Annotated in this window: 40 protein-coding genes; 12 read left to right on the top strand and 28 right to left on the bottom strand. The window is 60.8% G+C overall.

The genetic code is table 11. From position 1 onward, the window contains the following. Nucleotides 1-335 precede the first annotated feature (335 nt). Nucleotides 336-1,142 (bottom strand): lytic murein transglycosylase, encoded by an 807-nt coding sequence (locus AC5ZG1_RS37220; RefSeq protein ID WP_496135863.1) that lies wholly within the window; start codon nt 1,140-1,142, stop codon nt 336-338. A 225-nt stretch (nt 1,143-1,367) separates the two neighbouring features. Here AC5ZG1_RS37220 and AC5ZG1_RS37215 point away from each other — a divergent pair, with 225 nt between their 5' ends. Next, nucleotides 1,368-1,739, top strand: coding sequence for a hypothetical protein (locus AC5ZG1_RS37215; RefSeq protein WP_245474763.1), 372 nt, complete (start codon nt 1,368-1,370; stop codon nt 1,737-1,739). 121 nt (nt 1,740-1,860) lie between these two features. Here the strand turns inward: AC5ZG1_RS37215 and AC5ZG1_RS37210 are convergent, their stop codons facing one another. Next, nucleotides 1,861-2,160: a hypothetical protein gene (locus tag AC5ZG1_RS37210; protein WP_130226538.1), complete on the bottom strand. Its 300-nt coding sequence runs from the start codon at nt 2,158-2,160 to the stop codon at nt 1,861-1,863. Nucleotides 2,161-3,049: 889 nt separating this feature from the next. Between AC5ZG1_RS37210 and AC5ZG1_RS37205 the strand changes: the two genes are divergently transcribed. Next, nucleotides 3,050-3,286, top strand: coding sequence for a hypothetical protein (locus AC5ZG1_RS37205; RefSeq protein WP_130226563.1), 237 nt, complete (start codon nt 3,050-3,052; stop codon nt 3,284-3,286). 31 nt (nt 3,287-3,317) lie between these two features. On the opposite strand, the gene AC5ZG1_RS37200 is transcribed toward AC5ZG1_RS37205, so the two are convergent. The 3 genes from AC5ZG1_RS37200 to dnaG form a co-directional block, all read right to left on the bottom strand. After that, complete coding sequence (locus AC5ZG1_RS37200) at nt 3,318-3,698, bottom strand: thiol-disulfide oxidoreductase DCC family protein (protein WP_496135862.1); 381 nt, start codon at nt 3,696-3,698, stop codon at nt 3,318-3,320. Between the two features lie 167 nt (nt 3,699-3,865). Next, on the bottom strand, nt 3,866-5,998 hold the full coding sequence (gene rpoD / locus AC5ZG1_RS37195; RefSeq protein ID WP_028168456.1) for an RNA polymerase sigma factor RpoD: 2,133 nt from the start codon (nt 5,996-5,998) through the stop codon (nt 3,866-3,868). A gap of 356 nt (nt 5,999-6,354) precedes the next feature. Then, a complete protein-coding gene (gene dnaG, locus AC5ZG1_RS37190) occupies nt 6,355-8,346 on the bottom strand; it encodes a DNA primase (protein WP_496135861.1) in 1,992 nt (663 codons plus the stop codon). Nucleotides 8,347-8,515: 169 nt separating this feature from the next. Between dnaG and AC5ZG1_RS37185 the strand changes: the two genes are divergently transcribed. After that, nucleotides 8,516-9,070 (top strand): chlorite dismutase family protein, encoded by a 555-nt coding sequence (locus tag AC5ZG1_RS37185; protein ID WP_496135860.1) that lies wholly within the window; start codon nt 8,516-8,518, stop codon nt 9,068-9,070. A gap of 1 nt (nt 9,071) precedes the next feature. Here AC5ZG1_RS37185 and AC5ZG1_RS37180 read toward each other — a convergent pair whose 3' ends face one another. The 3 genes from AC5ZG1_RS37180 to AC5ZG1_RS37170 all read right to left on the bottom strand — a co-directional run bounded on the left by AC5ZG1_RS37180 (nt 9,072) and on the right by AC5ZG1_RS37170 (nt 11,306). After that, nucleotides 9,072-9,470 (bottom strand): gamma-glutamylcyclotransferase family protein, encoded by a 399-nt coding sequence (locus tag AC5ZG1_RS37180; protein ID WP_496135859.1) that lies wholly within the window; start codon nt 9,468-9,470, stop codon nt 9,072-9,074. Nucleotides 9,471-9,597: 127 nt separating this feature from the next. Beyond that, entirely contained in the window at nt 9,598-10,410 is an 813-nt protein-coding gene (locus tag AC5ZG1_RS37175) for a transglutaminase-like domain-containing protein (protein ID WP_496135865.1), read from the bottom strand. Next, the gene (locus tag AC5ZG1_RS37170; RefSeq protein WP_496135858.1) at nt 10,410-11,306 is read right to left on the bottom strand and encodes a transglutaminase family protein; all 897 of its coding nucleotides are present in this window, start codon (nt 11,304-11,306) and stop codon (nt 10,410-10,412) included. Before AC5ZG1_RS37170 ends, AC5ZG1_RS37175 begins: the two co-directional genes overlap by 1 nt. Before the next feature lie 103 nt (nt 11,307-11,409). Between AC5ZG1_RS37170 and AC5ZG1_RS37165 the strand changes: the two genes are divergently transcribed. After that, nucleotides 11,410-12,207 (top strand): N-formylglutamate amidohydrolase, encoded by a 798-nt coding sequence (locus AC5ZG1_RS37165; protein WP_496135857.1) that lies wholly within the window; start codon nt 11,410-11,412, stop codon nt 12,205-12,207. A 112-nt stretch (nt 12,208-12,319) separates the two neighbouring features. Here AC5ZG1_RS37165 and AC5ZG1_RS37160 read toward each other — a convergent pair whose 3' ends face one another. From AC5ZG1_RS37160 to AC5ZG1_RS37130, 7 genes are all read right to left on the bottom strand, one after another. Continuing rightward, nucleotides 12,320-12,709 (bottom strand): nuclear transport factor 2 family protein, encoded by a 390-nt coding sequence (locus AC5ZG1_RS37160; protein ID WP_496135856.1) that lies wholly within the window; start codon nt 12,707-12,709, stop codon nt 12,320-12,322. A gap of 348 nt (nt 12,710-13,057) precedes the next feature. Next, complete coding sequence (locus AC5ZG1_RS37155; protein ID WP_496135855.1) at nt 13,058-13,690, bottom strand: hypothetical protein; 633 nt, start codon at nt 13,688-13,690, stop codon at nt 13,058-13,060. Nucleotides 13,691-13,699: 9 nt separating this feature from the next. Next, on the bottom strand, nt 13,700-15,475 hold the full coding sequence (locus AC5ZG1_RS37150; protein ID WP_496135854.1) for a molybdopterin cofactor-binding domain-containing protein: 1,776 nt from the start codon (nt 15,473-15,475) through the stop codon (nt 13,700-13,702). A 481-nt stretch (nt 15,476-15,956) separates the two neighbouring features. Then, nucleotides 15,957-16,421: a (2Fe-2S)-binding protein gene (locus AC5ZG1_RS37145; RefSeq protein ID WP_456643834.1), complete on the bottom strand. Its 465-nt coding sequence runs from the start codon at nt 16,419-16,421 to the stop codon at nt 15,957-15,959. 165 nt (nt 16,422-16,586) lie between these two features. Further along, entirely contained in the window at nt 16,587-16,883 is a 297-nt protein-coding gene (locus tag AC5ZG1_RS37140) for a putative quinol monooxygenase (protein ID WP_456643835.1), read from the bottom strand. Between the two features lie 59 nt (nt 16,884-16,942). Beyond that, on the bottom strand, nt 16,943-17,611 hold the full coding sequence (locus tag AC5ZG1_RS37135; RefSeq protein ID WP_456643836.1) for a type 1 glutamine amidotransferase domain-containing protein: 669 nt from the start codon (nt 17,609-17,611) through the stop codon (nt 16,943-16,945). 153 nt (nt 17,612-17,764) lie between these two features. After that, nucleotides 17,765-18,523, bottom strand: coding sequence for an alpha/beta fold hydrolase (locus tag AC5ZG1_RS37130; RefSeq protein WP_456643837.1), 759 nt, complete (start codon nt 18,521-18,523; stop codon nt 17,765-17,767). Between the two features lie 473 nt (nt 18,524-18,996). On the opposite strand from AC5ZG1_RS37130, the gene AC5ZG1_RS37125 reads away from it, so the two are divergent. After that, nucleotides 18,997-21,888, top strand: coding sequence for an ATP-binding protein (locus AC5ZG1_RS37125; RefSeq protein WP_496135853.1), 2,892 nt, complete (start codon nt 18,997-18,999; stop codon nt 21,886-21,888). A gap of 438 nt (nt 21,889-22,326) precedes the next feature. Here AC5ZG1_RS37125 and AC5ZG1_RS37120 read toward each other — a convergent pair whose 3' ends face one another. Together AC5ZG1_RS37120 and AC5ZG1_RS37115 are read right to left on the bottom strand one after the other, a co-directional pair. Next, on the bottom strand, nt 22,327-22,683 hold the full coding sequence (locus AC5ZG1_RS37120; protein ID WP_496135852.1) for an Mth938-like domain-containing protein: 357 nt from the start codon (nt 22,681-22,683) through the stop codon (nt 22,327-22,329). 122 nt (nt 22,684-22,805) lie between these two features. Further along, on the bottom strand, nt 22,806-22,934 hold the full coding sequence (locus AC5ZG1_RS37115; RefSeq protein ID WP_456643839.1) for a hypothetical protein: 129 nt from the start codon (nt 22,932-22,934) through the stop codon (nt 22,806-22,808). Between AC5ZG1_RS37115 and AC5ZG1_RS37110 the strand changes: the two genes are divergently transcribed. After that, nucleotides 22,922-23,179: a hypothetical protein gene (locus AC5ZG1_RS37110; RefSeq protein WP_496135851.1), complete on the top strand. Its 258-nt coding sequence runs from the start codon at nt 22,922-22,924 to the stop codon at nt 23,177-23,179. The two genes, AC5ZG1_RS37115 and AC5ZG1_RS37110, sit on opposite strands and share 13 nt — an antisense overlap. On the opposite strand, the gene AC5ZG1_RS37105 is transcribed toward AC5ZG1_RS37110, so the two are convergent. The 4 genes from AC5ZG1_RS37105 to AC5ZG1_RS37090 all read right to left on the bottom strand — a co-directional run bounded on the left by AC5ZG1_RS37105 (nt 23,149) and on the right by AC5ZG1_RS37090 (nt 27,925). Beyond that, nucleotides 23,149-24,381, bottom strand: coding sequence for an ABC transporter substrate-binding protein (locus tag AC5ZG1_RS37105; RefSeq protein ID WP_496135850.1), 1,233 nt, complete (start codon nt 24,379-24,381; stop codon nt 23,149-23,151). The genes AC5ZG1_RS37110 and AC5ZG1_RS37105 overlap by 31 nt on opposite strands. Nucleotides 24,382-24,480: 99 nt before the next feature. Beyond that, a complete protein-coding gene (locus AC5ZG1_RS37100; protein ID WP_496135849.1) occupies nt 24,481-25,239 on the bottom strand; it encodes an enoyl-CoA hydratase/isomerase family protein in 759 nt (252 codons plus the stop codon). Further along, nucleotides 25,239-26,477, bottom strand: a complete 1,239-nt coding sequence (locus AC5ZG1_RS37095; RefSeq protein WP_496135848.1) for a CaiB/BaiF CoA transferase family protein — start codon at nt 26,475-26,477, stop codon at nt 25,239-25,241. Before AC5ZG1_RS37095 ends, AC5ZG1_RS37100 begins: the two co-directional genes overlap by 1 nt. A 143-nt stretch (nt 26,478-26,620) precedes the next feature. Next, nucleotides 26,621-27,925: a hydroxymethylglutaryl-CoA reductase, degradative gene (locus AC5ZG1_RS37090; RefSeq protein WP_496135864.1), complete on the bottom strand. Its 1,305-nt coding sequence runs from the start codon at nt 27,923-27,925 to the stop codon at nt 26,621-26,623. Between the two features lie 272 nt (nt 27,926-28,197). Here AC5ZG1_RS37090 and AC5ZG1_RS37085 point away from each other — a divergent pair, with 272 nt between their 5' ends. From AC5ZG1_RS37085 to AC5ZG1_RS37075, 3 genes are all read left to right on the top strand, one after another. Further along, on the top strand, nt 28,198-29,592 hold the full coding sequence (locus tag AC5ZG1_RS37085) for an aminotransferase-like domain-containing protein (protein WP_130226553.1): 1,395 nt from the start codon (nt 28,198-28,200) through the stop codon (nt 29,590-29,592). 317 nt (nt 29,593-29,909) lie between these two features. Then, nucleotides 29,910-30,239, top strand: coding sequence for a hypothetical protein (locus AC5ZG1_RS37080; protein ID WP_496135847.1), 330 nt, complete (start codon nt 29,910-29,912; stop codon nt 30,237-30,239). Between the two features lie 326 nt (nt 30,240-30,565). Continuing rightward, entirely contained in the window at nt 30,566-33,925 is a 3,360-nt protein-coding gene (locus AC5ZG1_RS37075) for an AAA family ATPase (RefSeq protein WP_496135846.1), read from the top strand. Between the two features lie 68 nt (nt 33,926-33,993). Here the strand turns inward: AC5ZG1_RS37075 and AC5ZG1_RS37070 are convergent, their stop codons facing one another. After that, the gene (locus AC5ZG1_RS37070; RefSeq protein ID WP_456643846.1) at nt 33,994-35,286 is read right to left on the bottom strand and encodes a patatin-like phospholipase family protein; all 1,293 of its coding nucleotides are present in this window, start codon (nt 35,284-35,286) and stop codon (nt 33,994-33,996) included. Nucleotides 35,287-35,730: 444 nt separating this feature from the next. Then, on the bottom strand, nt 35,731-37,341 hold the full coding sequence (locus tag AC5ZG1_RS37065) for a B12-binding domain-containing radical SAM protein (RefSeq protein WP_456643847.1): 1,611 nt from the start codon (nt 37,339-37,341) through the stop codon (nt 35,731-35,733). A 299-nt stretch (nt 37,342-37,640) separates the two neighbouring features. On the opposite strand from AC5ZG1_RS37065, the gene AC5ZG1_RS37060 reads away from it, so the two are divergent. The 3 genes from AC5ZG1_RS37060 to AC5ZG1_RS37050 all read left to right on the top strand — a co-directional run bounded on the left by AC5ZG1_RS37060 (nt 37,641) and on the right by AC5ZG1_RS37050 (nt 43,699). Next, nucleotides 37,641-38,483, top strand: a complete 843-nt coding sequence (locus tag AC5ZG1_RS37060) for an alpha/beta fold hydrolase (protein ID WP_456643848.1) — start codon at nt 37,641-37,643, stop codon at nt 38,481-38,483. 400 nt (nt 38,484-38,883) lie between these two features. Further along, a complete protein-coding gene (locus tag AC5ZG1_RS37055) occupies nt 38,884-42,219 on the top strand; it encodes an adenylate/guanylate cyclase domain-containing protein (RefSeq protein ID WP_496135845.1) in 3,336 nt (1,111 codons plus the stop codon). A 37-nt stretch (nt 42,220-42,256) separates the two neighbouring features. Continuing rightward, nucleotides 42,257-43,699: a DUF5107 domain-containing protein gene (locus AC5ZG1_RS37050; RefSeq protein ID WP_496135844.1), complete on the top strand. Its 1,443-nt coding sequence runs from the start codon at nt 42,257-42,259 to the stop codon at nt 43,697-43,699. A 9-nt stretch (nt 43,700-43,708) separates the two neighbouring features. Here the strand turns inward: AC5ZG1_RS37050 and AC5ZG1_RS37045 are convergent, their stop codons facing one another. The 5 genes from AC5ZG1_RS37045 to AC5ZG1_RS37025 all read right to left on the bottom strand — a co-directional run. Further along, nucleotides 43,709-48,766 carry a DUF4082 domain-containing protein gene (locus tag AC5ZG1_RS37045; RefSeq protein WP_496135843.1) on the bottom strand — a complete coding sequence of 1,686 codons (5,058 nt, stop codon included), beginning with the start codon at nt 48,764-48,766 and terminating at the stop codon, nt 43,709-43,711. Nucleotides 48,767-50,031: 1,265 nt separating this feature from the next. After that, complete coding sequence (locus AC5ZG1_RS37040; protein ID WP_165421322.1) at nt 50,032-50,208, bottom strand: hypothetical protein; 177 nt, start codon at nt 50,206-50,208, stop codon at nt 50,032-50,034. Nucleotides 50,209-50,514: 306 nt separating this feature from the next. Further along, on the bottom strand, nt 50,515-51,222 hold the full coding sequence (locus AC5ZG1_RS37035; RefSeq protein WP_496135842.1) for an ABC transporter substrate-binding protein: 708 nt from the start codon (nt 51,220-51,222) through the stop codon (nt 50,515-50,517). 69 nt (nt 51,223-51,291) lie between these two features. After that, a complete protein-coding gene (locus AC5ZG1_RS37030) occupies nt 51,292-52,491 on the bottom strand; it encodes an adenylate/guanylate cyclase domain-containing protein (RefSeq protein WP_496135841.1) in 1,200 nt (399 codons plus the stop codon). 221 nt (nt 52,492-52,712) lie between these two features. Continuing rightward, nucleotides 52,713-53,564, bottom strand: an 852-nt coding sequence (locus AC5ZG1_RS37025; RefSeq protein WP_496135840.1) for an ATP-binding protein, incomplete at its 5' end; no start/stop codon positions are given.

The following is a 53,564-nucleotide window of genomic DNA, read 5'->3' as shown; positions in this document are numbered from 1 at the left end:
ACGTTCGTGACGATCGCGACCCGCCCCTCATCTGCCGTGAGACGCGCGGAGTTAAATCACTGATTTGCCCGACGGCGAAAGCGGAATGTTTTTCGCTGCAGGGGTGGACGGGCCAAATCACGTTGATTGGATTAACGAAAATCGCGCGGACTGTACGTGGATGGCCGGGTCAAGCCCGGCCATGACGGAGGAGAGGATTGCGCAATGCATCCCTCCGTCATTCCGGGGCGCCGCAAAGCGGCGAGCCCGGAATCCATTTCTCCACCTGTGCTGCGGCTCGATGGATTCCGGGTTCGCGCCAAGAGGCGCGCCCCGGAATGACGGCACCGGGCATGTCATCGGCCCATCAGCCGATCGGCGAAATAGGCGATGGTTTTGCGGTACACGACAGCCCTGTTCCATTCGCGCATCGCTTCGAAATTGGCGCTGCCTTCCTCGTAGGACGCGCCCATCTTGAAGCCGTTGGTGTGCAGGAGGTTCGCGGTGGAGGCGAGCACGTCGGGCACACTATGGCGCAGATCGACGTGGCCGTTGCCGTCGAAATCGACGCCGTATTTGATGTAGGACGACGGCAGGAATTGCGTCTGGCCGATCTCACCGGCATAGGCGCCGATCATGTCGTTCAGGCGGAGATCGCCGCGCTGCACGATCTGCAGCGCCGAAAGCAGTTCGCCCTGAAACAATTCGGTGCGGCGGCAATCATGCGCGAGGGTGGCGAGCACGCGGAAGACCGGCAGCTTGCCCATGTCGCCCTTGCCGAAATCGGTCTCCAAGCCCCAGATCGCGACCAGTATCTGGCGCGGCACGCCGTACTTCTGTTCGATACTCGATAGCAGCGCCGCATGACGCTGCAGCATTGCGCGTCCCGTGTTGATCCGCCCGGGCCCGACGCGGGTCGCGACATATTGCTCGAAGCTCTTGCGGAACGTGCCGCGCTGGCGCCGGTCGAAGGCAAGCACGCCCGCATCCTGCTGCACGCCGTCGAGCGCCTGCGAGATCACGCTTTGCGAGATGCCGGCCGCCGCCGCTTCCTGCGAAAAGCTGCCGATGAACGCGTGGAAGTCCCCGCCGCAGCGGGCAGCCCTGGCCGGGCCGGAAGCAAACAGCGCAAGCAGTAGGACGGCCAGAACAAGCCTCGGCATATCGGATTTCCTTCAAGAGAGAACGGCGGGCGGGAGCGATGATCATGCCCGTGAAAGTCAGACCCGTCAAAAGACCGGCGCAAATGGCGAAGCGGCCTGCGGATTTAGGAACGAAGCTGGGGCCGTGCCGGTTATGGGTGAGCACCGGGCTCCGGCTTTTCAATTCGCCGGTTTGTCGGCTGAGCCGCCGTCCCTGTCGCTTGGAAAATGCGATAGGATTTCATCATGAACGATTTGCAGGAAGAGACGCCCTCGCCGCGCGAATCCCTTGTTTTCGGAGCGCCGCTGTTTCGGCTGCTCGCGATCAACCTCGCCGCAGGTGTCTCGGTTGCGGTGCTGCTCGTCGGCGGCCTGCTGCTGCTCAATCCCGGCCACCTGCGTGACCTGATCCTGGCTGACGATACGCCCGGCGTTGCGCTCGGGCTGCTCTTGTTCGGCTTCATCGTCACGCTGGGCTCGAGCGCGATGGGCACGGCGATCATGGCGATGGGCCAGCAGCAGACCGACAGCGGCCCGCGGCGCGGCCGCGGCCAACTCGTGGCACAGAGCGTCGCTGCGATGGCTCCAACGCAGGGCAAGGCGGCGTCCGGCAGCTAGAGCGCGTAGCCCGGGTGCAGCGCCAGCGTAACCCGGGGACCGCCGATAAGTGTTGACGCAGCCGCCCCGGGTTGCGCTTCGCTCCACCCGGGCTACGAGGCTCGCAGGATAAGCCTGCACCTCAATGCAGGTTGAAAAGATCCTTCACCAGTTGCCCGGAAATGATATCCGCGAACGACAGCTTGATCCCCTGAGCGGGCGGCGGCGCCGGGCTGGCCGCGGGAGCCAGCGGTAGTGGCGGCTGCACCGCCGCGACCTTCGGCGCCTGCCGTTTGACGACCTTCTTGGTCTTTTTCTCGACCTCGACCGCCGGCGGAGGCGGCGGCGCTGCGGCGAGCGCACGCACCGGAGGCGGTTCGCTTGGCGGCACCGATTCGGCCAGCGTCGGCGGCGGCACAATGGTGGGCAGGCTGGTGTCCATGACGACAAGCTCGGGCGGCCGCTCAACCGACGCGATCCGGATGGCCGGCCGCTCAACCGGCTCACCCGCCTCCACTGTTAAGGATTGTGGCGAGCACCAGTCAGCGATGTACAGCAACGCAAGAAGCGATGCGCCAACCCAGGCGATGTATCGTCCGACAGGCATAACCATCTCTCGTCACCGTGCTGATGTGACCAGGAGCAAAGGCCGTAATCCCTGACAGTTGGTAACCGCGGCGGGATTTCGTGAGGAATCTTGGAACGTGGTTACCGCTGAAGCGCGATCCAGGACGACTGGAACCAATGGGTTCGTTGGGCGTCGAATCCTCCGCCTTCGGGCACCCATCCCAAGAGCCCAGCCGAAAGCTGGCGAAGGAGCGTCCATGCGCATTCTTCTTACGGTGCTGTGCGTCGGCATCTGGGGTTCAATCGCCGCAGCCCAGCCTCAGAGTGACGAGAAAAAACCAGGCGACTCCCCCTGGAGTACAGGCCGCACGGTTTTGCCCGATAACAAGGGACAGCAACAGCCGCAGGGGCGGACCGGACCGCTTGACACTGAATCGGGTGGCGCGCCCGCTGAAAGCCCGCAAGGTGGCACCCCGCCGCCGATGCAGCCTGCGCCTGGCGGTGCGTCGAAAACCATTGTGGATCCTAGTCCACCCCGTTCGAACGAGTGAATCAGGCGCGGTGCGAGGCTGCAACGCGCTGACGACTATGCCGCCGCACCGATCGCTCGCAGCCGGAATACTCATATTGGCATAAAAGCTCCAGCTCGCAGTTGCCTCGAAGGCGACGGCATGAAGGGAGCGCGTTTTTCGCGCAGGGCAGCCAATCACACCAACGCGCGTTATTTCTTTGACAGGCGCACCGTGATCGACGACAAGCCGCCCATGGCCAAGAAACCCGGCACCAATCCCAAAGGCGAGTTCGCCTTTTTCAATGTCGTTTACGAAGACGGCTCGCAGCGCTCCAACCGCCGCGTGCCCGCCGAGCTGCTTGGCGGCCTCGATGGCGACGAGCCGGCACGTGGCTTCATCATCGAGCAGGACCGCGAGATCGCCGAAAAAGCCGGCCGCCCACCGCTGGCGATCAAGACCATCGAGCGGGTTGGGGCAAAGAAGAAATAAGCCGCCGCCCGTCGAGCACAATCGTCGGCATTCACCAGCGCCCGTTCCGCTTGTTCCACGCAAACAGCACGTCCGCGAACCGGTCATAAGCAAACCGCGTCATTGGTAAAACTACGCGATTGCCAAGCAGCGTCGCGAGCCAACCCTCGCCCTGTGTCAGCCGCCAGACCGCGATCGCGACGTCGGCGCCGACGATGAGCCGGCCGGCTTCGTCGGTTGCGTGCAGGCGACGCCGCACGTCGTCGACGGACGTGCCGTAAGACGCGAGCGCATCGGGTTGGTCGTTAATGTCCTTGAAGGAGATGGTGCCGGCGCGAACGGCGGCGAGGAGCTTATTGCGCTGCCAGTCGATCCCGGCATCGCAAACGGGGCAGCGGGTGTTGTACCAGACGATTAGGGTGTGACCGGGCATGGCCTGAAAAGCCTAGTCGACGAGGGCCGCTGCGTCGAGATTGCGTGGGCTGCGGGAAGTTCAAAGCTATTCGGCGCTCGCATCCTCCGAAACAAAAGCGGCGGGCTTTCGCCCGCCGTTCGTGGATGCCCGCGTCAAGCCCGGGCATGACGATCTGTGTTATCGCGTCAGTTATCCAGGAAGCTCCGCAGCTTCCGGCTCCTTGACGGATGCTTCAGCTTGCGCAGCGCCTTGGCTTCGATTTGGCGGATGCGTTCGCGCGTGACCGAGAACTGCTGGCCGACTTCTTCCAGGGTGTGGTCGGTGTTCATACCGATGCCGAAGCGCATGCGGAGCACGCGTTCTTCGCGCGGGGTGAGCGAGGCCAAGACGCGCGTGGTGGTCTCGCGCAGGTTCGACTGGATCGCGGCGTCGATGGGGAGGATCGCGTTCTTGTCCTCGATGAAATCGCCGAGATGTGAATCCTCTTCGTCGCCGACGGGCGTCTCCAGCGACAACGGCTCTTTCGCGATCTTCAGGACCTTGCGCACCTTCTCAAGTGGCATGCCGAGCTTCTCGGCGAGCTCTTCCGGGGTCGGTTCGCGGCCGATCTCGTTCAGCATCTGGCGCGAGGTGCGCACGATCTTGTTGATGGTTTCGATCATGTGCACGGGGATGCGGATCGTGCGGGCTTGATCCGCGATGCTGCGGGTGATCGCCTGCCGGATCCACCAGGTGGCGTAGGTCGAGAACTTGTAGCCGCGGCGATATTCGAACTTGTCGACGGCCTTCATCAGGCCGATGTTGCCTTCCTGGATCAGGTCGAGGAACTGCAGGCCGCGGTTGGTGTATTTCTTCGCGATCGAGATCACGAGGCGAAGGTTGGCTTCCACCATCTCCTTCTTGGCCTGGCGCGCCTCGCGCTCGCCCTTCTGCACACCGTGCACGATCTTGCGGAACTCGCCGATCTCGAGGCCGGTGAGCGCAGCGAGCTGCTGGATGTCGTGGCGCAGATCCTTGATGCGGTCCTTCTCGTGGTGGACGAAATTCTTCCAGCCCTTGGCGGAGAGTTTCGAGACACGGTTGAGCCAGCGCGGATCGAGCTCCGAGCCCTGGTAGTTGCGCAGGAAATCCTCACGCGCGACGCCGTGGCTGTCGGCAAGCCGCATCATCCGGCTCTCGAACGAGACCAGCCGCTTGTTGATGTCGTAGAGCTGCTCGACCAGCGAATCGATGCGGGCCTGATTCAGGCGCAGCGACTTCACCTCGACGATGATCTCGTCCTTCAGCTTCTTGTACTTGCGCTCCTGCGAGGGCGAGAGCGACTCGCTCTGGAGCTGGTTGGCGATGTCCTGCTCCTGCAGGCGCCGCAGCTTCTTGTATTCGGACGCGATCTTGTCGAAGGTCTCGACCACCCTCGGCTTCAACTCGGCCTCGATCGCCGCGAGCGACATCTGGTTCTCGAACTCGTCGTCGTCCATGTCGGCTTCGGCGGCGGCCTCGCCCGGATCCTTCTCCTCGCCCTCAGGCTCGCCGCCGGCGGGCGCTGATCGGAACGGGGTCGGCGACGGCGGTGCAGCAGGCGGGGCGACATGGGCGGGCGCGGCCTGCCCGGTCTCGCCTTCGCCCTCGGCGGCGGACGCGCCGTCAGCGACCGGCCCCGCGATCATCGCCGTGTTCATGGCGCCCTTGGCGTCCGGGCCGGCATAGGTTGCTTCGAGATCGATGATGTCGCGAAGGAAGATCTTGCCTTCGTTGAGTTCGTCGCGCCAGATGATGATGGCCTGGAAGGTCAGCGGGCTTTCGCACAGGCCTGCGATCATCGCCTCGCGGCCGGCCTCGATGCGCTTGGCGATGGCGATTTCGCCCTCGCGCGAGAGCAGCTCGACAGTGCCCATCTCGCGCAGATACATGCGCACGGGATCGTCCGTGCGCTCGCCCGGCTCGGATTTCTTGACCTCGGTGACGGCCTTCTGCGTGACCTCGACAAGCTCGTTATCGGTCTCGTCGTCGGTGTCCTTGTCCTCTTCCTCGCCGTCGACGTCGTCGGCCTCGGTGACGTTGATGCCCATGTCCGAGAGCATCGACATGATGTCCTCGATCTGCTCCGGCGAGGTTGTGTCGGAGGGAAGCACTTCGTTGAGCTGATCGAAGGTCACGAAGCCGCGCTTCTTGGCCTGCTTGATCATCTTCTTGACGGCAGCATCCGAGAGGTCAAGCAAGGGCGACGGCGCATCCGCCTGTTCCTTCTCGGGGGCATCCGCTGCCTTGTCGTCTTTTTCCTTGTCCTTAACCTGCAGCGTCTTTGCCTTGGTGGCCATTCATCAAGCTCCCGAAACGCGCTTCACGTGAGGCCGGCGTTGCGACGCGCGCCTCTCATGATCCACTGACGTCACAAGCGCGACAGCTTCCTTTTGGTAAGAAGCATTCGCACTCAATCTCTTCGCTTGAGCAGGATCAGGAAAACCGTTACGTCCTCCCCGACCATGCTCATGATACGGAAAGGGCGGCGCAACATGTCGCCACCCCATAATTCCGCTTTAGTCCGCCCTGACGGTCTGCACACCAAATAAGGGTGTGCCTATTAAGTTTCGCTTAACCCTGTTTTTGCAGCCAAACCATGGGTTTGGCGAGTCTTTTTGCGGGTCCGGCCCGAACCGTCCGCATGATTCTTTCATCATACGCTGCGCTGGAACCGGCCCGACAGCTCACCAAATCCCTCGATCAGGGCCTCGGTGCCTTCGGCTTCTGCCATTCGTGCCTGGATGTCCCGCAGCCACGCCAAGTTCGCCTCGCTGGAATCCTCGGCCAAAGCCTGCTCGGCGTCCTTCCTTTCCCTAAGTAATGCATGTGTTTTCTGATGCAAGGCAACGAGTTGCCGCCAGGTGGAAAGAACATCCTCGCGTGCCGCGCCGACCTTGACGCCCCACACCGCCTGGGTCGTGATCGCCCGCTCAACCCTTTGAAGGATTTGTGAAAATCCGCCCGCCTCGAGATCGGCCCGCATTTTTTCGGCCTGCTCCTCCTCGTCGGGAGAATGGTGGTGATCGTTGGCGAAGGCGGCGATGATGCCGGCGCGGAGCTTGTGCGCCTCCGGGTGGGCGAGCTCGAGGGCCGCGACCTCCTCCAGATGGTCGTGCAATAGCCAGGGATGGTTGATCAGGGTCTGCAGGATCAAGGATTCCCGGCGGGACAGCGCGCTGCGCTGGCCGTGCATGATCGGGCTATTGGCGAGCTGCGGGCTCGCCGCCTGGTAGGGGCCGGGGAGCAGCCCCTGGGCCGGGCCTGCTGGCGGGCCGAATCGGCTGCCACCCGGGGCGCGGGGCGCAAAACGGCGGGATGATTCGCCGCCTTTGGCTGAGCGGAACGGGCCGCGGCCATAGCCGCCACGTGCGGCCGCGGGAGCAAAATTGCGCTGCAGGCGCTCGGCAAAATCCTGCCGGTAGTAGCGGCGGACCACCTCGTCGCGGACGGCATTGGTGAGCTCGCCGATCCGGGCCTCAAGGGCGGCGCGGCGCTCGGGCGTTGCAAAATTGCCGCCCTCGATCTCGCGCGACCAGAGCACCTCGGCCAAACCGCGGGCGGCCGAGATCACCTCCTCGATCGCGCCGCGTCCGCCCGAACGGGCGAGATCGTCGGGATCCTGGCCTTCCGGCAGCAGCGCGAAACGCAGGCTCTTGCCGGGCTTCAGATGCGGCAGCGCCAGATCGGCGGCGCGATAGGCCGCCTTCTGGCCGGCACGGTCGCCGTCGAAGCAGAGGATCGGCTCGTCCGCCATCTTCCAGAGCAGCGCGAGCTGGTTCTCGGTGAGCGCAGTGCCGAGCGGCGCCACCGCGCCGGCGAAGCCGGAAGTCACCATCGCGATGACGTCGACATAGCCTTCGACCACGATCAGGGCTGCGCCGTCATGGGCGGCCTGGCGGGCGGTGGCGAGATTGTAGAGGTTATCGCCCTTGTGGAAGAGCGGGGTTTCCGGCGAATTCAGGTACTTTGCGGGGACGTCCTTCTCCAGCGCCCGGCCGCCGAAGGCGATCACGCGACCGCGGAGGTCGGTGATCGGAAACATCACCCGGTCGCGGAAGCGGTCGTAAGGCACGGGGATGCCGTCGCCGGCGACCAAAAGCCCCGCCTCCACCATGTCCTCGGTCGAAATGCCCTGGGAGCCCAGGAATTCCTTCAGCCCGAAGCGGTCCGGCGGCGCATAGCCCAGGCGGAACTGCAATTGCGTGGCCGGCGAGATCGCGCGGTCGGCGAGATAGCCGCGCGCCTTTGCCCCGTTCCGCGAGGCCATCGTGTCGGCGAAGAACTTTGCCGCGAGTTCCATGACGTCATGCAGCGTCTTGCGGCGCTGCTCATGGCGGGCGGCATCCGGCGTCACCGCCGGCAGCGGCATGCCGGCCATCGAGGCCAGCCGCTCGACCGCTTCGGGGAAGGAGACGCCTTCGGTCTCCATCACGAAGTCGAAGATGTTGCCGTGCTTGCCCGAGGAAAAGTCGTGATAAAAGCCCTTCTGGTCGTTGACCGTGAACGACGGCGTCTTCTCCTGCTGGAACGGCGACAGCCCCTTCCACTCCTTGCCCGCCTTCTTCAGCCGCACACGCTTGCCCACGACTTCCGAGACCGGAAGCCGGGCGCGCAGCTCGTCGAGGAATTGCGGGGTGAAGCGCATGGGGCGGATTTGGGGCCAGCGTGAGGGGTCACCGATATAGTGAGCGCGGGCTCAAAGTATCAGGATTGTGGCGATTCGCCCGGTATTCACAGGCCGCTCAGGGCTCCGTTGGAGCCCTCGGTGGTAATGGCATCTTGCACCCCGCCCGGTTCCGCTGTTGGATAGTGGCATGTTTACGACATTTAGAGGCGGACAGAGCGGCGGCTGGCGCGTCACCTCGATCTCCAAGGTGAAGGGCGAGACATTGCCGCGCGTGCCGGCGCTGTCGATCATCGCGAGCGAGGCGATCGCGCTGCCGCTGTTGCCGTCGACCACGGCCTGGCGGCTCGCCGGCGTCATCAGCTATTTGCACTATACGAACCGCGCGGAGAAGGAACAGCTCGATGCGCAGCAGGCCGGGCTTGGCCGGCACGAGGCGAGCTGCGCGGCGCTGATCCCGATCCGGAAGACGGTGGCATGGTGGAATCTGACACCGGAAGAGCGGCGCGAGATCTTCGAGGACAAGTCGCACCACATCGCCGGCACGCTGAAATATCTGCCCGCGATCGCGCGGCAGCTCTTCCACAGCCGCGACCTCGGCGAGCCCTTCGATTTCCTCACCTGGTTCGAATTCGCCCCCGAGCACACCGCGCTGTTCGACGAAATGGTGGCGATGCTGCGCGCAACCGAAGAGTGGAGCTATGTCGAGCGCGAGGTCGACATCCGCCTCGTGCGCGAGGAGTAGCTTACAGCTCCAGGAACCGGCCCGAGGCGATGCGCGGCAGGCGCGCGACCGGCCAGTTGTAGACATAGGTCCACGCCTCGGCCGCGGTGCCGTCGGCCAAGGTGAGCGGCAGCATCTGGCGGACATATTCGGTCGGCTGCGGAAAACCCTCGCCGCAGGCTTCATACATGTCGAACTCGCGCAGCAGCTCGTCCGGGACACGCAGGCGAAACAATTCGCCGTGCACGACGTCGACGGGATCATCGGAGAGCTCGAGCGCGGGATAATGCTTAACCAAGTAGAGCCGGCCCCGGCAGCGCGCTTCACCGATGAAATCGGCATTGCCCGAAAGCAGCCGCGCCATCGGATGGTCGAAACCGCGCATCAAAGTGCCGTAGACGAAGAGACGGTCGGAGATCATGGCTTTCTATGTCATTGCGAGCGGAGCGAAGCAATCCATCTCGCCACTTGTGGAGGCGTGGATTGCTTCGCGGAGCCTGTCATCGGGTGCGCGTTCGCGCGATCCGTTGGCTCGCAATGACGGAGAACTAGGCCGCCGCCACCTCTTCGCTGATCACGATGAACTTGGTCAGCGTCATGCAGCCGAAGCTCGTGGTCAGCGCGACGTCGGCGGCGTCGCGGCCGGTGCCCATCAAAATGCGGCCGATGCGCGGCACGTTGTGGCGGGCATCGAATGTGTACCACTCCCCCGAGAGATAGGCCTGGAACCAGCCGGAGAAATCCATCGGCGCGGGGTCGGGCGGCACGCCGATGTCGCCCATATAGCCGGTGCAGTAGCGCGCGGGGATGCCCATGCAGCGGCAGAAGGTGAGCGCGAGATGGGCGAAGTCGCGGCAGACGCCGGTGCGCTGCTCGTAGACATCATGCGCCGACTTCATGTGATGAGCATGCTGATAGCCAAAGGTGACGTGGTTGTGCACGAACTCCACGATCGCCTGCACCCGCGCCCAGCCGGGCGGCGTGTTGCCGAACAGCGACCAGGCGATGTCGGTGAGCTTGTCGGTCTCGCAATAGCGGCTCGGCATCAGATAGAGCAGCATCTCGTCCGGCAGTTGCTCGATTGCAATCTGCTGCGCGCTCGGGTTGACGACGTCAGGCAGGCCGGAATCGCGCACCAAGGCGTGCCCGCGCAAGGTCACGCCGCCGGCCGGCGCCACCAGGCGGCCGCAGACATTGCCGAAACTGTCGCGATAGAAGCCGATCGGGACATCGGGCTCGGCTATGATTGTCTCGGTGCCGACGATGTCCTGGAAGCGCGAGGGATGGATCGAGAGCATCATCACCATCGGCGTCGGCTGCGCGGCCGCATAGGCAATCTCGAAGCCGACCTTGATCTCGATCATGCCAGCTCGCTCTCCCTCTCCTCCTCGCCGACCGGCTCGACCGCGATCGCAACTTCCATGTTCACGAAGGCGTCCGCCGCGCCGAGATAGACGCCGTGCAGCGGGATCGCCTGGCGCGGATCGCGGGCGACGGCGACGCGGATCAAATCGCGCGTGCCGACGATGCCGTTGGTCGGATCGAACTCGATCCAGCCCGCGCTCGGCAGATAGACCTGCACCCAGGCATGGGTCGAGCCGCCGCCGACATGGAAGCTGTCCGAAGGCGTCGAGAGATAGCCGGACACGAACCGCGCGGCGATGCCAAGGCGCCGCAGCGCCTCGATCATGAAAAGCGCATAGTCGCGGCAGGAGCCGGAAGCCGTCTGCAGCGTATCGAGCGGATGTTGCGTGCCCTGCTCGTGGCGCTTGCGATAATTAAAACTTTCACGGATGCCATGGGTCATGCCGCTGAGGATCTTGAACGTCGGCGTCGGCGCTTCGGCATCGAGGAACTGCCGCGCCCAGGCAGAAAGCTCGCCGTCCGGATCGGCATATTGCGGCCTGATATATTGCAGCAAATCCGGAAATTCGTCCTCGTCATAGAGGAATGGATAGAAATAAGCGGGGTCGTCGGGCGTCAGCGCGAACTCCTCGGCCGGATTATGGTCGACGGTGGCGGTCGAGATGAACGACAGCGTGTCCGCCCGCTCGTCGAAAGCCGCGATTGCCACACTGTTGCCGAACACATCGTGGATCCAACGCAGCGACATCGGCTGCGGCTCGATTCTGAGATCGCTCTCGACCACGCGCAGGTCATGGCTGTCGCGCGGGCTCAGCATGATGCGGTGCTCGCCGAACGCCACTGGATGGGTGTAGCGATATACGGTCTTGTGACGAATCTTGAGTAGCGGCATCGTGCGGCAATCATCGTGACTTTCGGCAGTCTAATCTATAGTGGGCGCTGCTCATTTTTAAGATCGGCGTGCCACTTCGATAGGCAAAGTTGAGGATAAAATCTTGGACACCACGACCGGCGCGACGTTCCTGCTCACGGACGAAAACATCCCGCCGGTCCACGAACATAATGCCGAAGGCGGCTCGCCGTTCCTCTTCACCTGCGACCATTATGGGCGGCTGATCCCGCGCGTGCTCGGCAATCTCGGCCTCTCCGAAGACGAGCTGACACGGCACATCGCCTGGGATATCGGGATCGCCGAAGTCGCCGAGCAGCTTGCGACGCAGCTCGACGCGCATCTGATCGCGCAGCGTTATTCGCGGCTCGTGATCGACTGCAACCGCCCCCCGCATGTCGCAGCCTCGATTCCGCTGATCAGCGAAGCCACCACGATCCCCGGCAATGAGGGTTTGACGCGCGAAGCCGCGCAGGCGCGGCGGCAGGCGATCTTCGATCCCTATCACCGGCGGATCGGCGAGATCATCGACCAGCGGCTGCACGCGGGCAAGCCGACGGTGCTGGTGTCCATGCACAGCTTCACGCCGGTTTATGCCGGGATCGCGCGTCCCTGGCATATCGGCACGCTCTATCACCGCGACACCGTACTGCCGCCGCTGCTGCTGAAGCGTCTGCGCAGCGAAGGCGACCTCGTGGTCGGCAATAACGAGCCCTATGCGGTCAGCGACGAGACCGACTACACGATCCCGGTCCATGGCGAGAGGCGCGGCCTGATGAACACGGGACTAGAGATCCGCCAGGACCTGATCACCGATCAGGCCGGACAGAAGGCATGGGCGGACAGGCTGGCCCGGATCCTTGCCGAGATCGAAGCGAGGTTAAGTGCGGAGAAGCTGATCTAGCGCGCATCCAAACCAGCGGTGCCTGCTTGGCGGATAAGCAGACATGCGCGGGGTCACCGCGGAATTTCGCGTCGCTGACTTCATGACCAAAAGGCAGACCGAAATATGAGTCTCAGGACCAGAAGCGATCCTCTCGCTGCTCGTCACCTTGATACTCACGAAACTCGACCGCCTTCCCATCCCTTATTTTCCAGACATGCACCTCTGGAAATGACTCGGATACCCCGCTTCTTTGTGCATTCACGGTGGCCAACGCAACCACGACATCGCCATCGGCCAATACGTTGTGCACGTCAATGCTAAACACGTTCCCGGAAAGCTCCATCGTGCGTTGAAAGAAGCTCCCGACCTGATCGTGCCCGGTGTAGTCGCCTGACAGCGGACTATGGCCGGGAACATGCCAAGTAATGCCCGGATCGAAGGCTGCAAAGACCGCAGGGACGTTTCCCTGTGCGAAGTCCTCGTAGGCTTTGCGAATAATCATCGCATTTGATCTGGTCATTGGCTTCTCCCTTGTGTTGGCTCATCTCCATTGCGGCGTCCATCCGCCCCTCTCGACCCAAGGCATCCTCTGCCTCGTTTATGGCGGGGATGCGGAAGGGGCGTGAGCGAAGCCCCCAATGTCCGGACGTGGCCCGTTGCCGCTTCGGGACTTGGCGCTGATGTCCGCTTCGCGCCAAAAGCTGTTCTCGCCGCCGGGTCGCATTTTGACCCAAAGCTGACCTCAGCGGCCAAGGGGGCCGACAGTTGCCTAGGTCTTGTGCATCTCTCTCGACAACATTGGCTCGTTTTCAGAGAGCCGAAGACCTCAATTCGAAGATCGCCTCATTCGCAGATTTGTCGTGCAGTTCTAATTCGGACATGGCTGTCCGGCCGCGCCCCACGTTGCCATATCTTTGACGTGCTCCTCAAAGCTCCCCGGGGGCGTCGACCGGCCTTCTCCAGGAGCCCAACCTCGGGGGATGAAGCCGTTCAACGATGCGTCGTGCCGCAAGTGCGCTACGAGGCCCGCAGCATCGCGACCGCCATTCCGCTGGGGGTCTTTCAGCTGCGCGCAAATCTCGACGCCGCTCTTGCCGAACCAGATGAATTCCACCGGTGCGAGCTGCCAGTCGATGCCGGCGCGTGGCGGGGACGGCGCAGGCTCGTTCGCCTGGGTGGACGTCATGTGACAAGTTGAGCACGGAATCGCTTCGGCACCAACGCGGCTAGGGCCGCCGTGGATGTTCATGCCATGCACGCGCGGCTCTGTTTCGCCAGCTGGGCTCCATATGGGAATAGCCTTAGCGTCGACATGGCAATTGGCACAGCGTGGGTGTGTTACCACGGCTTCGATCCGCTTCCACGCCTCAAGGCCCTCGGCGCGGCTGACGCTGCTTGGCAGCGAGTCCTTGTTGGTCCCGTCCCTGGCTGCAACGATTCCAGTCAGCGCTGCCACAGCGATCGCGGCAAGGACGGCCAGCGCCAGCGAAGACGTTTTCATTGCCGATCCTCACACAAAATCGATGAACTTGTTGAAAGGCATTTCGCGGATGCGCTTCCCTGTTGCTGCAAAGATTGCATTCGCGAGCGCCGGTGCGGCAGGAGGAACCGGCGGCTCGCCGACGCCTCGTACTTTCGGATCGTTCTCAAGTCCGCGCACTTCAATCACCGGACATTGGTACATGCGCATAGCTTCGTGGTGGTTGTAATTGGTCTGCTGCACCGCACCGTTGGCGTATGTAAGCTCGCAATTGATGGCGTGACCGAGCCCCCAGATGACGCCGCCCTGCACCTGATTCTCGAAATTGACGGGGTCCACGACCTTGCCGACATCGGCCACGACCCAAACCTTGTCGATCCTGATGCCGCGCTCGGTTGCCGTTACCTCAACGACCTCAGCGGTCGGTGTCCCGAAAGATTCCACAAACGCGACGCCGCGGCCTCTGCCGTTACCGAGTGGTCCCTTCCAATCCGAGATCTCCGCGAGGGTCTCTAGTAGCTTGCGATAGGTCGGCACCGCGCACATCTCGATCCGGGCCTTCATAGGATCGAGTCCGGCTGCGTGGATCAATTCATCGATAAAGCTCTCAGTAAAAAAGCCGGCTGTGGATGCGCCCACGGAGCGCCACGTCGTAGACGGGGATAGCCCCTGCGCCTCATAGCTTGTCGCGCGAAAATTGGGAATGTCGTAATAGACATTCCACGTACCGGCGGCCAATTGTGGATCGGGATCTTTCGAGGGCGCACCCATGCGCTCTAACAGCCCCTTGAAAGGCGCCGTCGATGCTAGTTGCAGATCCGCCGCGACGATCTTGCCCTTGGCGACGCTACCCCTGTGGCGGGCGATCGCGATCTGCCGCGGAATGTCCTGAAGGAAATCCTCCTCGCGCGAGAAGATCAGCTTGATCGGCGTCCCGCGCATCCGGTTGGCAATCTCGGCAAGCACTCGAACGTTTTCGAATTCGAGCCGGTGCCCGAAGCTTCCGCCGGTCCATTGATTGTGGAAGGTGACCTCCTCCGGCTTGATCCCGATCGTGGTCGCCGCGACATACTGCACCGCCTGCGGACTTTGATGGCCGACCCAAATCTCCATCCCCTTGTCCGTGACGAGGCCGATACCATTGAGCGGTTCGAGAGGTTGATGCGCGACGTAGGGCGCGCGATATTCAGCCTCGACACGCGTGCCAGAATTCAACCCTGATTCGACGTCACCGATCGTCCGCCATTCCTTACCGAGGAATTCCGGTCTGAACGAGGATTCCAGCACCTTCCAATGCTGGGCCTGCTCGGCCGGGTACGCTGACGGCTCCCATTCGCATGTGATGGCATTGCTGGCTTGCATCGCGTACCAACTGTTCGTTGCAATGACGGCAACGCCATTCTTGAGCTCGAGTATCTTCTTCACCCCGGGCATCGACTGCGCCTTGGCCGCGTCATATGACTTCAGGGGCTGCCCTTTGTTGGGGTTCAGCTTGACGGCTGCGTACAGCATGCCGTCCAGCTTCATGTCGATGCCGAACTTCAGCTCCCCCAGCACCTTGGCTCGCACATCGAGGCGCATCATCGGCTTACCCAGCAAACGCCAGGCGGAGGGATCGCGCAGCTTCGCTTCAAGCACCGGCGGAATCTTGGCGGCGTCTGCGGCGAGCTCGACGTAGGCAATTTTCTCGCCATTGGGGAGGATCACATGTCCCGACTGGGTGCGAATGTCGGCAACCGCCACGCCCGAGCGTTTGGCGGCAGCCGCCTTCAACGTCTCGCGGGCCACGGCGCCGGCCTTGCGCAATTTCTCATAAGTGTCAGGAATTGCGCTCGAGCCGCCCGTCATCTGCAGGCCCGACTTGCGAAGACTTTCGAGCGCTGCGGCGCGTGCCGCTTCAGCCGCGGGGCTGTTGTCCGAGGCTAGGAAGGGAGCCAACTCCTCCTTGAAACCGGTGTTGAAGTACGCCGGGCTCGGCGCTGCGAAGCGGATTTCGAACTGGCCGGGATCGAGGTCCATCTCCTCGGCAATCATGACCGGCTGCACCGAGCCGACGCCCTGGCCGATGTCGGCGTGCTGCGCGATGAGCGTGATCTTCTCTGGACTGATCTCGACCCACGGATTGAAGGTCACGGAGTTAGGGCCGAGGCCAGCAGCCAATGGATTGTCGCCAGCGCCTAGCGGTGCCGCATCTGCAGCGCCGTAGGCGCCGAAAGCGATACCGCCGGCGACTGCAGCGGAGCCGAACACGAAGGCGCGACGGGAGAAGCCCTGAACCTGACGCATCTCACTTCTCCGCCATCTTTTTGGCCGCAGCCGCGTGGATCGCCGCGCGGATACGCGGATAAGTTCCGCAGCGGCAGAGATTGCCCGACATCACCTGATTAATCTGCTCATCGGTCGGCTTTGAAATCCGTGAAAGAAGCCAGATCGCCTGCATGATCTGTCCGGTCTGGCAGTAGCCGCATTGTGGCACCTGATGCTCGATCCAGGCCTGCAGAACGGGATGCTGGTCCTTGTTGTCGAGGCCTTCGAGCGTGACGATGGACTTGCCCGCTACTTCGCCGATATGCGCTTGACAGGATCGCACCGCCTTGCCATCGATCTGAACGGTGCAGGCGCCGCACTGCGCAACCCCGCAGCCATATTTGGCGCTCGTGATGCCGAGCTCGTCGCGCAACACCCAGAGCAAAGGCATCTCAGGTACGACGTCGACCTGGCGCTTGATCCCGTTTACGGTAAGCTGGATCATGTCGATATGTCTCCTATCGGCCCGGTCGCCGCCACCGCGGTACCGGCTGAGAGATATTTCCTAATCTTGCGGGATCATGCGCAATCGTCGCGATGCCTCTCGCGACCACGTGCTCGTGCAGGCTGGATGCGGCAGACGGCACCGCCAATATGTCGATGACACCGATCACCTCACGTCCACGACTTCCGCGATTACTGCCGTACGTTCGGCCAGTTCGGGAACCTTGGCCAAGTAGGCTTGGTAATGCTGCGAGGCCCGATGCGCTTCGATCGCCGTGACATCTCGGTAAAGCTCATCAAGGACGTAACGATGATCGTTCGAACTGTCGCGCCAGACATCCCAACGCAGATTGCCGGGTTCTGCCCTGCAATGCGGCGCCATACCGATAAGCAGTTCTCTAAGCTCAACGCTCTTGCCCGGATGAGCAACTAGAATGGCAGTAATCTTTGACGGCATTGTCATCAACCAGGCCTTTTCGGAGTGAATGCTGCCTTGAGGCCAACCAAGCGATGCTCGGCTGCCTACTTTCTGAGTGCTGCCAGCAGTTCCTTGGCCAGTAGCCCGGCCGAGGCAGGATTCTGGCCAGTGATGAGGCGTCCATCGACGACGACGTAAGGTTGCCAGTTTGCTACGGACGTATATTCGGCGCCCTCTGCCCTCAGGGCATCTTCAAGCTCGTAAGGAACATCTTCGCGTGCGTAGTCGTACTCTTCCTTCTTCGAGAACGATGTGAGCTTCTTGCCCTGCACGAACGGCTTGCCATCGCCAAGGTCTACCCCGAGAAGCGCGCACGGACCGTGACAAACGGCAGTCACGAACTTTCCCGTACTCCAGGCGCGCACGACTGCATTCTGAACGATAGGGTTACGCTGGATGTCGACCATCGGTCCAAGACCGCCCGGCACGAGGATGGCATCAAAATCCGCAGCATCCACCTCAGCTAGTTTGCGGCTACGATTCAGGCGGCGAAAGGCTTTGCTTTCAAGGAAGGCCTTCTCAGCAGGATCTTTCTCGTCGTACGCATCATACGGCGTCCATCCGCCCCTTAAAGAAGCGAACTCAATGGCGATGCCTGCCTTGTCAAGCACATCGAACGGGTGCGCGACCTCGGCGAAAAAGAAGCCCGTCTTACGATTCTGCGGACCGATCACCGCTGCGTTGCTGACGATAAACAGCACGTGTTGAGTCATGATATTCCCCTTGGGTCTTGCGAAGACACCGAGCCTTAGCTTCGTTCTACTGCCGCCAACGTGGCGTTGCGCGGCCGCGTCCCAAGCAACATCGATCGGGCTCGCTGAGGAAAGGACACGCTTTTCGAATCGCCCTTTATGGTGTCGGTAAATTTAATCTGCTTCCCCGGCTGCGCCTTCAATGAAGGCCGCAACTTGCCGCGGGTGGGAGAGCATCGCGGCATGACCGCTTGCCAGCTCGGTAAGTTTCGCCTTCGCTCGCGAAGACATAAAACGCTGTGTGCTGGGCGGCACCATGTGATCTTGTGTGGTCAGCATGTAGTGCACAGGCTTGTCTTTCCATGCTGCGCCAGTGATCTTGTGCTCGACCGCTTTAAGTCCCCAAGGAACCTGTGCTGCGGCCATGAAGGCGGTGATGGACGTATCGACGTCCTGCGCAAACGCGCTCGGAAACTTCGCTGGATCAACCAGAAGAAAGCCGCCGCTTGACGGCAACAACGGTGCTCCAGCTTCGCCTGGAGTAGGACGCGTCGCGAGCTCGTAGACCGATTCTCCGACTTCTGGCGCGAAAGCGGCAATATAGGCAAGCTTGCGAACCTTAGGATCGCTTCCGGCTTCGGTGATGACGGCGCCACCATAGGAGTGGCCCACCAGAATGACCGGCTTTCTCGCCTTGCGTATGACCTCCCGCGTTGCCTCGACATCACCGTCGAGCGTTGCAGTCGAGTTCTGGACGACCAGAACTTCATAACCGTCCCTGGTAAGAATGTCGTAGACAGCCTTCCAGCCCGAGCCGTCGACGAAGGCGCCGTGTACGAGAACGATCGAGACGGGCTTGCTCTCTTGCGTCTGCGCGGAGGACGGAAAGCTGGCGGCCATGGAGAGAAGTGCTCCCAAGATCAGGTGTTTCATTGCGATATCCTTGGAAGGATGAAACGCTGCGAAGCTTTCGATCGACCCGTCCCGCGACTGTAGTCCGGCGGGCGGCGCAGGCTAGTTAAATCAGGTAAAAATCCGCCGCTCGTGGGATGACCCTAGCGAAGCTGAAGAAACGGTTTTGATCCTGCGACAAGATGCTCGCAGCGACCGTGCTTTTTCAAAATTGCTGCGTTCAGCAGGCTTGTGACGCGTATATTTCAGGGCCAGTGATGAATGCGGGCTACCGCGGAGACACTGCAAAGAGGACGGCGTCGAGAGAATTTCACGTTTCCATCGGACCATTCCGCTTGGCTCCCGAACGCCCTCCCGGTAAAAAAAGTAAAATAGAGTTGGCATCGGCTGCCGGCTTCTCTCTTCTGAAACCCCAAATGCGCCCCACCGCGAGGCCATGCACGGGAGGTTGCCGGCTTGCCAAAGTGCCCTTCTTGTCTTTGCAGAGGCAAACTATGAAGGACGATTCATTGGAGGGGGCCGCGCGCTCCTTCGCGTTTGGGCCGTTCGTACTATTTCCGGAGCGGCAGCTGCTGCTCAAGGATGAGCAGCCAGTTCGCATTGGCGGTCGCGCACTCGACCTCTTGACCGCACTTATTGAGCGCCCAGGCGAGTTGGTGAGCAAGGGGGAGCTGATCGCACGCGCTTGGCCGGACCTCACGGTCGACGAGAGCAACCTCAAGGTGAACATGGCGGCCTTGCGGCGTGCACTCGGAGAGGGCGCGGTTGCGGCTGAGTATATCGCCACCGTTACGCGACGCGGCTATCGTTTCGTGGGGGCCGTCCAAGCGAGCGGTCCAACAACCCAAGTGCTGCTACCTGCGCCGACGGCCGCGCCGGGTCTCAATTTGCCTAGCGAAATGACGCGGATTTTGGGGCGGGCCGACGAGATCGAGGCAGTTCTGCGCGACTTGGAGGCGTCGCGAGTGGTCTCGATCGTAGGGGCGGGCGGCATCGGCAAGACGACGCTGGCCGTCACAGCAGCACATGCACTGGCGCGAACGTTGGCCGATGGTGCCGCGTTCATCGACCTCGGCACCATAGGCGACGCGCAATTCATTCCCGCGGTGATTACGGCCGGCCTTGGCATCGGCCTGACCGGCGGAGATCCATTGGCCGCTGTTGTTAACGCCTTGAGGACGCAACAAAAGTTGCTCGTGTTCGACAATTGCGAGCATATGCTTCCGGACGTGGCGGCCACCGTGGACCGGCTCGCAAAGCACCTTGAACACGTGCAAATCCTCGTCACAAGCCGTGAGCCGCTGCGGATACGCGATGAGCTTGTGCATCGCCTCCGTGGGTTGAAATGCGATCCCCGCGACCGACCCACAGTCGACGAGGCGCGTACTTACCCTGCAATCGATCTGTTCGCGACGCGGGCATCAGAACGCGCCGGATACACGCTCACCGATTCCGATGCGCCGGCCGTGGTAGAGATCTGTCGGCGCCTCGACGGCAACGCACTCGCGATTGAGCTTGCTGCGACCCAGACGTCGGCGTTCGCTCCGGAGCGAATCCTGCAGATGCTCGATGACAGTCTCCGGCTGCTCACGTTCGGGCCTCCGGGAGCCCCCGCGAGGCAGCAATCCCTCCTCGCAACGCTCGACTGGAGTTACAGCCTTCTGTCGCCGGGCGAGGCCGCCGTGCTGCGGGCCATCTCTGTGTTTGCTGGCGCTTTCAACGTCGAGGGGGCGGCGGCCGTATCTGGGCGCAGCCCTCCCGAGCTTGTGGATCTACTAGCGCAGCTGGTCGCGAAGTCTCTACTGGCGATGGACGCAAGCGGGCAAGTTGTCAGCTACCGTTTGTTGGAGACCACTCGCGGCTATTGCGTTGAGCGCCTTCGTGCCACCCAAGAGGACCAGGCGGTACGCCGACGCCATGCCGAGCATATTTGCGCGGTGCTCGAGCTGGCTGGCAGTGAGTGGTCGCTGCGCCCAGCTCGCGAATGGGCTGCCGCCTATGGCTACGTCGTCGACGACCTGCGTGCTGCACTCGCATGGAGTGTTCGGGACGCGTCGAACCGAGCGCTGAGGATACGCCTGACTGCCGCCGGGCTCCTTCTCTGGAATCACTTCTCGCTCATCGAAGAATGCCACGGCCATGTGGCACGTGCGGTCGACGAGCTCGAGTCGGAGGGACTTCTGGGCACGGCCTTCGAGATGAAGTTCAAACTGTGGCTTGGTGCCTCGACCATGATCACCAGAGGCCTCAAACCAGAGGCGCTGGAAGCATTGCGACGGGCATGGGAGATCGCCAACGACATTGGGGATACCGACTATCGCCATCGAAGCCTGATGCTGATCGCAGCGTTTGAGCTTTTCACGGCCCAATACGGCGCTGGGATGCGCACGATCGAGACCTTCGCCTCGGTTGCCAGTGCAGATGATCCCTCCATTCTTCCGGAGGGGGAAGTGCATTTGGGCATAGCCGAGCTATTTCTCGGCCGTCTGCCGGACGCTCTGCGACGACTCCAAGCCCTTCAGCAGCGCGATGTGCGATATTTTAACGGCTCCTATAGTGTGCGGTACTTGGCGGATATCGTCGTTCTTCTGGAATGCGCCCTGTCGCAGGTGCAGTGGTTAACTGGTTCCCCGGATGCTGCCGCGCGAACGGCGATAGTCGCGTACGAGCGCGCGCGCCCCGCGCACCATCACCTATCGCTTAATAACGCTCTCACCTATGCGTGTCCCGTCTTCTATTGGAGTGGGCTCTACGAGCAGTGCGGCAAAACCATTGATTTGCTCTCGGAACATGTCGCGCGGCAGGGCCTGACCACCCGCCGTCCGATTGCGGACTTCTATCGTGCAGCGCTGGCCTATTCGCAAAGCGGACCTTCAGACGGTGCAATTGATGGCCTCGAACGTGCCATCGAGGGGTTTAAAAATGCCAATTACCTTGCTCGGTTGCCGTACTACCAAAGTGTCCTTGCAGACGCGCTCCTTCATCGCGGACGGCTTGGTGAGGCCGAAGCGACAATCGAGTCAGCGCTCGATTTTGCACACGCAATGAGCGAAGGATGGTGCCTCCCAGAGATTAAGCGTGTCCAGGCCGCCATCCATATTGCCAAGGGTCGAAGCTGCGATGCAGAGGCGCTGCTCCTCGAAGCTATCAGGTTCGCCGGCAAAATCGGCGCGTTGTCCTGGCAGCTGCGCGCGGCAGTTGATCTTGCCACCCATCTGCGGGATCAGGCTCGGATTGGGGAGGCGCGCAAGATGCTCCGCGGTGTTTATGACGCGTTCCGCGAGGGGTTCGCAACACGCGACCTCGTAGTTGCCGCCGACCTCCTCACCGGTCTTGAAAGAGAGCCGGTGGCCAAAAGGCAGACGACCCGCCGGAGAGACCACTGAAATCTGCCTCTAGGCGGGCGCAGGCCCTCTCGTCCGGTTTCTATGCGCAATCAATGTTTAAGGAGAAGCTGGCGAAGGCGTCCCCGTTCCTGGGCCGCTCGACGCGCCGACGAAGGCCGTGCGCAGTTGGAGGGCTGGGCATTGCAAGTATCCGATTGACCTCGACAACCCCGTCGCCATGTCTGCAATTGGCCCTTCTCAGACTCGCGGGTCCGACCAGATGTCTGGTTCACGCCAGGAGCCGTCCTCCACGCCAAGTCGCGCTTTGACCGCAAGCCGACTCTCGGGGTCGGCTCTGCTCACGTCAGTGCGGACATTGATCAGGACCTGCGGACCCAGGCGATGGTCGTTTCCGCCGCCGGTCGGCACGTACGAGGGTGAATCGATGCGCTCTCGGACTTATGCTCATCCCCAGCGCGGTCGGCGGCCTGGCGCGATTCAGCAGGTCACGTGAAAAAGGCCGATCTTCTTCGCATGCGAGCTGTTGAACGTGTAAATCGCCTTGGGCGTCGGCTGCAGCAGGACCGTGCAGCCCTTTCTCGCAAAATACGCCTCAGCTTCCGGCGATAGATGCACATTGCCGAACTGGCCCGAGCCCAGAATGAGCTGCTCACATCCCTTCTCGAAGACGAATTTCGCTTCGTCCTTCGAGAGGACATGCGAGGTGCCGTAGTACTTCTTCGACAGCTTCTTCTTCCGCCTTGCCACTTCGCCGGACAGACGAATGATCACGTCGTGTTCATAAGTCTCTCCGTCAATCGTGATGGTGCCGAATGTAGTGCGTTCGATCTTCATGGACTGACCTCCTCATGATCTCGACACGAGGCCCCGACTCGGCAGACGAGCCTTATTCTACCTGATTGTATCAAGCAGTGCGTGGGTACTTGCGATGTTGCACGCGGGTCCAGATCGGTCTCTCAGACCCTCAGCGTGAAGCGTCCCTTGAGCATGTTGTTGGTGTCGGTCTCGGCAAGCTGGCCGGCATAGAAGATCGAGGGCGAGGTGTTGGCGCCGAGCGCCGAGGCCCGCCTCGATGAGCGCCGCATCGCTGGCGATGGCCACCCCCCGTCGCCGTCACGACCTGCTCCTGCCTGCCGAACAGCAAGGCGACATCGCCGAGATAATCGAACGACCCGTTTCCGGCGAACGGCACCGAGCCTTCGACGCCGATGAGAGGCGCACTGCTGTCGGCCTTATTCCGAAAGCAATGTGTGGGTTTGGACCGCAGCAGGAACGGTCATCTTCCAGCGGCGCCCACCCCTACTTCTTGATCAACGGACATCTCGACTGAGCCAATGGTTGAAATGCCTGATCGGCAGGTATTGTGGCAAGCAATTTATAGTAGTCCCACGGCCCCTTGGACTCTTGAGGCTTCTTTACCTCGAACAGATACATGTCATGAACCATTCGGCCATCTTCTCGAATTTTTCCATTCTTGTAGAAGACGTCATTGACCGGCAACTCGCGCATTTTTTGCATCACGTCGTCGGTTCGATCCGTGCCCGCGGCCTGAACAGCTTTCAGATAGTGCAGGACCGATGAATACGTGCCGGTTTGAAGCATATTTGGCATGGCGTTCATCGTCGCGTAAAAGCGTTGCGCCCACTTCCGCGTCTCGTCGTTCATGTCCCAATACGACGCTTCGGTAATCGTCAGCCCCTGCGCTTCCTTTAATCCGAGCCCGTGAACGTCATTAATGAAACCAGCCAGTGCCGCGAGCTTCTGGCCGCCTGCAGTCAAACCAAACTCCGCCGCCTGCTTGATCGAATTGATGGTGTCGCCGCCCGCGTTGGCAAGCGCGACGACCTTCGCTTTCGTCCCCTGCGCCGCGAGCAAGACAGACGCGAAATCGGCCGTTCCAACCGGATGTTTTGTGCTCCCCACAACACGCCCACCCAGATTCGTGACGACGTCGCCCGTATCCTTTGCGAGGCCCTGGCCAAACGCATAGTCGGCCGTCACGAAATACCAAGTATCGAATCCCTGACTGACGAGCGCCTTTCCCGTACTGTTGGCGATCGCGAACGTGTCATAGGCCCAATGAACCACGTAGGGTCCGCAGACTTCATTGGTGATTCTGGTTGACCCCGGGGAGCTGAGCGTAATGATCCTTTTCTTCTCTTTAGCGATCTCAAGGACGGCCAAGGCAGGCGACGAGGATGCAACGTCGAGGATTGCATCTACCTTATCCGTGTCGAACCATTTGCGTGCTATGGTGGCGCCGATGTCAGGCTTGTTCTGATGATCTGCGGACACGACTTCGACAGGCAGGCCAAGCACCTTGCCGCCGAAATCCTCAACCGCCATCTGCGCGGCAGTGACCGCTCCCTTGCCAGTAATATCGGCGTAGACGCCCGACATATCCTCAATGAGCCCGATGCGGACAACGCCATCCGAAATCTTTTCGTTTTGCGCAGCGGCGCAGGCTGTGGAAAGCAATAGGCCGGCAACCGCTGTCGCAAAGCAACGCAAACCGAATTCGGATTGTCTCATTTCCTCGACCTTTCAAGATATCGATTGGCTCAACGCGCCTATCTCAATGAAATCTTCTTGTTGCTGCCCCACGGTCTTCCGAGACGACCGGTTGCATCATCACCTCTCGGTTCCTCTGTTCGCGAACGCGGCCAGACCCCGCTTGGCCTCCTCGCTCGTGAAAGTGCGCTGACCGAGCGCAGCCTCAAGGCGAAATGCTTCCGCAAACGGAACATCCTGAAGCGTCAGTGCGGCTTCCTTGATCGTCTGGATCGCGGTCGGGCTCAGCGCGGCGATTTTCGCAGCAAGCTCGTAGGCGAGCGGTTCGACCTGATCCGCATCGACGACGCGGTTAACGACGCCTTTGGCGAGCATGTCGTCTGCGGAAAAGCGCTCGGCAGTCAGCATGATCTCCATGGCATGCGCGTAGCCAATCTGCCTGACCAGACGCACGAGCGTGCCGCCGGCCGGCACGAAGCCGTGCTTCGGCTCGGGCAACTGAAAGACCGCACCACGCGCGGCGACGCGAATGTCCGTCGCCAGCATGATCTCGAAGCCGCCGCCCATGCAGAGGCCACGAACAGCGCTGACGACCGGTTTGTAGAAGCCGGGAAATTTGATGTGGGCCGGATCCCAGGCCGAGATGTCAAATTTGTCGGCGGCAAGTGCCGGAATGGACTCCGTGAGATCGGCGCCGACGCAAAATGCCCGGTCGCCTGCCCCCGTCAGCACGACTGACCGAACCTCGTCATCAGCTTTGATTTCGAAGAATGCGCGCCCGAGATCATCATACATGGCCAGGGTCAGCGCGTTCAGCTTGTCGGGCCGGTTGATTCGGACCGTCGCAACGCTTCCGTCCTTGATAAAATCGATCGACATCAGACCGCTCCCGACGCCCTGAGACGCTCCAGCTCGGCAGGCGTTACATCCGCCAACCGGGAGAGAACGTCCGCGTTGTGTTCGCCAGGCAGCGGCGCTTTCTCGAATGATGTCTGTTTCGTCCCGGACAGCTTTATCGGGAGACCGAACATCCCGATCAGCTTCCCCGCGATCGGGACGTTGACGATCATGTTGCGAGCCGCGATATGCGGATCTTCGACAACTTCGGCGATGGTCTTGATCGCGCTGAGCGGGATCTTGTCGCCCGCCATCGCCTCGAGCTCGGCCTTGGTGTAGCGACTGAACCAACGCTCCAGCAGCGGCTTGACTTTGGTTTCTGCCACGACCCGATCGAACCGCTTCTCCATCGTATCGATTTCCGGATCGGTGGCCTGCTCCGGTTCGCCGAACAGGGTACAGGTGATCGCCCAGAACTTGTCGGTATAGCCACCGAAGAAGACGTAGCCGTCCTTACAGGCAAATTGGCCATAGGGTCGGACAAATGGATGATCGTTGCCCAGTGGCGAGGCGACTTCTTTCTGGGCCGTGTATCGGACCACTGCATTCTCGGTCAATGTTAGGACGGAATCCTGCTGAGAGACATCGACAACCTGGCCGACGCCGGTTGTCTCGGCCTCGCGCAGCGCCGCCAACGTTCCAATGGCGGCATAGAGCGAGGCGGCGAGATCTCCGATGATCGTGCCGACGCGGACCGGGGGCATGTCGGCGTAGCCATTCATGGACCACAGTCCCCCTGCCGCTTGACCTGTGTTGTCATAAGCAGGCTTGGACGAGTTGGGGCCTGTGCGGCCGAAACCGCTGATAGCGGTGTAAATGAGCTTGGGATTGACCTCCCGCAGGACGTCATAACCGAGGCCAAGCTTGTCCATCGTGCCAGGACGGAAGTTCTCGACAAGGATGTCGGCCTTGCGGACCAGCTTCTTCAGCAATGCCTTGCCGTCATCGGATTTGAGATTGAGCGTGATTCCCAGCTTGTTGCGGTTGAATTGCGTGAAGAATGCGCTGAGCTGCTCATCGTCCGCGCCAACGAACGGTGGGAATGTCCGCGCATAGTCCGGCTCGCCGGGGTGCTCTACCTTGATCACGGTGGCACCCAGGTCAGCGAACAACATCGAGCAGAATGGACCCGCAACGACACGCGTTATATCGAGAACCATTACATTCTTGAGAGGGCCGCTGCGCTCCTCGGCTCCACCAATCTTTTCTTCCTTGTTCACGTTATCCTCCCATCCCTTACGAATTCCCGCCGACATGGCGAGTGCTTTTCGTTCAAGAGCGTGAGCACCGAAGGTACATTTTCATGCCCGCTCGTCGAGGCGGCATAATGCCTGCACAAAGTGGCGTGCATGGTTTTAACGTTTTACGAACGCAGCTTCTCGAGAACGTCCTTGGCGCGGTCGACACGAACATCGTGATCGGCTGCAAGCGCGGCGGCGACCTTCTCGATCTCATCGCCGGCAGCTCCGGCAACGATCGCGATGTTTCTGGCGTGAAGCGCCATGTGCCCCTTCTGGATTCCTTCAGTCGCGAGCGCTCGAAGGGCCCCCATGTTCTGAGCCAGCCCGACGGCGACGGTGACCTCCGCCAGCTCCTGAGCACTCTGAACGCCCAGTATCTTTAACGCGGCCCGAGCGGCAGGATGGGTCTTGGTGGCGCCGCCCACCAGGCCGAGCGCCATCGGCATTTCGAGCGTGCCGACGAGATTGCCATTGCCGTCAAGCTCCCAGTTGGAAAGCGACGTATAGCGGCCGGACCGGGCTGCCCAGACATGGGCACCGGCCTCGATCGCCCGCCAGTCATTGCCGGTGGCCACAACAACCGGATCGATGCCGTTCATGATGCCTTTGTTGTGTGTTGCTGCCCGGTAGGGATCGACGATCGCGAACGCACAAGCCTCGACGATGCCTTGAGCAACATGTTCGCCGCTGTACTCGTCGGTCTGCAGCGCATCTGATGTCACGGACACCATGGCTCGGGCGATGCGCAGATCCGCGTAGTTCGAAAGAATACGGAGGCGGACCGTGCCGCCCGTGATCTTTTCGATGATCGGAGCAACCGTCTCCGCCATCGTATTGACCGTGTTGGCTCCCATCGCGTCGCGAACATCGACGATGAGATGTACGGCGAGCATCGGTCCCACTGGGGTGTGCTCAAAGACATGAACTTCAATGTCGCGACATCCGCCCCCAAGCGAAATCAGAACCTTGTCTCTGCTATTAGCCGCAGCGATGATCGCTGTGCGCTCCTTCAACACCCTTGCGCGAGCGCCGTACACATCGGTCACACCCAGCACCTGCACCTGCGCCCGCATCATTGGCGCAGAACTCGACGTCTGGAAGCCACCGCATTTGCGGACTATCCGCGCCATATACGACGCCGCTGCGACCACCGAAGGCTCTTCGATCGCCATCGGAACGAGATAGTCACGACCGTTCACGGTGAAATTGGTGGCGATGCCGATCGGCAATTCGAACGTACCAATGACGTTCTCGATCATGCCATTGGCGAGCGCGATCGGCAGTGCGCCGGCGTTGAAGGCGGCTCTCTCTGCGTCACCCAGCGATGTCGCTTTGGCAACGCGCCCCATCCTCTCGGCGGGCGCAAGGTTGCGCAGGTTTTCCAAACGCGAGTTGATATTTCTGGGCTGTTCTTCCACTCCGGCCATCGCCGCGCCTCCCGTCGAGAGTTTTTCGATTGCCGCGACGTTAGGCACCATCGCACTGCGATCAAAAGGGACAATTTCAAAATATTGTCCGTAACTGTACCCTTCCGAGAAAACCGAGGATCGCTGCCATATGCACACCCGCTTATCTGGATTGGAAGCGGCTCCTGCTGTGCGAGCTTGCCATTGAACCATTAGAGCTCATCTTGTTACTGTAAAAGTCGAGGTACACTTTTAAAGAATTGTCCGGCACCGTACCCGCCAGGAGGCATCGCGTGGCGCCTGCACATTATGACCGCGAACGCGGAGCGACGCTCGCCAGCGGGTTAGCCAATCGATTGCGCGTGCAGATACTTTCCGGTGCTTTGCCAGAAGGCAGCCGTCTGCCTTCGATCAGAAAAGCCGCCGCAGAATTTGGCGTTTCCAAAAACACCATTGTCGAAGCGTATGACCGACTGGTGCTGGACAACCTGGTTACTGCAAAGGCGGGATCTGGTTTCGTCATTACATTTCGCGGAGGTGCTGAGGGAAGGCCAAGGCACGTCACGGAAGCAGTCGACATCGCCTCGCTGCTGAACGCGCAACTCTCTCAGAACTTCGAAATACGCGTTGGAGATGGAAGACCACCTGCATCGTGGACAGAGCACTCGGAGATCAAGAGATACCTAAGCAGTAATGGACGGATGCTGCCGGCCGACGCCGACGCTTACGGGTCCGCGCTTGGTTTCTTGCCGCTCAGGCAGCAGATCGCCTTGCGGCTAAGGGCGCAGCAGATTGCGATCAAGGAGGACAGCCTCCTGCTCACGTTCGGAGCCAACCATGCGCTCGATTTGATCATCCGAGCGATGTTGTCTCCTGGTGACACCGTTCTGGTCGACGAACCAGGCTACTATCCCCTGTTTGCAAAGCTCACCCTCGCGCAGGCTCGGATCGTGGGCGTTCGACGCATGCCTGATGGCCCCGACGTCGACGACCTCGCAGCCAAGATACAAACGGAGCGCCCGAAGTTGTTCTTCACGCAGTCGCTCGGTCATAATCCAACCGGAGGTTCAATAACTCTTCCTGTTGCGCACGCCATCCTCAAGACGGCGACGCGATCCAACCTCGTTATCGTCGAAGACGATCCGTTCGTCGACCTTCCGACGACTGCCAATAACAGATTGGCCACGCTGGACCAGCTGAACAACGTCATATCGATTGGAACATTTTCGAAGACTCTGTCGGCCAGCCTGCGATCCGGCTTCATCGCGGCCCGCAGCGACCGCATCGCGACGCTTGCAGAACTCAAGATGCTCACCACTGTAAACAGCTCGGGGCATGTCGAACGCCTGCTCCATCGATTGCTCGCGGATGGCCACTACGACAGACACTTGAAGCGACTGGGGCAGCGGACCGAAGCTGCTTTGAGCCGGGTCGAAGCCGATCTATTGCGAGCGGGCCACCAGATCTATTCTGGGACCAAGACGGGATATTATCTTTATCTCTTGCTTCCAGAAGGCGTGGACGACATGAAGCTTGCGCGCGAGGGAGCAAAGGAAAGCATCTTTATCGCGCCTGGAAGTTTATTCTGCCTGGATAAAAATAGCTCTCTGGCCAAAGCGATAAGGATCAATGTTTCGCGAGCCGACAATCCGAAATTCTACGAGTTTTTGTTGCGCCGAATGCGATAGGCGTGAAAAGCACGAGCACGACGGCGGAGTGGAATTCATGGCCGCCTTCGACACGACGCTCCCACCGCGGGCTCGTGTCTTCCCAGCAAACGCCGCGCCTTTTGAAATGCAGCCTAACCCGGCCCCCTCTGACTATGCAGATTCGGCCAGTCAGGTGACGTGAGTTTAAGCCCGGCCGAGGTCGCTGCTGCGCAGGTCAACCGCGCATACCTAATCAACCTGCCGAAAGTGCATAGCGCGTGCGGGGCCCTTCGCGCAATTTCCCAACAGGACGGCGCCCCTTCTACGTCCGCCCGACCATTCGAAGGGAGAGTCCTGTGAAACATCTATCGTTGGTCATCGGCGTGCTGGCCGCGCTCGCGGCTCCCAGCGCATCGGCTCAATCGATTAATCTGACCGGCATCTATACGTGCGTCGACAAGTGTCGGGGAAGTCTGCCTGCCCATGTCACGCAGAACGGATATGACTTGAATCTTCTGACCGAGTCAGGCGTGCCTGCACGCGCATGGCCAGACTTGTTTTCGCCGGCGAGCCGGATCTGGATTGATGCCTTCAACGAAGGCGCGGTCTATTCTCCGGATGGCATGCTCATTCAGTTCGACAATAGGACAATCTGGCATCGAGGCTTGCCGCCTCGGCGAAGGTGATCCGTGCGGACAGCTGCGCCGCCAGTCGCCATGGTCCGGACACGGCTTCACGCCGGACTATGACGGGATCGCGTGTCCCTGGCATATCGGCACGCTCTACCACCGCGACACTGTGCTGCCGCCGCGCCTCCTGAAGTAGTTGCGGAGCGGCGGCGACCTCAATCTCGCCTGTTGCCCTCACAGACATCGCTTTGCAGGTCCACCATTCGCCCAGGCCACTGCGTTAAACTGGCCGAGAAGTCCGGCGATCGGGGCTTCCGTCGACAGATGTGCCTTCGCAGCCCTCTCCGATGTGCTATTCTCATAGCAGAGGCCATAGGTATGCCATGACGGGTATTGCAGAGTGGCTAGCATCGATCGGCTTGGGAGAGTACGCCCAGCGTTTCGCCGAGAACGCGATCGACCTCTCGGTCGTCAGCGATCTCACGGAGCAGGACCTCAAGGATCTCGGCGTCCTGCTGGGCCACCGGCGCAAAATTCTGCGCGCGATTGCAGAACTCAAGAATGAAGTCCCTGTAACGGCCCGAACGGGCGTCAAACCGGCGCCGCGGGACAGCGCCGAGCGGCGTCAACTCACGGTCATGTTTTGCGATCTGGTGGATTCGTCGGCACTTTCGGCCCGACTGGATCCGGAGGACTTGCGCTCGGTCATCAGCGCCTATCACGACTGCATCGCGGAGGTGATCACCCGGAATGAGGGCGTCATCGCGCGGTACATGGGGGATGGCGTGCTGGCCTATTTCGGCTATCCCCAGGCGCACGAGGACGATGCCGAACAGGCGACACGCGCGGGGCTGGCGCTGGTCGATGCCGTGGCCAACCTGCAGACAGACATCGGCACCAAGCTGCAGGTCCGCGTTGGCATCGCCACCGGCATGGTCGTCGTGGGCGATCTGACCGGCGAAGGTGCCGCCAAAGAGCAGGCGGTCATTGGTGAGACACCGAACCTGGCTGCTCGCCTGCAGCAGTTCGCCGAACCCGGTACGGTGCTGATTTCCGAGAGTACGCACCAGCTCACCGCCGGATATTTCGAATATCGCGATCTCGGCTCGATCGCGCTCAAGGGATGGGCGGAGCCAGTACCTGCCTGGCAGGTGCTCGGGATAAGCCGAGTGCAAAGCCGCTTCGAGGCGCAGCGCAAGACTCGATTGACGCCACTCATCGGGCGTGACGAGGAGATTGAGCTGCTGTTGCGGCGCTGGCAGCACGCCGCGTCAGGCGAAGGCTGCGTGGTGGTTCTAACTGGAGAGCCGGGTATCGGTAAGTCGCACATCGCGCTGGCGCTTCAAGAGCGGCTCCGGACCGAACCACACATTACCGTGCGCCATTTCTGCTCGGCGCACCACGCCAACAGTGCGCTGTATCCATTCATCACCAACCTCGAACGTGCTGCCCGGTTCGAGCGAGGCGAGACGCCGACGGAGAAGTTTGCCAAGCTTGAAGCTCTGCTCTTGCGCTCTGGCGCAGACGCAGACCGTGTGGTGCCGGCTCTGGCCAACCTGCTGTCGCTGCCGCTCAGCGGCCGCTACCGCCTGCCCGAGCTGAGCCCGCAGAAGCGCAAGGAGATGACGCTGGCGGCGCTCCTGGCTCAGCTCGACGCATTGGCGGCGCGGCAGCCAGTGTTTGTCCTCTTTGAGGATGCCCATTGGGCGGACCCGACTTCGCTCGAGTTGCTTGCGGTTACACTGGAAAGGATGCCGCGGCTTCGCGTGCTGCTGCTGATCACCGCCAGACCGGAGTTCACGCCGCCCTGGCCTGGTCATGCGCATGTGACGACGGTCTCGCTCACACGGCTGAACCGACGCAACGGGGCGGTATTGGTCGAGCGCATCACCGCCGGCAAGACGCTCCCGGAGGAGGTCATGGACCAAATCCTCTCCCGGACCGATGGCGTGCCCCTGTTCGTCGAGGAACTGACCAAGGCCGTGCTCGAAACCGGGCTGTTGCAGGAGCGGGACGACCATTACATGCTCAGCCGTCCGCTACCCTCGATGGCGATTCCAACGACATTGAACGCATCGCTGATGGCCAGACTCGATCGATTGGCCCCGGTGAAGGACGTGGCTCAGATCGGAGCAGTTTTGGGGCGCGAGTTCTCTTACGAACTGCTGAGGGCCGTTACCGGGTTGCCAAGGCAGAGGCTCGAGGAGGCGCTTGCCCAGTTGGTTCGGGCGGAGTTGATATTCTGCCGAGGCGAGATACCTCGCGCGGTCTACAGCTTCAAGCATGCGCTGGTGCGGGACGCTGCCGAAGCGGGACTTCTGAAGAGCCGACGCGCGGCACTACATGCCACCATCGCAGACGTCTTCGAGCAACGGTTCCCGGAAATCGTGGAGACTCAACCCGAGACGCTCGCACTCCACCTTACGGAGGCGGGACTGTTCGAAAAGGCAGGAGAATACTGGCTCCAGGCAGGCAAGAAGGCGGCCATGCGCTCCGCCAACCTCGAAGCCATCGCGCACTTGCGCAAAGGCATCGAGGTCTTGGCCCATTCCGCCGACGGCGCACCGAAGGACAGGCGGGAGCTTGATTTCCAATTCGCGCTGGGACCATGCCTGATCGCCACCGAAGGGCCGACTTCGCCACATGCGGTGGCGACCTTCGCCCGTGCGCGCGAGTTGTGCCAGCGCCTCGGAGATCCCCCCGAGGAACTACAAATCATGTTTTGGTTGACCACCGCGAGCGTTATGCGTGGTGAGTTGCCGGCCGCCGAGGAAATGATCTCGGCGCTGCTCGATCTCGCGGAGGCGCGCGGCGATCGACCGACATTGCTCAACGCGATGCGCGGGCAAGGGATGATTCGTCTGTTCATGGGACATCTCACGGGCGCTCACGACGTGATCGAACGGGCCTTTGAAGCCTTCGAGACGAGCAGCGAGCAGGACAGATTGGCGGCACGCGCCGCCGGCCAGGATGCGGGCGTGGCCGACCTTGCTCTGATGTCATGGGCACTCTGGCTGCTGGGCCGCGCCGATACGGCACTCGCACGCCTGAATGCAGCCATTCAGCGTGCCGACGCCATCAATCATCCCCATTCGCAGGCCTATGGATGTTATTATGCGTCCATTCTCCACGCTCTTCGGGGCGAGTTCCTGACTGCACAGCGCTATGCCGAACGGTGTCTCGCCTTGTCGGAGGAACATGGATTCCGGCAATGGCGAGGATTGGCGCGCGCCGTCCGCGGGATAAGCGCCACTTTTCTTGATCCTTCGTCCGCCGCGCTCGCGGAAATCCAGACTGCGATGAAAGAACATCGCAGCGCGGGCTATCAGCTCGGCATCACAGCACTATACGTGCTGCTGTGTCCGGCCTTGTTGTCGAGCCATCAACGCGAAGCTGCGCTGGAGCTTATCGAACAGGGTCTCGCGACAACCAGCCGTAACAGCGAACGGATATTTGAGGCCGAACTGTATCGACTGAAAGCGCGCGTGTTGCTCTTCCATGGCGTGCCGGAAGCAGGTACCGAGGCGCAATCAATGCTCGATCACGCACTGACAATTGCAAGGAGCCAGCACGCCAAGGCCCTCGAACTTCGAGTTGCCGTAGACCTTGCCGCCTTGTGGACCGATCAGGGCAGGCGCGAGAAAGCGCTCGAGCTGCTCGCGCCCATCTACGCCTGGTTCACCGAGGGCCTTGATACGCAGGATCTCAGGCAAGCAAAGGCATTGCTCGACCGACTGCGGTAATTCTGCTCGAACTGCAGATATCGTGGCCTGGCTCTGAAAGTCGGTCGTGAAGCTGCTTTACCGTGGCGTTAAGCCGCTCGCTTTTGACAATCATGATACGTATCCAGCACCTCCCCCCACCCCTGCGGGTCGTTCTTCTTCGGATCCTCATTTATGAAATGTGGCCCGGCATGCGCCGGAAGTCCTTGGTGTTTGTTGTATGCTTTGATTGCTTGTTCCGTAGCAACCTTCCCCAACTTTCGCCCCATATCCAGGTTGCTGTGATTCCATTTGAAGCTGATGTGCCCCGGCACCCGAATCTCGACGAGGGTGCCTTCCCACTTCTTGTTCCCGGATTTTGGTGGGTCGTACCGCACGTGGTATTTGAACAGCCTGACGTCATCTTCGCCAACGGTCGCTGCGAACAATTGACAGAGATTTGCCAGGGCATCGTGAAGGTTTTGCGGTTTGCGGACTTGCTTGGCATCGACGATCCTGCTCACCCATATTTCGTGCAGTGGATCGTCTGGCTTATCGTGCTCCTCGAGCAAGCTCTCGAAGTTGACCGTATCGACGAGCGCTCCTTCGCAGTATGTAACCCCGTCGATCCGTACGGTTTCTTCGACGAACGGAAGGGCCGAACACGCACATAGGCTGGATGCGCTGATAGGCCCCTTGTACTCCTTCTCGTCGGCTTTCTGGATCATTGGACGGTTGGAGAACAACGCGAGCTTATGCGCGTCAAGATTCCAGGCGTTGTGAAATATGCATGGCGTTTCAGGCTTTTTCAGCGCCTCGAAATTGATGCTCTTCATGAACTGGCTGTGCGGATAGTTGATCCTGGAAAGGCCAGTGACATGGGACAGATACATCATGGACGTGAGATAACGAACGACAGGATTAGGTGCCAGCACCTGATTGAGAATCCATCCGTTGATGTCTCCACTGTCCAGGTTCGCGAGCTTCTTCCCGCCGTCCGTGCCAGGCTGTCGATCGAACCAGAGCGACATGGACTCCCTGTAGGCATTCATGATGCTGGATGGGCTCCATAAATCCTTGTAGGTATTGGGATCTGTGACGAAGTTGGTCACCGCCTTGCCAATGCTCTCCCAATCCGGACCGAACACGGTGTTTATGGGAAAGCGCCTATAGCTTTCATCGTCCCGAAACACGCCATTCTTGAAGAATTGATAGGTCTTTTCCGCCCTATCTTTATTCGCAACTCGATCAAACTGATTATAGACGATCCCAACCCAAGCGCCGATGCAGGACAATGCCCACACATCAAAGGTTATATCTGCGTCGGCAAGAGCTTCCAGAACCCCAATGTGCAGCCCTGCTGCCGGACCGCCACCGCCGAGCGCTATCGCTCTCTTCACCATTGGTTCCTCCATCTAATTTATCGTGTGGCTTATTCTCCGATCAAATTTCTGAATTGCGTGAAGAGACTAGTCGTTCTTGGATAGGCTCATAGATCCAGAATTGCGAATGTGTGCGACGAAGCGGTGGACGTCGATGTTCGACGCTTTCTCGAATATGCTGATCGCACTGGCGCACGCCGGGCAGGAGCCGTGATTAGCGTATCGCGCTCTGGCCCATCCATCTGTGAACCGGTTCACGCAAGATATTTATCGCTGACGATAGTACGCAGTACCTATAATCCAATCGCGGCTTCCGCAGTTGGCTCGAAACTGAAACAGATGGGGCACCTCAATGTCTGGTGAACCCGCTGCAAAATGTTCTGGTAAAACTACCTGCGTTTTTCGCTTGACACAACCAAAACTAGAACGTGTCATTCGAAAATATCACGCCATTTCCCGTTGGCGTTAGGCTCTGTTCGCAGCCATCGCGATGTTAGCCGTCGAATTTGGTGGCCCATCCAGAATGGCCAGACGACGATCGATGGCGCTGATGACCTGGCGCGAAAAAGGCCCAAGATGCGCGTAGGCCGCAATCATGGCCACCGCGATCCGCGCCGAGGACGAGTCTCGCTTGGCGCTGTTGAGGAAGGTTCGCCAAAACGGATCGTGCGCTTCGGGAATGGCGGTGACCACGCGATGCACGGTCTCCAGCGCCCGCACCTTGGCACGGACGTCACCGACGGGCAGTTCCTGACGTTGCCTCGAACGGTCGAGCATCGTCATCAACCGGTCGACACGCCTGGCATATGCGGCAGGATGATAGACGCTCTCCAAAATCTGTCTGTAGTCCATCAGGATGTCGCGCAACGGGCGCGTCGGATCGAAATTGATCCCGTCGGTGCACTGATCGCCGCCAATGGTTGGCCCCATATCGTGATTGGGGTGCAGCCGCCCCTCGCGGGCAAGACGACGCGTGAGCTGCGTGTTCGGCAAGGCATAGAGCAGGCCAACCATGCAGACGGGGATGGCGGCCTCCTCGATGAAGTCGACCATGGCGTCCGCGATCGAGACTTTCTCGCTATCGAAGCCCACGATGAAGCCCGCGGTGACGAGCATCCCAGCGCCGTATATCCTGTGAATGCTCTCCGCGATATCGCGCCTTGTGTTCTGCTTCTTCTTGGTCGCGGCCAGCGTCGCCGGGTCCGGGCTTTCGATGCCGACAAAAATGCCGAAGAAGTTGGCCGCGGCCATCATCTCCAGGAGTTCCCGATCATCGGCCAGATTGATCGAGGCTTCCGTCGAGAACTCGAACGGATAATCGTGCGCGCGCTGCCAGGCCGCGAGTTCCGGAAGAAACAGCTTGAGCGACTTCTTGTTGCCGATGAAGTTATCGTCGACGAAGTCGAGATGGCCGCGATATCCCATCTCGTAGAGCGCATCGAGCTCGGCAAGCATCTGCGGGGTCGTCTTGCTCCGCGGCACCCGTCCGTACAGTTCGATGATATCGCAAAACTCGCAGGTGAAGGGGCAGCCGCGCGAATACTGCACACCGAGATAAAGATAGTCTTCAAAATTGAGCAGGTCGAAGCGCGGCACCGGCGTCTTGGTGACGTCGGCCTGGAACTTGGGCGCTGTGAACACACCCGACCGGGCACCGCTCTCCCAAGCCGCAATGAACTCGCCAATAACACCCTCGGCCTCGCCGAGCACCTGAAAGTCGGCTGTGGCATAGATGTGCGGACTGGACGTCGGGTCGGGGCCACCGACGACCACCGGCTTGTCCTGTGAGCGACAAAGCTCGATCAGCCGCAGCGTGTCAGCCTGTTGCGGCAACATGCCGCCCGTGAAGACGACGTCAGCCCAGGCAAGATCATCGTCCGTGAGCGATGCCGTATTGCAGTCGACCAGGCGCACCGTCCAGTGGACCGGCAACATCGCGGCGACGGAAATCAGGCCGAGGGGAGCCGCGGGGCGGCGAACGCCCATCAACTTGCAGGATTCGCCAAAGCTCCAGAACGAGTCCGCAACGAAGCGCGGATAGAGCATAAGGACGTTGCACGGGGGCTGCGTGTCCATGTGTCCTAAGATGGCGTGTCCTAAGATAGCCCATGTCTCGGTCCATTCCCTTACGAACGAACCTAGCCCCGGCAGGGGCGTACTAGAGCTAAGCTGATGATTCTTACGGGTGCAACAACCAGCTCCGGAGCCAGCAATTGGTACGGTCCTTTTTCCAAGGACGTGGCAGAAATGGCACGCAATTGAGCGATTTTTGTGTTCGCGCAGGATTGATACAGCAGCTCTTGAGGCTCAATTTTGGAACTCGCACTCTCCTGCGGCAATCTGCCGTCCACGATCCGCATCGCGGAGCATAATGCATGACCGACCTTACCTTGGCGAACGGCGATGTACGACTTGCCGCATCAGTCGATGGCCCGATGGATGCGGTGCCTGTCCTGTTTCTGCATGGGGCAAGCGTAAGTCGCGATACGTGGGATGAAACCAAGCAACGATTGACCAATCGATATTGCGTTTGGACGCTCGATTTCCGCGGTCACGGCTACTCTGATCGCGCGCCGAACTACAACCTTGCGGGTTATGTTTCCGATGCCGAGACTGCTCTGGCGGCCATTGGTCGTCCGGCAATCGTCGTTGGGCATTCGCTGGGCGCATGCGTGGCCGGTGTGCTCAGCCAAACCAATCCGAACATCCGAGCCGTGTTCCTTGAGGACCCGCCGTGGTTCCTGGGGCGCCTGGAGGAATGGAGCAACTCGATATTCTCGAAGTTGTTCTCACTCTTGCTGTTGCGGCTGACGAAATGGCAGCAGGAGCCTCCGCCGTTCACAACCTATGTCCAGTTTCTTTCGAATGGGCCTGACCGCTTGGGAGGTGTGGTCAAGGACCACATATCGGCTCGGCATTTGCTCAGCCATGCTTCCGCGATACAGCGCCTCGACCCGCGTTGTCTCCGTGATGACTGCTTGAAAGAGGCGTTGTCATCGATATCAACCGAGCGACCATTCCTGTGCCCGGCAAAGCTCGTCCGAGGCGAAGAGCGGTTCGGAGGAGCTTTTTCGGATGAACACGCCGGCAGTCTGCTGGCGACCAACCCCCATCTTGAAGTGGTCCAATATAAACAGTGCGGCCATCACCCCCATCGCATGCTGGGGTTTGAGCAGCGGTTCTTTGATGACCTTGAGGAGTTCATTGCGAAGACTTGACGGCGGTGGCGCCAGTCGATCGCAGGCGCCGAGGTGCGACGGTCCATTCCAACGATATTGGACTGAGCTGGAGGTTCCCTCCAATTCTCGAAAGGTCGCGACGATGCTGCGCATAGCCGATTCAGGTTCGCCCATTCAGCACACCTGCGCTCATGAACCTTTAGCCAATGGGCCGAGACCTACTAACAGATATGATTGAGCCCGCTGACCGGCCTCCTCCCTCATCTGGGGCGCGCTGGCAGTTTTTCTTTCTACCTCGGCAAGAGAAAATTCGGTCTTATTGTCAGCGATCTCACATTTCGTTCCTATCAAACTTGACGGGATCAGTCGGCAGGCAGATCGTGGTCGGAGCATGGTAATTCAGCTCGGCTAACCGCCAACCAGACGGTGGGTGGTGCCAATGCAGCAGATTGCAGACTGGCTTGATAAGCTTGGGCTTGGGCAATACGCGAAGCGTTTTGCCGAGAATGGGATCGATATTGGCATTCTTCCCGATCTGAAGGATGAGGACTTCGACAGGCTCGGAGTCCTGCTCGGCCATCGCCGTAAAATGCTCCGTGCGATTGCCGAACTCGATCAAGCCGAACTCATCACCGAGTCCGCGCGTCAGCATGGCGCCGAGAGACGCCATCTCACCGTTATGTTCTGCGACCTGGTGGGCTCGACCGCGCTCTCGGCACGCCTCGATCCCGAGGACATGTGGGAGGTGATCAGAGCCTACCGGGCTGCCTGCGCGAGGGTCATCGCCGCATATGACGGCATGATCGCCAGGTTTGTTGGCGATGGAATCCTCGCCTATTTCGGCTATCCCCGCGCACACGAGGATGACGCGGAGCGCGCAGTGCGAGCCGGCCTCGACATCACCGCCGCAATGGGAAAGCTCGAGACGCGCGTCGAAGAACGGGTCGACGTGCGGATCGCGATCTCGACCGGTCTTGTGGTGGTCGGCGACCTCATCAGCGGAGGTGCGTCGGAGGAGCAGGCGATGGTCGGCGATACACCGAATCTCGCTGCCCGGCTCCAGAGCCTGGCGGAGCCAGGAGTCGTTGTGGTGTCCGCTTCAACGCGCCGGTTGCTCGGCGATCTATTCACTTTTCGCAATGTCGGTGACCGCGAGGTGAAGGGTATCTCCGATCCGATCGCGGTCTGGGCGGTCGAAGGTGCAGCCGCATCGGAGAGCCGCTTCGAGGCGGTGCGCACCGCGCGCTCGATCGGCTTTGTCGGCCGCAAGGCAGAAATCGAATTCGTGCTCTCGCGCCAGCAACTGGCGTGGCAGGGCCAGGGTCAAGTGGTGTTGATTTCCGGCGAAGCCGGAATCGGCAAATCGCGCCTTGTGGCAACGCTGGCCGAAAGCCTCGCGCTGGGGTCGCACCGCCGGGTGCGCTATCAGTGCTCGCCCTACCATACCAACAGTGCGCTTCATCCCTTCATCGCTCAGCTCGAGCGGGCAGCCGGCATCACGTCACAAGACACGCCCGGGCAAACGCTCGATAAGCTTGAGGCTATGCTGGCGCTCGGAACGCGGCAGGTGGCGAGCGTGACGCCGCTTATTGCCGCGCTTCTTTCCATCGCAACCGGCGAGCGCTATCCGCCGCTCGGCCTCACTCCAGCGCAGCAGCGGCGACAGACATTCGCCGCGCTGCTCGACCAGCTTGAGGGCCTGGCACGGCAGCAACCTGTGCTGATTGTCTGCGAGGATATGCATTGGGCTGATGCCACGACGCTCGAGCTGTACGATCTCGCGGTCGATCGGATCAGGGGACTGCCAATCCTCGTGCTCATGACATTCCGGCCTGAGTTCGAGCCGCCTTGGGCAGGCCTTGCCAATGTCAGCCTGCTGCGGCTCGAGCGGCTTGACCGGCAGGACACGCGCGCCCTGGTCGAGCAGGTGGCTGTCGGTCGACAGGTGCCGCGCGAAATGATGACCCAGATCATCAACAAGACGGATGGCATCCCGCTCTTCGTTGAGGAATTGACCAAGATGGTGCTGGAGTCCGGGCTGCTCGTGGAAGAAGCCGGGCGCTATCGGCTCGATAATCCGCTACCACCGCTCGCCATTCCCGCGACGCTGCACGACTCGCTCATGGCGCGGCTTGACCGGCTGGCGCCGGTCAAAGAGGTTGCACAGATCGGCGCAGCCATTGGCCGCGACTTCTCATACACGCTGCTGCGATGTGTAGCGGGGCGGGATGAGCTGACGCTGAGCGCGGCGCTGGCGCAGCTCGAACAGGCCGAACTTCTGTCGCGCCGCGGGACGCCACCCGACGCGAGCTACAGCTTCAAGCATGCACTGGTTCAGGAAGCGGCTTACGAGAGCTTGCTCAAGAGCCGCCGGCAACTGCTGCATAAGCATATTGGCGATGTCCTTCGCGATCAGTTTCCGGGCATGGCCGAGACCGAGCCGGAAGTCGTGGCATATCACTTCACCCAAGCGGGGTTGAGCGGGACAGCCCTTGAGTGGTGGCGGAAGGCTGGCCAGCAGGCGTTGAAACGCTCGGCCTATTCCGAGGCGATTGCCCATCTGGGCAAGGCCGTTGCCATTGCCGATGAACTGCCTCAAGAGCCTGATCGGATGCTGAGCAGGCTCCATCTTCAAATCGCATATGGCCGCGCGTTGCGAGGCAGCCTCGGGCACAGCGCTCCCGAGACGGTGGCCGCTTGGACGCGCGCCCGACAGTTCGCGGCTGATACCAATGATCCGGTCGAACTCGCGCCGATCCATTCGGGCTTGTTCAATGCATGCCTCACTCACGGCGAGATCGCGCCGATGCGGGAGTTGGCGGATGCAATCATTGGTGTCGCCGACCGGCGACCGGAGTCGCCGATAGCCGCCATTGTCGCACACTGGACCAGCGGAGTGACCTGCTGGTTCGCCGGCGAGTACTTGAACGCGCGAATGCATCTTGAGCAGGCACTCGCGATCTATGGTGCCGAGCCGGATCCCGCGACGTTCAGGGCGTCCGCGCTCGATCTGCCGTTCGTTATCATGAGGTTTCTTGCCTTGGTGCTTTGGCCGCTTGGAGCGATCGATCGCGCACGCCGGCTCGCTGCAGAAGCAGTGAGTGGCTCAGGGGAGAAGCGAGCGCTTGCTCAAGCCAATGCGCTCGTTCATCGGGCGGTTTTCGACGGGCTATGCGGGGGCATGTTGGAGCAAACAGAGACGATCCTGGCCTTGGGTCTGGCGCGCGACCATACGATGCCGTTGTATGTGGCCGCGGGCACCTATCTGAACGGCCTGGCAAAGTGGCGGGCGGGCGAGCGAATGGTTGGGCTCACGGAAATGCGCCGAGGCTGGACGTTGCTGCACGAGAATGACTGCTACCTCTGTGAGCCGTTTTGGGGGATGCATGTTGCCGTGGCGGATGCAGAGGCGGGCCAACCCGAGGCCGGGTTGGAAACTGTGAGGGAATTGATCGGGTGGGCACAACAATCCGGCCAGCATTGGCTTGATGCCGAACTGCATCGCGTCCAAGGTGAGCTGTTGTTGCGCCATGACGCTGCGAACCTCTCCAGTGCCGAAGATGCCTTCAACAGAGCCCTGGAAATCGCCCGACACCAACAGGCAAGGACGTTCGAGCTACGCAGCGCACTTGGACTTGCGCGCCTGCACAATATAAATGGCCGGCCCGAGGCGGTATCCTCGGTGCTCGCTCCCGTCCTCGCTGAATTCGACGCGGGGTGGCAAGATCTCCCCGAAATCAAGGAAGCCGAAGGGCTGCTCGAGCATGCGCATTAGTCAGCCTGCCATTTCGGCTCCTTCAAAGGCGACGTAGATGCCGGTCGGGGTTCCCTTACGTGCTCTTTCTTGTTTCGGAATAGCAGCACTTTCGGCGCTCTGTGCGTTTCACGTCGTGCGTGCGGCCTCGCCGGTGCCAGATAGCGTGTCTCTCAGAGAGACGGCGATGACGTGGAGTACCGTCAAGTATGCGACCGATGCGGAGGACGGATTTCTCAGCGGGTCGCTCGACAAGAACACGATCGTCGACCGCACGTTCAGGGCGCGCGTGCTCGAGAATCGATATCTGAAGGTAACACTCGTGCCCGAATTCGGCGGGCGCATTATTTCCATCATCTACAAGCCAACTGGCCACGAACAACTCTATCGCACGGATGTCGGCGTACCCTACGGGATCAAGGCCGGAAATTTCTACTACGACTGGCTGATGGTGTATGGCGGCATCTTCCCGACATTCCCGGATGCCGAGCACGGCAAGACGTGGCTGAAGCCGTGGGCCTTTGAGGTGGTCAAGGAGAGCACGGGCGAAGTGACGGTCGCGATGTCGCTTAAAGACAATTTCGACTATTCCGCGCGACCTGGCAAATTCAGGAGTTCAACCGGGATCGAAGCCACATACTACGTCACACTGAAGGCCGACCGGACCGCACTCGATACGCGCGTGGTGCTCAAAAATCCGCACGACAAGGCGATCCGGTACGAGTACTGGACATGCACGACGCTCGCTCCGGGATCGGATCCGAAAAACCCTAAAGCGACCGCCGGCGCCGAAATCATCGCGCCGATCCGAACTTATAGCACGCCCGCCTGGTCGGCCAATCTGGCAGATGGCGACGAGAGCGCGGGGATGGGCAGGCGGCGCTTCGAAAACCTGCGCTTCTTCAAGAATTGGCCGACGATGGGCATCGCCTACGCGGCGCCCGATATGCAGGGCGGGAATTTCTGGGGCGTGATCAACCATGACAACGAAGAAGGAATTATCCGCATCGCGGACAACAGGCTGACGCCGGGCTTGAAAATGTGGACGTGGGGATTTCCCTCGTTCACTGGCGAAACAGATCCCCGCGAGGAGCCGAATGAGTGGCGACCGTATGTCGAACTATGGGCAGGCGTGTCAGACCAATTTTTCCATAGCGCTGACTTTCCCGCGCTGGGTGAAGTCTCGATTCCGGAAACCTACAGTCCGACGGTCGGCATGAGCAACGTGACGCATGCGAATGAGAATATCCTGATCAATCTTTCGGCCAAGGCGTCTAGCGTCACGGTTCAGTTCTTCAGCATCGAACCGGCCGCCCCGCTCCGCGTAACGTTGAAACGCGGCGACACGGCACTGTTCGACGACATCGTGAAGGCCGATCCGAAAAATGGAAATCGCATTTCGGCAACGATCCCTGACGGCAGCAGCGGCGAACAGGTGAAGCTGACGATCAGGACCACCGATGGAAAAGAACTGATCGCAGCCGAGGCGACAATAAATTGACTTCTTTCCTCATGCCGCGAGTTGCGGACGGAACAACACATCGACGCCGTAACTGGTCGCATTGTAGGTGCTGGTCGGGAACAGACTGCCTGATCCATACGCATACACGCCATTGCCTCCGATCGAAGCCGATGATGGTGCGGTCAGCGGCCCGTTGCTGACCGCCGAGCTGAACATGCCGGGATCGGCGGAGTAGTTTCCTGAGGTGTGATAGGACGCAACATACGTTGTCCCTGCAGTGATCGTGACCGGCGCAGCGAAGTTAACCTGCTGCCAGCCGCTGGCCGTCTCATTGGTGAAGGTGGCCGTGGCCAGCAGGGTGCCGGTGCTGCTCCAGATATTCGCGGTATGGGTGCCGGTATTCGATGGGCCCTTGTAGAAGCGCAACCCGGTGATGTCGCCGGCGCTGGACGATTGGAATTTGAACCCGAGCTCCACCGACTGCGGATCATTGACTGACACCACGCTCGGTGTCGGATTGGAGCCGAACAGGCTTATGATGCTCGCGGATGCTGGGTTCACGGTCAGGGACGCGGATGCGGTCGCTGTCCCGCCCTGGCCGTCGGAGACGGCGTAACTGAACGACGCCGGTCCCGTATAGCCGGAGTTGGGTGTGAAGGTGATGGTGTTGGTCTGGGCGTTGAAGCTTGCGGTGCCGTTGACGCCGTTGCTGACGCCCGTGATCGTCAGGACATCGCCATCCGGATCGCTGTCGTTGGCAAGCAACGCGGAGGCTGCAATCGAGATCGGCGAGTTCTGAGTGGCGCTGAAGCCGGAGTCGTTGGCCGCGACCGGCGCCTGATTGGCGGCGCCGCTCGCCGGACTGAACAGCACGTCCACCCAGTAGTTGGTGGCACCGAAGGTGCTGGTCGGGAACAGGTTGTCCGCGCCATAGGTGTAGACGCCGTTATTGCTGCCGGATGCGGTGAGCGGGCCATTGACACGTGAAGACGTGAAGTAGTTGCTGGTCGACGCGTAGCGGCCGTTGCTGTGAAAGCTTGCCACATAGGTGGTTCCGGCGGTGATCGAGACGGGATTGCTGAAGGTCACCGTCTGCCATCCACTGCTGGTCTCGTTCGTGAACGTGGCGGTCGCCAGCAGCGTGCCGGTGCTGCTCCACAACGAACCTGTGTGGGTGCCGGTGTCACCGGCGCTTTTGTAGTATTTGATGCCGTTGATGGTGCCGGCCGCAGAGGACGTGAACTGCACCCCCAGATTGACCTGGGCCGTGTCGGAATCGGCGAGAATCGCTGGTGTGTCGGAGCTTGAGAACAAGCTCACCGGCGGCGGGATCACTGTCAAATTGGCTGTTGCAGTCGCGGTGCCGCCGCGCCCATCGGAGATGGCGTAGCTGAAGGACGCGAGCCCGGTGTAGCCGGCGTTCGGCGTGAAGGTGATGACATTGGTCTGGGCGTTGAAGCTGACGGTGCCGTTGACGGCGCCGCTCACACCGGTGATGGTCAGCGGATCGCCATTCGGATCGGTGTCATTGGCAAGCAGGGCCGATGCGGCAATGGTCAGAGCCGTATTCTGCGTGGCGTTGTAGCCGCTGTCGTTGTTGGCAACCGGCGGCTGGTTGGCTACCGGATTCACTGTCAGACTGACCGTTGCAGTGGCCGTGCCACCCTGCCCGTCGGCGATCGCGTAGCTGAAGGACGCGGGCCCGGTGTAGCCGGCGGTCGGCGTGAAGGTGATGACATTAATCTGGGCGTTGAAACTGACCGTGCCGTTGACGGCGCCGCTCGCGCCCGTGATTGCCAGTGTGCCGCCGTCCGGATCGGTATCGTTGGCAAGCAGCGCCGCCGCCGCAATCGTCAGCACCGTGTTCTGCGTGGTGTTGTAGCCGCTGTCGTTGTTGGCAACCGGCGGCTGATTGCTGGCGCCGCCGGACGGCGCGAACACGACATCGACCCAATAGTTGGCGGCGTTGTAGGAGCTGGTCGGGAAGATGCCGGAGGTGCTGGTGCCGCCATAGGAGTAGACGCCGTTGCCGCCGGCGGCAAGGCTGGACAGCGCGGTCAAAGGACCGTTGGTAACGGCCGCGGTGAAGTAGTTGTTGGTCGCAACATAGGCGCCGGTGGTGTGATAGGAAGCAACATAGGTGGTGTTGGCGGCGATCGAAACCGCTGATGACAGCGTGACGGTCTGCCAACCGCTGGCTGAGGTGTTGGTAAAGGTGGCGGTGGCGAGACGAGTGCCTGTTGACGACCAGAGATCGAGGGTGTTGATGCCGGCGTCGCTCGCGCTGCGATAGAACCTGAGCGCCGTAATCTGCCCGGCGACCGAGGACGTGAACTTCATCCCGACTTGGATCTGGGATCCGTCATTGAGGTCGGTCAAAGCCGGTGTGCTTGACGCGCTGAACAGGCTGACCGGAGCCGCTCCTGGCGGTACCACGGTGAAGCTGACAGTAGCCGATGCCGTACCGCCGCGCCCATCGGAGATCGTATAGGTGAAGCTCGCCGGACCGGTGTAGCCGGCATCGGGTGTAAAGGTGATGGTGTTGTTCTGCGGATTGGGCTGCGTGTTGAGCACGACGCTGCCGTGCGTTGCTGCACTCACGGCGATGATGCTGACGGCATCCCCATCGGGATCACTGTCGTTCCCGGTCAGGGACGACGCCGCAATCGTCAGGGCCAGATCGCGGGTCGCAATCGGTCCGTCGTCATTGGCAGCTATGGGCGCGCTGTTGGTGACCGAAGGATTGAACATGACGTCAACCCAGAAATTCGTCGCCGCGAACGTGCTCGTCGGGAACGCGATATTGCTGCTGTAGGTATAGACGCCATTGCCATTGCCGAGAGCGGTCAGCGGACCGCTCGTCACATTGCTCAAGAAATAGTTCACGCTGGCGGAGTAATGGCCCACATCCGTATGATAGGACGCGATGTAGGTGGCTCCGGGCGTCAGCGAAATCGGGTTGGAGAAGGTCACGCTCTGCCAGCCGCTGGCGGTTTCGTTTGTGAATGTGGCCGTTGCCAGCAAGGTGCCGGTGCTGCTCCAGAGCTGGCCGGTGTGGGTGCCGGTATCCTGGCTGCCCTTGTAGAAACGGATGCCGCTCACGGTGCCGGCAACCGACGTCTGGAATCTCACGCCGAGTTCGACGGCGCTTGCATCGGTGGTGTTGACGGTGTCGGGGGTAGCCGAGCCCGGAAACAGCGAGACGTAAGTCGGAGCCGCGACGGTCACCGTGCGACCCACGGAAGGCGTTTCGAGATTGATGCTATCGTCCACCGCGCGCGACATGATGGTGTAGGTCCCGGCGACCTGCGGAGACCAGCTATAGGACCATGTCTCGTCACCAATCGCCGGATGCCAGCTCAAGCCGCCGTCCGTCGATACTTCCACGCCGGCGATCACGCCGCCGCCGACATCCGATGCCGTGCCGAAAATCGTGACCACGTCTCCGGCTCTGATGTTTGCCAGCGCGTTGACGCTCGAGGTCGGCGCGGTCTGGTCCGTGGAGCCATTGGAGGCGACCAAATCCGGCTGCAGCGTTCCCGGCTGAATACCCATGTCGGCGAGCAGGTTGACCATCGACTGTTGCACGCGCGAGTCAGTGGGCGTTGGCGTCAGGTCGTGATTGTCGCTCAAACCCCACGCCCAGTAGACCGTTCCGGCGGCGAAGACCAATGCCTTGCTTGCCGCGCGGTAGAGCGTCAGGTTATGGGTCGAGATGGCGCTTCCCGTCGTGTTGCCGTAATCAAGGAGGTAGCTGTTGACCGGAACCGTCGTCGAGGAGAGCCGGACCAGGCCCGCGGGATCGAATCCATTGTCGACCGCTTCGTCCCACTCATAGCCGAGGTAGTTCCTGGTCAGCGTCGCTGTCTGCCCCGGCTGAAGATTCGCAACGCTGGTGTAGCGCCAGAAGCGCAGATTGGCGTCGTCGTAGGGAATTGTGATTGCCTGCAGGCCGCTGCCTTGGCCGACGTCATCGACCTGGAACATCTGTCCGATCAATGCATTTTCCGGGCTTCCTCCGCCGAGCGCCGGCGGGCTGAGGCGGGGATCACGGAACGTCCCGGTCCACTCGTCGCTTGGATCGATCGATGCGTCCGGTGACCAGGTCTCCTTGTAGGAGATCAAGGTGCGATAGGCCGTGCCGTCGCTGCTAATGCTGTTGCCCCAGCGCGTGCGCCAATACATCTCGTTGCCGCTCCAGAACGCCAGATTGACACCGGCATCGCGGGCCGCCTCGACATTGGCGCGCTGTTGCCCCGACCAGTACTCGTCATGACCAACGTCGAGATAGAGCTTGTGATTGAGGAGCAGACTGCCGTAACGGTCCGTGTCAACACCCGACATGTAGGAGACGTCGTAGCCGTTCTGCTCCAGCCAGTAGATCGCCGCGTATTCAGCGCCGAACAGATAGTCCTGCGGACCTGCAAAGCTTCCAACGCTGCCGCGGGTGGCAATCGGCCGGTTGTAGCTCACCGCGTAGGCGCGTCCCGCACCTTGACCTGTGGCAGGGCCGTTGCCGCCATAGAAATTCGCTCCGCCCCAGCCGTTATAGGCCTGCCAGGTCGTGTCAGAGGTCTGAAAGACGACGTCGCTGGTGCTGCTGTCATCCCTGACGATGAACGGGATGTGATTGGCGCCTTCAACGCCGTCCTCGCGTACGAGCTTTGCGATGTAGACGCCTGACACGGCATCCTCAGGAACCTCCCAGGAAGCCGAAACAGACCAGTTGCCGGCATCGACCAGGCCGGTCGTGTCGTCACGCAGCGGCGCCGGCTGGTTCTGCACACCGGTGTGCTGGATGGTGTGGACCTTTCGCGCACCCATGCCGCCGTAATAGCCGAGGCGATAGATGTCGATCCGATAGTTCGATGAATCCGTGTTGATCTTGAAATCGATCTGGTTGCCACGATTCACGCTGATATCGGTGGCAAAACCTTCGATATTCGAGCTGCCAGCACCCTCGATATCCCATTCGCTTTGCGGATTTCCCGTCTTCTGGTTCTCGAGCACGATTGGGTTCGTGGAAGTCGCGGCGGCCGCGAGTGCGTTGGGCGACGTACTTGTGTTGGCCTGCCGCGCCGCAGGAGAAAGCTCTGCAGTCGTCACCGAGCCTGATAGAATTCCGATTTCACCTTTCCCTCGTACCGGTACCAATCTCGCCGCCTCCCGGCAGCGTGCGCCAGTTCGCCCCTCCGCCTGGTAGTGCATTCCAATTTGCGAGCGGCGCAACGTTCTCCAAGGACATGGAGACACTGGTCGAGGCGCCCATGACCCCGGCGCGGCCGGTCAACACGAAATCTGCTCCGCCAGACACGCGGCTGCCGTGCAACTGCGCCGACGCCGCATTGGCTGCTCTCTGATCGAGCAATTGTGTTGGAGCAATGAAGTAGCCGCAGCCGCAAACCTGCGCGACTGCTGGAGGTGTGGAAGATCCGAAAATGTTGGGGGTCGCAGTCGAAGGCACGTGACCAAGGATGACCACAGGATTTGGCGGCGCTGGTTCGGCCGCCGCGGATGCTGGCGCTCGGACTTCTGTCGTCAACGCTGCAAATCCGGCGTCCGATGTTGCAGCGGATGCCGACGCCGCGGCACCTGAGGCGCTCAGACCCAGGCCCTCCTGCAAATTCCGCGCGGCGAGCAGCGACAGCGACTCGTCTTGGTCTGAAGCTGAAACTCGGACATTTCTTCGCAGGAGAGTGCGTGGCCACGTCTGCAATCCGAGAGCGATGCGGCCCAGACCAAAATCTTCGTATAACGACCTCATGCGATGACACCGCCTTAAAATATTTAATTCTCCCAAATTAAATATTAATCTCCTTTTAATTCAATTTGCTGTTCTGTCGCACCCCAGCCCTTGCTGAACAACCCGATGCCGATCTTCGTCAAACTGACAGTGGATAGTCGTGATTTTCTAACGGGTTGAATCCAGCCGAACTTCCCTTCTTGGCACAAATGGATTTCAAATCAGGGGATATTCAATTTGCGCTTGAATGGAGCAGGCAAAGCGCCCGCATGCGAATTGCATAGCGCCGCCTGCTTGGCGGCATGCGCTGCATGGTCGCGCAACTCATCGCGGCGCGAACCAGTGCGTCTTTTGGATTAATCAGTTCGACGCCGGCCGATCCGCTCGACGCGCGAGACAACACCGTCACGCGTGACGGGTCTCGCATGCGGAATCCAGATCGTGCTGGTCGCGACCGAAGCGACGTGCATTGCGGAGGCAAGGCGGATGCGCGCTAACGCGAACGCCTTGCCTCGACGCGATGAAGCCATCTATCTAAAGGTTCTATCTAAAGATATGGGCCGAACCGCGCGGAGACGGAATCGGCCAAGCATTTCCCATCGCGAGCCTCGCAAGTAGGAGTGTCAAGCTACTTGGTGCTCAGTGAAATGCCGAGGGCAGATGCTTTCACGGTCACCGCTGCGGGTGACCTCTTGAGAGACTTTGCGATTTTGTCTCGACCACGCTTCTCTTTCGCCATGGTCTTGAGCGTCTTCAGGTCGTCCTTCGACCATAACACGCGCGTGGCTTTCTTTTTCTTCGCCATTACAACTCCTCTTCAAGAGCCATGTTTTACGAACCCAGGCTAGTCCGGTCAAGGAACATTGACTGCAGGCATTGGAGCAGTTGGATACGGTCGATAAGCACCGTGGTGCGTTGCAGCCACGATGACGAAAAGAATAGCAAATACGATGATGGCGCGCATAGTCAGGCTCCGCATGAAACTTATCTAACACTCAATGATCTCGGGCATTGTGAACTAGCTCACCAGTTCCAGTGGATCGCGACGTTCATGACGCCTATGCCGTGCACACGCGGGAGCCTCGGCCGAGGGGGGAGCATGTGGCGATATTCATGATGGCAGCATCGCCCCGGCTCCAAGCCACTGTTTGACCAGCGAGGCCAATGTGCCGTCGGCCGCAAGCGCGGCCTGCGCACTGCCAATCGCATCGCGCAGCGCGATGTCTCCTTTGCGGACACAGATGCCAAGGCGCTCGACAGTGATCCCGGTCTGAACGACCCCAAGCCTCGGCCGGCCGCGCACGAACCAAGCCGTGACGGGTGCGAGTTTCATGAAGGCGTCGCAGCCTCCGCTTGTCAGATCATCGAGCGCTTGCTCGATCTCGTGATAAGCATAGACGCGCACCCGCGCAGCACGATTCTCCGCGACCAGTTTCTCAGCAATTGGCTGGCTGGTATTCCCCTGCTGCACTCCGACGACCAGACCTTTGAGATCGGCGATGCCATGTACGTCCGGATTGCGAATGACATCGACGACAAGTGATTGGCCTGAAATCGCATAGGGCGTGCAGAAATCGGCCTTTGCTTCCCGGCCCGGCGTGATGGTGGTGCCAGAGGCGACGCAGTCGTATCTGCCGGCATCCAGACCGGCGAAGATGCCGTTGAAATCGGCGCCCGTGTACGGGACCAGCCGCCATTCGCGGCCGAGCATCCCGGCGATGCGCTGCACCAGCGCAATGTCGAATCCCGCCGGGCCATCGCTCGTCAAGAACTCGAATGGCGGATCGGGAAGCGCTGCTCCCACTCTCAAGGTTGACACGGCTATGACCTTTGCTGCGCTAAACTCAAGGACAGGCGGGCCGACTTGCGCCTGGCGATAGCTCTGTATTCAGCCATGATAGGCAAACAGCTCGATTGGCTCGCTGAAGCCTCGCACCGGATATTCGCCGACACGTTCGAGATCGAAATCGCTTTTGACGAAGTCGGCGAACGCGCGGGACAGCAGCACCTTTCGACCCAATTGTTTGGTCAGGGTTTCGAGACGCGACGCCATGTTGACCGCGGGACCGATAACGGTGAAGTCGAGGCGGGTACGCGATCCGATATTGCCGTACATGACGTCGCCGACATGGACGCCGATACCGTAATTCAGCGGTTCACGACCGGTTTCCCCATTCTTTTCGTTCAGGGCAATCACGGCCTGACGGGCTTCGGCCACGGCGTGCAACAGATTCGCGCAGGCCGACGGCTGGCTGAGCGGAAAGATGGCGAGCAGACCGTCGCCGATGAATTTCAGTATTTCCCCGCCATGTCGCGCAATCGGCTCCGACATCGCGTCAAAATACCCGTTCAGAAGGTCAATGACATCATCGCGCGGCCAGTTATCGGAGATCCTGGTGAAATCACGCAGATCGCAGATCATGATGGCGGCGCGTACCGTCGTCCCGCTGCCGCGCCTGGTGGCGCCGGCCAAAATCAGTTCGCCGGCGTGCGACCCGACATAGGTTTCAAGCAGGGTTCGCGCCAGCCGGTTCTTGATACGGATTTCGCTGACCAGCGCCAGAATCGGTAACAGTTTTAGCAGGCTGGCGATATGCGCGTCGTCGAAACCTCCCACCCGGTCGGTTGCGAAGGTCACGATGTGCCGTTTGCCGAGCGTATGATACAGCGGCCAGGCCACATAGTCGGTCAGGCCTTTGGCCCGCATCTCATCATAGATGGCGTGCTTACGGCCGAGCGAAGGATCGCGTTCGAGATTTTCGCGCACCTCGAGGACACCATCGCGAATTTCGTTTGCTGGACTGCCGATGTATTCGGATCGCCCCATGACATCGTAATCGACTCTCTCAATCTTGGCTTCGTGCATTCCATCGCCCCACATCATCCGGGCGCCGAGCCATTGAGGATGGTGGATCAGGATATGAAGCGACGCCCGCTTGACGGGAATGCCCGCTCGCTGAAGGCGCATACACATCTCGGCGAAAATATTGTCGATGAAGCGCTCATCGCGCGTGTCGTTGGTCAGCCAGTGCACAACGTCGTCGTCGGAATACGCGGTGCCGGGATCAATGTTTGGCGGCGGGTTCATAGCTTGTTCCTCGGTGGTGACCTGGATCGACAGTAGAGGATATGTCGTATCCCGGCCCGGCGGCGTCAACGAAGTCCGCCGCAATTTGCTTGCGCGCGCATCGGGTTGTTGGGGAGTTGCCGCCCTGTCCGGCGCGGGAGGCCGCAGGGGTAGCGCAAAAGCGCCGGTTCTGCCCCCGTAGCGGACCGTTGCCGATCCGGAAGCAACGGCGCGAGAGCAGCTCAAGCTTCGTGCAGGATTGACCGCAAGCGCGCCGCCAATTCTGACATGCGGAACGGTTTGTCGATAATCGGAAATTCGCCTACCGTCTGATGGCGGTCCAGCGCGTCGCCCGCATAGCCCGACGCAAGCAGAATCTTGATGCCCTTGTTCAATTTCCTCGCTTCGCGGGCAACCTCAATGCCGTTGATCCCGTTTGGCATCACGATGTCACTTAGCAGGAGGTCAAATTCCTCGCTCCGGAGCAGCCGAAGCGCTTCGGTGCCGTTCCGAGCGCAACGAACCTGATAGCCCGACCTGGTCAGCATCGCCGACGTGAGGTCCAGAAGATCGTCGTTGTCCTCGACAACCAGGACTCGCTCCGAACCGGTCGGAAACGCTTGGGGTTGGGCGTCTTCAGTTTCGACGTCAGGCGTTTGCGTGGCTTTGGGCAAGTAGAGGGCGACAGTGGTCCCCTTTCCCAATGCGCTCTCGATGGCAATGTGTCCCCCGGACTGACGGACAAAGCCGTAGACCATGCTAAGGCCAAGCCCGGTGCCCTTGCCGACCTCCTTCGTTGTGAAGAAGGGCTCAAACACCCGGTTCCGCACCTCGGGAGGCATTCCAGAACCGGTGTCCCGGACGGACAGCCTGACATACGATCCGGGCAAGCACCCCGCCACGGCTCCTTCGCCCACGACGACGTTCTTCATCTCGATGTCGAGCACGCCGCCATTGGGCATGGCGTCACGCGCGTTCAGGGCCAGATTGAGGAGAGCGGTCTCCAGCCGCGCCGGATCGACATGGCACAGCCACAATCCTTCACTGGTCCACACCTTGACCCGGCATGCCTCCCCAACGGCCTTGCGAATGAT

This window comes from Bradyrhizobium sp. Leo78 (assembly GCF_059512425.1).
The sequence above is the reverse complement of the archived record's forward strand: the minus strand, read 5'-3'. Positions and strand labels throughout refer to the sequence as shown.

Bases quoted from the DNA above. Each gene is read 5' to 3' on its own strand.
- AC5ZG1_RS37220 (WP_496135863.1), bottom strand. From the start codon at position 1,142: ATGCCGAGGCTTGTTCTGGCCGTCCTACTGCTTGCGCTGTTTGCTTCC.
- AC5ZG1_RS37215 (WP_245474763.1), top strand. From the start codon at position 1,368: ATGAACGATTTGCAGGAAGAGACGCCCTCGCCGCGCGAATCCCTTGTT.
- AC5ZG1_RS37210 (WP_130226538.1), bottom strand. From the start codon at position 2,160: ATGGACACCAGCCTGCCCACCATTGTGCCGCCGCCGACGCTGGCCGAA.
- AC5ZG1_RS37205 (WP_130226563.1), top strand. From the start codon at position 3,050: ATGGCCAAGAAACCCGGCACCAATCCCAAAGGCGAGTTCGCCTTTTTC.
- AC5ZG1_RS37200 (WP_496135862.1), bottom strand. From the start codon at position 3,698: ATGCCCGGTCACACCCTAATCGTCTGGTACAACACCCGCTGCCCCGTT.
- rpoD (WP_028168456.1), bottom strand. From the start codon at position 5,998: ATGGCCACCAAGGCAAAGACGCTGCAGGTTAAGGACAAGGAAAAAGAC.
- dnaG (WP_496135861.1), bottom strand. From the start codon at position 8,346: ATGCGCTTCACCCCGCAATTCCTCGACGAGCTGCGCGCCCGGCTTCCG.
- AC5ZG1_RS37185 (WP_496135860.1), top strand. From the start codon at position 8,516: ATGTTTACGACATTTAGAGGCGGACAGAGCGGCGGCTGGCGCGTCACC.
- AC5ZG1_RS37180 (WP_496135859.1), bottom strand. From the start codon at position 9,470: ATGATCTCCGACCGTCTCTTCGTCTACGGCACTTTGATGCGCGGTTTC.
- AC5ZG1_RS37170 (WP_496135858.1), bottom strand. From the start codon at position 11,306: ATGCCGCTACTCAAGATTCGTCACAAGACCGTATATCGCTACACCCAT.
- AC5ZG1_RS37160 (WP_496135856.1), bottom strand. From the start codon at position 12,709: ATGACCAGATCAAATGCGATGATTATTCGCAAAGCCTACGAGGACTTC.
- AC5ZG1_RS37155 (WP_496135855.1), bottom strand. From the start codon at position 13,690: ATGAAAACGTCTTCGCTGGCGCTGGCCGTCCTTGCCGCGATCGCTGTG.
- AC5ZG1_RS37145 (WP_456643834.1), bottom strand. From the start codon at position 16,421: ATGATCCAGCTTACCGTAAACGGGATCAAGCGCCAGGTCGACGTCGTA.
- AC5ZG1_RS37140 (WP_456643835.1), bottom strand. From the start codon at position 16,883: ATGACAATGCCGTCAAAGATTACTGCCATTCTAGTTGCTCATCCGGGC.
- AC5ZG1_RS37135 (WP_456643836.1), bottom strand. From the start codon at position 17,611: ATGACTCAACACGTGCTGTTTATCGTCAGCAACGCAGCGGTGATCGGT.
- AC5ZG1_RS37130 (WP_456643837.1), bottom strand. From the start codon at position 18,523: ATGAAACACCTGATCTTGGGAGCACTTCTCTCCATGGCCGCCAGCTTT.
- AC5ZG1_RS37125 (WP_496135853.1), top strand. From the start codon at position 18,997: ATGAAGGACGATTCATTGGAGGGGGCCGCGCGCTCCTTCGCGTTTGGG.
- AC5ZG1_RS37120 (WP_496135852.1), bottom strand. From the start codon at position 22,683: ATGAAGATCGAACGCACTACATTCGGCACCATCACGATTGACGGAGAG.
- AC5ZG1_RS37110 (WP_496135851.1), top strand. From the start codon at position 22,922: ATGAGCGCCGCATCGCTGGCGATGGCCACCCCCCGTCGCCGTCACGAC.
- AC5ZG1_RS37115 (WP_456643839.1), bottom strand. From the start codon at position 22,934: ATGCGGCGCTCATCGAGGCGGGCCTCGGCGCTCGGCGCCAACACCTCG.
- AC5ZG1_RS37105 (WP_496135850.1), bottom strand. From the start codon at position 24,381: ATGAGACAATCCGAATTCGGTTTGCGTTGCTTTGCGACAGCGGTTGCC.
- AC5ZG1_RS37100 (WP_496135849.1), bottom strand. From the start codon at position 25,239: ATGTCGATCGATTTTATCAAGGACGGAAGCGTTGCGACGGTCCGAATC.
- AC5ZG1_RS37090 (WP_496135864.1), bottom strand. From the start codon at position 27,925: ATGGCCGGAGTGGAAGAACAGCCCAGAAATATCAACTCGCGTTTGGAA.
- AC5ZG1_RS37075 (WP_496135846.1), top strand. From the start codon at position 30,566: ATGACGGGTATTGCAGAGTGGCTAGCATCGATCGGCTTGGGAGAGTAC.
- AC5ZG1_RS37070 (WP_456643846.1), bottom strand. From the start codon at position 35,286: ATGGTGAAGAGAGCGATAGCGCTCGGCGGTGGCGGTCCGGCAGCAGGG.
- AC5ZG1_RS37065 (WP_456643847.1), bottom strand. From the start codon at position 37,341: ATGGACACGCAGCCCCCGTGCAACGTCCTTATGCTCTATCCGCGCTTC.
- AC5ZG1_RS37060 (WP_456643848.1), top strand. From the start codon at position 37,641: ATGACCGACCTTACCTTGGCGAACGGCGATGTACGACTTGCCGCATCA.
- AC5ZG1_RS37055 (WP_496135845.1), top strand. From the start codon at position 38,884: ATGCAGCAGATTGCAGACTGGCTTGATAAGCTTGGGCTTGGGCAATAC.
- AC5ZG1_RS37050 (WP_496135844.1), top strand. From the start codon at position 42,257: ATGCCGGTCGGGGTTCCCTTACGTGCTCTTTCTTGTTTCGGAATAGCA.
- AC5ZG1_RS37040 (WP_165421322.1), bottom strand. From the start codon at position 50,208: ATGGCGAAGAAAAAGAAAGCCACGCGCGTGTTATGGTCGAAGGACGAC.
- AC5ZG1_RS37030 (WP_496135841.1), bottom strand. From the start codon at position 52,491: ATGAACCCGCCGCCAAACATTGATCCCGGCACCGCGTATTCCGACGAC.